45 protein-coding genes, 2 rRNA genes and 1 pseudogene (1 of these 48 running past the window's edge) are annotated in these 53,690 nt (G+C 60.2%); 17 read left to right on the plus strand and 31 right to left on the minus strand.

The genetic code is table 11. The features are described from left to right. Window positions 1–44 carry the 3' portion of a catalase gene (locus CF137_RS12805; RefSeq protein ID WP_139719434.1) on the plus strand. The gene continues 1,405 nt to the left of window position 1, outside the view, so 44 of the gene's 1,449 nt are visible here — the last part of the coding sequence; its start codon lies off the left edge, out of view; the stop codon is at window positions 42–44. 79 nt (window positions 45–123) lie between these two features. Here CF137_RS12805 and CF137_RS12810 read toward each other — a convergent pair whose 3' ends face one another. Further along, a complete protein-coding gene (locus CF137_RS12810) occupies window positions 124–648 on the minus strand; it encodes a GrpB family protein (RefSeq protein WP_139719437.1) in 525 nt (174 codons plus the stop codon). A 321-nt stretch (window positions 649–969) separates the two neighbouring features. Then, on the minus strand, window positions 970–1,287 hold the full coding sequence (locus tag CF137_RS12815; protein ID WP_139719439.1) for a DUF1496 domain-containing protein: 318 nt from the start codon (window positions 1,285–1,287) through the stop codon (window positions 970–972). 223 nt (window positions 1,288–1,510) lie between these two features. Between CF137_RS12815 and CF137_RS12820 the strand changes: the two genes are divergently transcribed. Together CF137_RS12820 and CF137_RS12825 are read left to right on the plus strand one after the other, a co-directional pair. Further along, the gene (locus CF137_RS12820) at window positions 1,511–2,773 is read left to right on the plus strand and encodes a hypothetical protein (RefSeq protein ID WP_139719441.1); all 1,263 of its coding nucleotides are present in this window, start codon (window positions 1,511–1,513) and stop codon (window positions 2,771–2,773) included. Between the two features lie 139 nt (window positions 2,774–2,912). After that, window positions 2,913–3,689, plus strand: a complete 777-nt coding sequence (locus CF137_RS12825) for a substrate-binding periplasmic protein (RefSeq protein WP_139691127.1) — start codon at window positions 2,913–2,915, stop codon at window positions 3,687–3,689. A 26-nt stretch (window positions 3,690–3,715) separates the two neighbouring features. On the opposite strand, the gene CF137_RS12830 is transcribed toward CF137_RS12825, so the two are convergent. Next, window positions 3,716–4,546: a helix-turn-helix domain-containing protein gene (locus CF137_RS12830; protein WP_139719442.1), complete on the minus strand. Its 831-nt coding sequence runs from the start codon at window positions 4,544–4,546 to the stop codon at window positions 3,716–3,718. 146 nt (window positions 4,547–4,692) lie between these two features. On the opposite strand from CF137_RS12830, the gene tyrS reads away from it, so the two are divergent. The 3 genes from tyrS to CF137_RS12845 all read left to right on the plus strand — a co-directional run bounded on the left by tyrS (window position 4,693) and on the right by CF137_RS12845 (window position 7,803). Continuing rightward, window positions 4,693–5,958, plus strand: coding sequence for a tyrosine--tRNA ligase (tyrS, locus tag CF137_RS12835; protein WP_139719445.1), 1,266 nt, complete (start codon window positions 4,693–4,695; stop codon window positions 5,956–5,958). A 187-nt stretch (window positions 5,959–6,145) separates the two neighbouring features. Next, window positions 6,146–7,057, plus strand: a complete 912-nt coding sequence (locus CF137_RS12840; protein ID WP_139719447.1) for a lipase family alpha/beta hydrolase — start codon at window positions 6,146–6,148, stop codon at window positions 7,055–7,057. After that, window positions 7,054–7,803, plus strand: coding sequence for a lipase secretion chaperone (locus CF137_RS12845; RefSeq protein ID WP_139719449.1), 750 nt, complete (start codon window positions 7,054–7,056; stop codon window positions 7,801–7,803). The genes CF137_RS12840 and CF137_RS12845 overlap by 4 nt, the downstream gene beginning before the upstream one ends. A 36-nt stretch (window positions 7,804–7,839) precedes the next feature. Here the strand turns inward: CF137_RS12845 and CF137_RS12850 are convergent, their stop codons facing one another. From CF137_RS12850 to sgrR, 4 genes are all read right to left on the minus strand, one after another. Then, window positions 7,840–8,541 carry a hypothetical protein gene (locus tag CF137_RS12850; protein WP_101320863.1) on the minus strand — a complete coding sequence of 234 codons (702 nt, stop codon included), beginning with the start codon at window positions 8,539–8,541 and terminating at the stop codon, window positions 7,840–7,842. Between the two features lie 44 nt (window positions 8,542–8,585). Beyond that, a complete protein-coding gene (locus CF137_RS12855; protein WP_101320785.1) occupies window positions 8,586–8,981 on the minus strand; it encodes an acyl-CoA thioesterase in 396 nt (131 codons plus the stop codon). 262 nt (window positions 8,982–9,243) lie between these two features. After that, the gene (gene katG / locus CF137_RS12860; protein ID WP_139719451.1) at window positions 9,244–11,421 is read right to left on the minus strand and encodes a catalase/peroxidase HPI; all 2,178 of its coding nucleotides are present in this window, start codon (window positions 11,419–11,421) and stop codon (window positions 9,244–9,246) included. Window positions 11,422–11,566: 145 nt separating this feature from the next. Further along, on the minus strand, window positions 11,567–13,270 hold the full coding sequence (gene sgrR, locus CF137_RS12865) for an HTH-type transcriptional regulator SgrR (RefSeq protein WP_162515929.1): 1,704 nt from the start codon (window positions 13,268–13,270) through the stop codon (window positions 11,567–11,569). Between the two features lie 100 nt (window positions 13,271–13,370). On the opposite strand from sgrR, the gene CF137_RS22105 reads away from it, so the two are divergent. The 3 genes from CF137_RS22105 (at window position 13,371) to CF137_RS12880 (ending at window position 15,712) form a co-directional block, all read left to right on the plus strand. Beyond that, window positions 13,371–13,547 (plus strand): hypothetical protein, encoded by a 177-nt coding sequence (locus CF137_RS22105; protein WP_139719456.1) that lies wholly within the window; start codon window positions 13,371–13,373, stop codon window positions 13,545–13,547. A gap of 164 nt (window positions 13,548–13,711) precedes the next feature. Continuing rightward, window positions 13,712–14,980, plus strand: a complete 1,269-nt coding sequence (locus CF137_RS12875) for an O-acetylhomoserine aminocarboxypropyltransferase/cysteine synthase family protein (RefSeq protein WP_042019830.1) — start codon at window positions 13,712–13,714, stop codon at window positions 14,978–14,980. A gap of 105 nt (window positions 14,981–15,085) precedes the next feature. Further along, window positions 15,086–15,712, plus strand: a complete 627-nt coding sequence (locus CF137_RS12880; RefSeq protein WP_162515930.1) for a glutathione S-transferase family protein — start codon at window positions 15,086–15,088, stop codon at window positions 15,710–15,712. A 67-nt stretch (window positions 15,713–15,779) separates the two neighbouring features. On the opposite strand, the gene CF137_RS12885 is transcribed toward CF137_RS12880, so the two are convergent. Together CF137_RS12885 and CF137_RS12890 are read right to left on the minus strand one after the other, a co-directional pair. Beyond that, the gene (locus tag CF137_RS12885) at window positions 15,780–16,679 is read right to left on the minus strand and encodes a DMT family transporter (protein WP_139719460.1); all 900 of its coding nucleotides are present in this window, start codon (window positions 16,677–16,679) and stop codon (window positions 15,780–15,782) included. 119 nt (window positions 16,680–16,798) lie between these two features. Next, window positions 16,799–17,239: a DUF2214 family protein gene (locus CF137_RS12890; protein WP_139719462.1), complete on the minus strand. Its 441-nt coding sequence runs from the start codon at window positions 17,237–17,239 to the stop codon at window positions 16,799–16,801. A gap of 83 nt (window positions 17,240–17,322) precedes the next feature. Here CF137_RS12890 and CF137_RS12895 point away from each other — a divergent pair, with 83 nt between their 5' ends. Further along, window positions 17,323–18,954, plus strand: a complete 1,632-nt coding sequence (locus CF137_RS12895) for a sensor domain-containing diguanylate cyclase (protein WP_139719464.1) — start codon at window positions 17,323–17,325, stop codon at window positions 18,952–18,954. A 104-nt stretch (window positions 18,955–19,058) separates the two neighbouring features. Here the strand turns inward: CF137_RS12895 and CF137_RS12900 are convergent, their stop codons facing one another. Genes CF137_RS12900 through CF137_RS12925 form a run of 6 tightly spaced genes read right to left on the minus strand, consistent with a single transcriptional unit; the run spans window position 19,059 to window position 24,338 of the window. Next, window positions 19,059–19,712: an HAD family hydrolase gene (locus CF137_RS12900; RefSeq protein WP_139719466.1), complete on the minus strand. Its 654-nt coding sequence runs from the start codon at window positions 19,710–19,712 to the stop codon at window positions 19,059–19,061. Between the two features lie 39 nt (window positions 19,713–19,751). Continuing rightward, the gene (locus tag CF137_RS12905; RefSeq protein ID WP_139719468.1) at window positions 19,752–20,759 is read right to left on the minus strand and encodes an ABC transporter ATP-binding protein; all 1,008 of its coding nucleotides are present in this window, start codon (window positions 20,757–20,759) and stop codon (window positions 19,752–19,754) included. A 6-nt stretch (window positions 20,760–20,765) separates the two neighbouring features. Then, on the minus strand, window positions 20,766–21,542 hold the full coding sequence (locus CF137_RS12910; RefSeq protein ID WP_139719470.1) for an ABC transporter permease: 777 nt from the start codon (window positions 21,540–21,542) through the stop codon (window positions 20,766–20,768). Beyond that, window positions 21,535–22,434: an ABC transporter permease gene (locus tag CF137_RS12915; RefSeq protein ID WP_139719472.1), complete on the minus strand. Its 900-nt coding sequence runs from the start codon at window positions 22,432–22,434 to the stop codon at window positions 21,535–21,537. Before CF137_RS12915 ends, CF137_RS12910 begins: the two co-directional genes overlap by 8 nt. Continuing rightward, entirely contained in the window at window positions 22,434–23,267 is an 834-nt protein-coding gene (locus CF137_RS12920; RefSeq protein ID WP_139719474.1) for an alkaline phosphatase family protein, read from the minus strand. The genes CF137_RS12915 and CF137_RS12920 overlap by 1 nt, the downstream gene beginning before the upstream one ends. A 9-nt stretch (window positions 23,268–23,276) precedes the next feature. Further along, the gene (locus tag CF137_RS12925; protein ID WP_139719478.1) at window positions 23,277–24,338 is read right to left on the minus strand and encodes an ABC transporter substrate-binding protein; all 1,062 of its coding nucleotides are present in this window, start codon (window positions 24,336–24,338) and stop codon (window positions 23,277–23,279) included. A gap of 264 nt (window positions 24,339–24,602) precedes the next feature. Here CF137_RS12925 and CF137_RS12930 point away from each other — a divergent pair, with 264 nt between their 5' ends. After that, window positions 24,603–25,367, plus strand: a complete 765-nt coding sequence (locus CF137_RS12930) for a UTRA domain-containing protein (protein ID WP_139719522.1) — start codon at window positions 24,603–24,605, stop codon at window positions 25,365–25,367. Between the two features lie 141 nt (window positions 25,368–25,508). Here CF137_RS12930 and CF137_RS12935 read toward each other — a convergent pair whose 3' ends face one another. Beyond that, window positions 25,509–26,273, minus strand: a complete 765-nt coding sequence (locus CF137_RS12935; protein WP_139719480.1) for a helix-turn-helix domain-containing protein — start codon at window positions 26,271–26,273, stop codon at window positions 25,509–25,511. Between the two features lie 1,275 nt (window positions 26,274–27,548). On the opposite strand from CF137_RS12935, the gene CF137_RS12940 reads away from it, so the two are divergent. Next, complete coding sequence (locus CF137_RS12940) at window positions 27,549–28,151, plus strand: porin family protein (RefSeq protein WP_139719482.1); 603 nt, start codon at window positions 27,549–27,551, stop codon at window positions 28,149–28,151. An 87-nt stretch (window positions 28,152–28,238) separates the two neighbouring features. Here the strand turns inward: CF137_RS12940 and CF137_RS12945 are convergent, their stop codons facing one another. The 11 genes and pseudogenes from CF137_RS12945 to CF137_RS12995 all read right to left on the minus strand — a co-directional run bounded on the left by CF137_RS12945 (window position 28,239) and on the right by CF137_RS12995 (window position 46,521). After that, the gene (locus CF137_RS12945) at window positions 28,239–29,237 is read right to left on the minus strand and encodes a sensor domain-containing diguanylate cyclase (protein ID WP_139719484.1); all 999 of its coding nucleotides are present in this window, start codon (window positions 29,235–29,237) and stop codon (window positions 28,239–28,241) included. Window positions 29,238–29,501: 264 nt separating this feature from the next. Next, a pseudogene (locus CF137_RS12950) lies at window positions 29,502–30,004 on the minus strand (GNAT family N-acetyltransferase). A gap of 531 nt (window positions 30,005–30,535) precedes the next feature. Beyond that, a complete protein-coding gene (locus CF137_RS12955; protein WP_139719486.1) occupies window positions 30,536–31,567 on the minus strand; it encodes an IS630 family transposase in 1,032 nt (343 codons plus the stop codon). A 142-nt stretch (window positions 31,568–31,709) separates the two neighbouring features. Next, window positions 31,710–32,360 carry a hypothetical protein gene (locus CF137_RS12960; RefSeq protein WP_139719488.1) on the minus strand — a complete coding sequence of 217 codons (651 nt, stop codon included), beginning with the start codon at window positions 32,358–32,360 and terminating at the stop codon, window positions 31,710–31,712. A 390-nt stretch (window positions 32,361–32,750) separates the two neighbouring features. Continuing rightward, window positions 32,751–33,503: a hypothetical protein gene (locus CF137_RS12965; RefSeq protein WP_139719490.1), complete on the minus strand. Its 753-nt coding sequence runs from the start codon at window positions 33,501–33,503 to the stop codon at window positions 32,751–32,753. A gap of 89 nt (window positions 33,504–33,592) precedes the next feature. Next, window positions 33,593–35,656: an exodeoxyribonuclease V subunit alpha gene (recD, locus tag CF137_RS12970; protein WP_139719492.1), complete on the minus strand. Its 2,064-nt coding sequence runs from the start codon at window positions 35,654–35,656 to the stop codon at window positions 33,593–33,595. Then, entirely contained in the window at window positions 35,653–39,291 is a 3,639-nt protein-coding gene (recB, locus tag CF137_RS12975) for an exodeoxyribonuclease V subunit beta (RefSeq protein ID WP_139719494.1), read from the minus strand. The genes recD and recB overlap by 4 nt, the downstream gene beginning before the upstream one ends. Beyond that, window positions 39,291–42,689 carry an exodeoxyribonuclease V subunit gamma gene (gene recC / locus CF137_RS12980; RefSeq protein ID WP_139719496.1) on the minus strand — a complete coding sequence of 1,133 codons (3,399 nt, stop codon included), beginning with the start codon at window positions 42,687–42,689 and terminating at the stop codon, window positions 39,291–39,293. Before recC ends, recB begins: the two co-directional genes overlap by 1 nt. A gap of 174 nt (window positions 42,690–42,863) precedes the next feature. Then, entirely contained in the window at window positions 42,864–44,264 is a 1,401-nt protein-coding gene (locus CF137_RS12985) for a transporter substrate-binding domain-containing diguanylate cyclase (RefSeq protein ID WP_139719498.1), read from the minus strand. 139 nt (window positions 44,265–44,403) lie between these two features. Next, window positions 44,404–45,765: an ATP-binding protein gene (locus CF137_RS12990; protein ID WP_101326337.1), complete on the minus strand. Its 1,362-nt coding sequence runs from the start codon at window positions 45,763–45,765 to the stop codon at window positions 44,404–44,406. Window positions 45,766–45,798: 33 nt separating this feature from the next. Then, window positions 45,799–46,521, minus strand: coding sequence for a response regulator (locus tag CF137_RS12995; RefSeq protein ID WP_139719500.1), 723 nt, complete (start codon window positions 46,519–46,521; stop codon window positions 45,799–45,801). Window positions 46,522–46,720: 199 nt separating this feature from the next. Here CF137_RS12995 and CF137_RS13000 point away from each other — a divergent pair, with 199 nt between their 5' ends. Together CF137_RS13000 and CF137_RS13005 are read left to right on the plus strand one after the other, a co-directional pair. Continuing rightward, a complete protein-coding gene (locus tag CF137_RS13000; protein ID WP_098971767.1) occupies window positions 46,721–47,071 on the plus strand; it encodes a hypothetical protein in 351 nt (116 codons plus the stop codon). A gap of 192 nt (window positions 47,072–47,263) precedes the next feature. Then, entirely contained in the window at window positions 47,264–49,258 is a 1,995-nt protein-coding gene (locus tag CF137_RS13005) for a methyl-accepting chemotaxis protein (protein WP_139719502.1), read from the plus strand. A gap of 94 nt (window positions 49,259–49,352) precedes the next feature. Here CF137_RS13005 and CF137_RS13010 read toward each other — a convergent pair whose 3' ends face one another. Beyond that, entirely contained in the window at window positions 49,353–49,772 is a 420-nt protein-coding gene (locus CF137_RS13010; protein WP_101326333.1) for a hypothetical protein, read from the minus strand. A gap of 100 nt (window positions 49,773–49,872) precedes the next feature. After that, window positions 49,873–50,787, minus strand: coding sequence for a LysR family transcriptional regulator (locus tag CF137_RS13015; RefSeq protein ID WP_139719504.1), 915 nt, complete (start codon window positions 50,785–50,787; stop codon window positions 49,873–49,875). 258 nt (window positions 50,788–51,045) lie between these two features. On the opposite strand from CF137_RS13015, the gene CF137_RS13020 reads away from it, so the two are divergent. The 3 genes from CF137_RS13020 to CF137_RS13030 are packed head-to-tail and all read left to right on the plus strand — an operon-like array spanning window position 51,046 to window position 52,527. Then, window positions 51,046–51,378 carry a hypothetical protein gene (locus CF137_RS13020; RefSeq protein WP_101326329.1) on the plus strand — a complete coding sequence of 111 codons (333 nt, stop codon included), beginning with the start codon at window positions 51,046–51,048 and terminating at the stop codon, window positions 51,376–51,378. Window positions 51,379–51,408: 30 nt separating this feature from the next. Then, the gene (locus tag CF137_RS13025; RefSeq protein ID WP_139719506.1) at window positions 51,409–52,095 is read left to right on the plus strand and encodes a pirin family protein; all 687 of its coding nucleotides are present in this window, start codon (window positions 51,409–51,411) and stop codon (window positions 52,093–52,095) included. 39 nt (window positions 52,096–52,134) lie between these two features. Further along, window positions 52,135–52,527 carry a DoxX family protein gene (locus tag CF137_RS13030; protein WP_101320844.1) on the plus strand — a complete coding sequence of 131 codons (393 nt, stop codon included), beginning with the start codon at window positions 52,135–52,137 and terminating at the stop codon, window positions 52,525–52,527. An 824-nt stretch (window positions 52,528–53,351) separates the two neighbouring features. Here CF137_RS13030 and rrf read toward each other — a convergent pair. Continuing rightward, window positions 53,352–53,466, minus strand: a 5S ribosomal RNA gene (rrf, locus tag CF137_RS13035). 127 nt (window positions 53,467–53,593) lie between these two features. Continuing rightward, window positions 53,594–53,690: ribosomal RNA gene (locus CF137_RS13040) — 23S ribosomal RNA — on the minus strand; the annotation flags it as partial.

A 53,690-nucleotide genomic window follows, 5' to 3' on the forward strand; every position in this document is an offset into this window, starting at 1 on the left:
ACGCCAAGCGGATCGAACTGGCACTGGCCGCGCTGCAACGCTAGGCCATGATCTGACAGGTAAAAGACAGCAAAACAAAACGGGGGCCTTTCGGCCCCCGTTTTCTGTTGCATGCAAGCTCGCTCAGAGAGCAGGAGCCTGTCTGGCCTGCCAACGCAGCGCGTTCGCCTCGTGCTCTTTCACAAAGGCATTCTTGCCCGCACAGTAGCGCTCGATATCGTGCTGACAGCTCGCGGCTACCGCCTGCTTCAACTCGGCGTATTCCCGGCATACCGCCGGGTGGGCCCTTAGATAGTCACGAAAGGCCAGATGCCGACGTACATGGTCATCCCCTTGCAAGAAGGCGTGGATCTGGTGGGTTCTCTCACCACCCCCCTTGCGAAAATAGCGGCGGCGCGCAATCCCGCACTCCCCCATCGCCTCATAGCCCAGCGCCTCCAGTTGCCCGTTTTGCTCATCGAGTCGCTCCAGCGATGACACCTCCAGCATGATGTCGATGATGGGCTTGGCTGCCAAACCGACGACCGAGGTACTGCCGATGTGGTGGACAGCTAGCAAGCAGTTATCCAGCGCACTGCGCAGTTGAGCCTCTTCCGCTACAAAGCGGGCTGGCCATTGAGGGTTATAAGAGACGACGTCGACTCTCACGGTTTCAGCTCTCTGGATAGTTGCCGATGGCATCGGGCAACAGGGTATGCGATGGGTGGACAAGATAAGCAGACGGCAAATTGCCAGCAACAAAAACGGAGCCCAAGGCTCCGTTTTTCAATGCAGTATCAATCCCTGACGGAACGCGATTCGCGCTCTTCCCGCTCCCTTGCCAACAAGCGTTTGTACCACCAGCTACTGCGACGACGTTGTGCATTGGAAGAGCGACGAGCCATTTCTTAGGTTCCAGCCAAGAGAAGAAAGGAGCTGCATTATGCGACAGGGATCACGTCCATGTCTTTAGCTGGATCAAGAAAAGCCTCACTGCCCCACGGAAATCGTCTTCTGATCTTTCGCCCCCCGGGTGGCAGGCAGCACCATTGCAGGGGATCGCCAGGCCAGCGGGCCATTGCTCTCGAGATCGTTCAGCGGGCCACACTCCAGCCAGATATCCCCCTGCAGTATCCGCCCCCCTTCAGAATATTTCTGATCCGCAAACCAGCAGACCCGCTCTGGCAGAGCGCCCAGTGGCAACACCAGCTCGGGGCTGGCAGACTCGCCCGCCACTGTGGTTTTGGGGGTAGCCGATGCAGGTGCCAGCCAGAAGGCGGCCAGCAGGCAGAACCATAGATTTCTCATGGGGTAGATCCTGTGTCGTTGCGGGATGCACTCGATGGAGCGACCAGTCCCGAGGTTTACTTGACTGACAATCATACTGCCTGCTGGCATTGTGGAACCAATATGGTAGCCTGCCAGCGCCTGCGGGCAGGCTCTCGTTGCCACCCGCAAACTTCCGGTGAATTTGTCACTTTCTGACAAAATATAACCTTATTTATCAAATCGTTATTTGGATATTATCCCAATGCGTATCATGCCGTTGCTTCAGGCGGCCTGCCTGAGCCTGATGTTGTCCGCCTGCGTTGCCCCCCTGCTGATGATGAGCCCCACCAGCCAGCTGATGTGGGCCCTGCTCAAGCCGCTAGTCGGCTTTGACCCGAACGAGGTCAATCTGTTCGAACAACCCCTGATCAAGGATCGGATGACCGCCATCCTTGGCCCCAACTACGACAGCACCATGCAGTTGCTCAAGACCGCCGACAAGTTACAGCAGGAGGGGCCGCTTTTCTACGTGCTCTCCGAGTATGCGCCGGTGCCGGATATCGCCAAGCAGGCAGGCATGGTGTGGAACTCGCAAACCAACCAGATGTCAGTGCTGCTGCAAAAAGGGGATGGCACCACCCAGACCTTTGGCGAGAATCTGGCAGCTGCCACGCCGATCTGGCCAACCGCCATGCAGGGCTGGCAGAACCCCACCAGCCAGCTCACCCCGGCGGCCAATGCCCTGACCGGAACTGCAACCGCGACCAGCCAGAACGGCGCATCCCCCTTCTCCCTTGGCAGCGCCCTCGGCACAGTTACCCGTGGCGTCACCGGCTCGCTGGCCGACAGCGCCAGCCAGGCCATCAGTGGCGCAGCCGCCAACGCCACAGGACAGGCCACCAAACAAGCCACCGTACAGGCCACCCAAGCGGTGAGCCAGAGCGCGACCGACCTGACTCGCAGTGCAACCACAGAGGTAACCGCGCCTGCCAAACAGGCAGTCAGCAGTGCCACCGCTACCGTGACGCAAGAAGCAACCAAAGCCGTTGTCACTCCGGCCAAACAGGCTGTTAGCAGTGCCGCCGCTACCGTGACCCAAGAAGCCACCAAGGCTGTGGCCACGCCTGCCAAACAGGCAGCCAGCAGCGCAGCTGCTACCGTGACCCAGGAAGCCACCAAGGCCGTGGCCACTCCTGCCAAACCGGCAGTCAGCAGCGCCGCCGCGACCGTGACCCAGGAAGCCACCAAGGCCGTGGCCGCACCCGCCAAACAGGCAGTCAGCAGTGCAGCCGCTACCGTGACGCAAGAAGCCACCAAGGCTGTGGCCACGCCTGCCAAACAGGCAGCCAGCAGCGCAGCTGCCACCGTGACCCAGGAAGCCACCAAGGCTGTGGCCGCACCTGCCCAGCAAGCCGTCAGTGCCGCATCCCATACGGCAGGGGAGAGCGTCGCCGATGCCGCCAGCGCGGCGGAAGCCAAGGCCCGCGCCAAGTCAGAGGCGGAGATGGAAGCCCTGCTCAAATAGACCGACAGGCCACCGCAAGGTGGCCTGTTGTTTTGTGCTGCCGTCCAGCAGCACAGGACATAAGATATCCCTCTCGACGAGGAACTTATGACCAATGCCACATAGACTGTTAGGTAACCCTCTGCACAAGGAGTGCATCATGCGTCGCCTGCTCTCTGCTCTTGCCGCCCTCACACTTTTTGTCGTGCTCCCGGCCCCGGCCTTTATCTACTATTCAGAGCAGAATATGCCCCTCAATGGTCAGGATAAAAATGGCCAGCCTGCCGGGCTGGCCGTCGAGTTGCTGCGCCTGATGTGGCGCGAAATGGGGGAGCCGGAGCAACCGATCCACTTTCTGCCCTGGGCCCGCGGCTGGTATCTACTGACCCAGCAGCAAGAGGCCGTGCTCTTTACCACTGCCCGCACCAAGGAGCGGGATCCCCACTTTCTCTGGGTCTGCCCCATCAGCCACTCGCGGGTGGCGCTGGTCGGCCGCAAGAAAGATGCCCCCAAAGTGGCTAGCAAAGCCGATCTCGCCAAGCTGCAGATCGGCGTGATGCAGGCGGATGTCGGGGAGCAGTTGCTGCTCAGCCGCGGGGTTAGCCCAAGCAATATGATGGCAGTCGAGCGCATGGACCAAGTGGTACGTCAACTGATCATGGCTCGTACCGATCTGGTGGCAGGCAATGAGGTGATGCTTCGCTATCAGGCACAAAACATGGGCTTTGGATCAGAGAATTTCGTCACGGTAGCCATCCTGTCAGAACAGGAGAACTGCTTCGCTTTTAATCTTCTGGCAGACCGGCAACAGGTCGCACGTCTGCAACAGGCGCTGCAAAAAGTGCAACAGGGGAAGGAGTACCAGGCTTTGATAGCCCGCTACCAACATGTACATGCCCAACCCCATGTCGGCACGCCACCCCCCTTGATCGAATAAGGCCTCTTGCCGTCTGGTGCCAACCTTTACTCTTCACCAATGTGCTCGCGGCCAATCTCGGGTGCCATGATGAGGTGGTTCAAAAAGAGATTGAACAGCTCGGCCCGCGAGCCGAGCCGCAACTTGCCATAGAGGTGCTTGCGGTGATTCTTCACCGTGCCGCTGCCAATCCCGAGCTCCGCGGCAATCGCCTCGGTATCCAGCCCCTGCAGCAGCAACCCCGCCACCTGCCGCTCGCGCCGGGTGAGCCTATCGCCCCCCACGCTCGCCATCGCCTGCTCCACCGCACTCCTGAGGCTGGCGCTGTCCGGCTGCCCGCTGCTCTGGGCCAGCAGCGGCTGGCGCTGCTGCCACTGCTGACGACAGAGCGAATGTACCAGCGGGAACAACCCCTCCAGCCGTGCCAGCTCGCTTTGGCTCAAAGTGCTGCGCTTGTCGAGGCGGCCGAGAAACAGCATCAGCGTCAATCCGTCCCGCACCGGCAGGATCAGCCCCACCTCCTCCTGCCAACCGGTGGCCTGATAGAAGTGGTGGCGATATTCGGGATCGAGCCGCCCTTGGGAGACCTGCGCCAACGTCCAGACGCCGGCGTGCAAGCCCTGTTCCAGCGCCTGCATAAAGGGATCCTGACTGAAGTGGCTGGTGAGGTAGCGATCAAACAGCAGGGCTCGCTGATGGTTGAGGTTGTCGTAGAGGTAGACGGGCCGCTGCCCCACCCCGAGCAGCAGGGCGCAATCAAACGCCACCTGCTGCTGGATCAGCCGCACCAGCGCCGCCGCAAAGGCGCTGCTGTGCAGGGCATCGACCACCTCGGTCATGCTGCGGGTCAGGGTATCTATGGCGAGTGGCTGGGTCATGGTGGCACGTTTCTGGTGGCGGGGAGCGATTCCCCACTATGGCTGGATGCTAGCACGAGAGTGGCAAAACTGTCCCTCAGGGGACATATCCGCCACCGGCCAGAACGGCGAGGATGACGGCTTTTCCCCCTGCTGTTGGAGCACCCATGATCAACCCCCACCTGCTCGATGAACTGACCGAGCGCGGCCTGGTGGCCCAAAATTCCGATCCGGCGGCCCTGGCTTCCCACCTCGCCACCCCGCGCACCGTCTATTGCGGGTTCGATCCCACCGCTGGCAGCCTGCATATCGGTCATCTGGTGCCGCTCTTGATGCTGCGCCGCTTCCAGCTGGCGGGCCACACCCCGGTGGCACTGGTGGGCGGGGCGACCGGCCTTATCGGCGATCCCAGCTTCAAGGCGACCGAGCGCAGCCTCAACAGTGCCGATACCGTGCTGGGTTGGGTCGCCAGCCTGTCGGCCCAGATCAAGGCGCTGCTGCCCGCCGATGAAGACCTGTCGGCCCCGCAACTGGTCAACAATGGCGACTGGATGGGGCAGATGTCAGCCCTCGATTTTCTGCGGGATATCGGCAAGCACTTCTCGGTCAACGCCATGCTGGCGCGGGAGTCGGTGCGCCAGCGGCTGGCCCGCCCGGATCAGGGCATCTCGTTCACCGAGTTCTCCTACACCCTGCTGCAATCCTACGACTTTGCGGTGCTGCACCAGCGGCTCGGCTGCACCCTGCAGATTGGCGGCAACGACCAGTGGGGCAATATCACTAGCGGCATTGATCTCACCCGTCGCCTTCATTCGGCGCAGGTGCACGGCATGACCCTGCCCCTTATCACCAAGGCGGACGGCACCAAGTTCGGCAAGACCGAGGGTGGCGCGGTCTGGCTCGATCCGGCGCTCACCTCCCCTTACGCCTTCTACCAGTTCTGGCTCGGCACCGCGGATGAGGATGTCTACCGCTTCCTGCGCTACTACAGCTTTATGTCGCTGACCGAAATTGCCGAGCTGGAGGCGGAAGATGCCCAGCGGCATGGGCGCAAGCAGGCCCAGCAGGTGTTGGCAAACGAGCTGACCGAACTGGTGCACGGCAAGGCGGCGCTGGCGGCGGTGCAGCGTATCAGCGAGCTGCTGTTTAGCGGCGACGTGGCCCGCCTCGGCGAGAGCGATCTGGCCCAGCTGGCGCAGGATGGCATGCCGAGCAGCACCGTCAGCGGCGAGCTCGATCTGGTCACTCTGCTGGTCAGTTGCGGTCTGGCAAACTCCAAGCGCATCGCCCGCGAACTGCTGGCGGCGGGGGCCATCAGCCTCAATGGGGTGCTCAAGCAGGATGATCAGCTGAGTGCTGCGGATCGACTGTTTGGCCGCTACCTGCTGCTGCGCCGGGGCAAGAAGCAGTATCAACTGGTGGAGTGGCAATAAGCCGCAGGGCGGGGAGTTCAGCCTCCTCGCCCGCGCCTAAGCCAGGTCAGGCCAGCAACAATCTCTTTTGAATCCTGAGTTGCGATCCCCCTCACAGCCCGTTTTTCAATCAGCCACCATACTGGCACCGGCGAACATGGAGTACGCCACACATTCTGTTCCTCACGAATCAACAAGGATGCTGATGATGAAGAGATGGCTTCTGGTGCTGCTCTGCACCCTGCCCATGCTGGCACACGCCAGCGGATATACCCAGACCCGCTACCCCATAGTGCTGGTGCACGGCCTGTTCGGCTTCGACAAGCTGCTCGGGGTCGATTACTTCTACGGCATTCCCCAGGCCCTGAGCCGGGATGGTGCCAAAGTTTACGTGGCCCAAGTGTCGGCCACCGCCAGTTCGGAGCAACGGGGAGAGCAGCTGCTCGCCCAGATTGAGCTGCTGCTGGCAGCCACCGGCGCCGAGAAGGTCAACCTGATCGGCCACTCCCACGGCGGCCCCACCATCCGCTATGTCGCCTCGGTGGCGCCCGATCTGGTTGCCTCCGCCACCAGCGTCGGCGGGGTCAACTACGGCTCCGAGATTGCCGATCTGGTGCGGGCCAACGCCGTCCCCGGCAGCGCGGCCGAGAAACTGACCGCCGCCGCAGCCCACGCGCTATCCGGCATGATTTCACTGCTCTCGGGCGGCAGCCAGCTACCGCAAGATCCGGTCGCCGCCCTCGACGCCCTCACCAGCAAAGGGGCCAGCCAGTTCAACCAGCGCTACCCGGAGGGGCTGCCCAGCCGCTATTGCGGCGAGGGGCCGATGCAGGCCAGCAACGGCGTCTACTACTTCTCCTGGAGCGGGAGCGGCAACCTGACCAATCTGCTGGATCCGGTGGATCCTGCGCTGGCGCTGACCGGGGCTTTTTTCAAAGAGCCCAATGACGGGCTGGTCGGAGTCTGCAGCAGCCACCTCGGCAAGGTGATCGGCACCGGCTACCAGATGAACCATCTGGATGAAGTGAACCAGTCGTTCGGTATCCACCATCTGCTCGAGACCGATCCGGTCACCCTCTATCGCCAGCACGCCAACCGCCTCAAGGAGCTGGGATTATGAAGCGCGGCATATTGCTCGCCGTGCCCTGCGCCATCGCCCTGCTAATCGGCGGGGTGCTACTCTGGCCCACAGCACCGACGGCAGGCTCATCACCCTCTCAAGCCAGCCAGCATGCCCAGAGCCAATCACACGATCCCGAGCAAGAGTCCGCCGGTGCCCTGCAGGCGCGCTATCGCACCTTTGTCTCGGCCCAGAGCAGCCTGACGGTGCCCACCGAGATCTCCCTCGCCAGCCTGCAGATCCTGTTTGACGAGCGGGAGCAGCTGCGCCAGCAGAGCTTCACCCCGGCGGAGCAAGCGCAGTTGTTTGCCGAAGATCGGCTGATGGAGCAGTTGACCCTGCGCCGCAGGGCGCTGGCAGAGGCGAGGGATAGCGACAAGTCGCAGCTGGCCAGCGAGCTGGATCTCTGGCTGGCAGAGCAGCCGAGCTGGTTTCGCGAGGCTGAGGCCAACAGCCGCCTGCTTAAGGAGTTGCATGGGCTGGCGCAGATGGACCCGGCCAAGCGGGATGCCCTGCTGCTGGAGACGGGAGGGCCGGAGGCGGTGGATCGGATGCGCCAGCTGGAGCAGCACCGGCAGGGGTTCAACGAGCAGCTCACCGGTTATCTGGCAGAGCGAAAACAACTGCCGAACGAGGCCCGGGCCGAACAGCAGCAGGAGCTGCTGGCTCGCTGGTTTGAGCCCGGAGAGTGGCGCCGGGTCGAGGCGATCACCCGGCTCAAGCTGGGGGAGCCACCAGCCGAATGAGAAGGGGGCCCGCGATGGGCCCCCTTGCTGTTGCGCTTATTGCGGCTTGTTGGCCCCCGGCAGCGGCTGCCAGGTGAGACGGGTCACCTGAGTGCCCTGCACCTCGCACTTGAGGCTCAGCTCCTGCCACCCCTTGTCCTGACGCAGGGAGACCTCCCCCTCGATCCCCTGCTCGCCAATCTTCAGCTTCTCCTGCTCGAAGATCACCTTGTCGCCGTGGGCGAGATCCATCAGTTTTCCGTTGCAGAGCCAGTGAGCGAGATCCGCCCCCTTCAGCTTGACGCCACCCTTGGCAGCCTTCTGCTCTGCCGCGCTCACCACAAACAGCGTGCTCAGCTCGGCGGCCCGCTTGGTGAGCCACGCCTGACGCTGCTGCATGCTCATCTTGCTGACGAACTCGGCGGGCTGCCCCTTCTCGTCCAGCCACTGAGTCAGCTTGCCGCTGTCGTCAAAAGCGAACTGGGCGGCGGGCTCTTTGACCCCGAACAGCTTGCCGCCCTTGAAGTAGTAGCGGCTCTCCCCTTCCAGCTTGCCCAGCTCGCTCATGATGGGCACGGCAATGATGACGGGGGCGCCATCGATCCAGGCCTTGATATCGACGCCGTCATGGCTGAATTGACGGGTATCGAGGGCGTTCTCGGCCCCCTTATCAATCAGGGTAAACTGCTCGGCGAGAGAAGCGGCCAGAGAAGGGAGGGAGCAGAATCCCAGGGTCAGCGCGATCGCTGTGTTGCGCATTGAGTTGTACATAGCACTCCTGTGATGGGCCATCCGGCCCGTGGTTAACTCTCTGTCAGCCAGGCCCGCAGCCCTTCCCGATGAGCATCGCTCAGGGGCAGGGATTGGCGGGCACGGTAGTCAAAATGGATCAGGGTCGTTTCGGCGGTGACAGCCAGTTCGCCGCCCTGCCAGGCCTCCTGCCAGGCCGTGAAGGAGCTGGTGCCGATGCGGCGCACGCCAGTCTTGATGGTGACCGGCTGGCCGTAGAACAGCTCCCGTTTGAACTGCACTGTGTAGCCCGCGATGATCAGATGCCAGTTATCCACATCCAGCTCGGGGGAGAAGATCCGGAACAGGGGATCCCGCGCCGATTCGAACCAGACCGCCGGCACCGTATTGTTGATATGGCCGAGGGCATCCGTCTCTTGAAAGCGGGGTTGGATCTGCATTTCCAGCATGGGTTGACTCCTTGTCTTGGTTTTTGTCCTTGCCTGTTCATGGGACCTAAGTGGCCAATGGGTAGCCACCTAGCATCATCAGCGGATCAGCATGTTACATGATACTGCTGGCCCAAGGACAGGGATGCCAGAAGCCCTGCGCGACCGGCCAGCGGATGTCGCAGCGCGACGGGTTGTGGTGCTACGCAGCAAAGCGGGCAGTAAAAAGCCCCGCACACCTTTGGTGTGCGGGGCTGGTGCAGCTAGCTAAACGGCTCGGGGGTTAGCCCGGCAGATCGAAGCGATCCCCATTCATCACCTTGTTCCAGGCGGTGATGAAGTCACAGACAAACTTCTCCTGGTTGTCATCCTGGGCATAGACCTCGGCATAGGCGCGCAGCACCGAGTTGGAGCCGAACACCAGATCCACCCGGGTGGCCGTCCACTTCAACACGCCGCTGCGGCGATCGCGGATCTCGTAGAGATTGCTCGCTTTCGGCAGCCACTGGTAACCCATGTCGGTCAGGTTGACGAAGAAGTCGTTACTGAGCACCCCGACCCGCTCGGTAAAGACCCCGTGCCCAGTACCGCCGTGGTTGGTGCCGAGCACCCGCATCCCGCCGACCAGCGCCGTCATCTCGCAGGCAGTGAGCCCCATCAGCTGCGCGCGATCCAGCAGCAGCTCCTCCGCCGTCACCACATAGTCCTGCTTGAGCCAGTTGCGGAAACCGTCGGCCAGCGGCTCCAGCACTTCGAACGAGGCCACATCGGTCTGAGCCTGAGTTGCGTCCCCACGGCCCGGCGCAAACGGCACGCTCACCGTCACCCCGGCGGCCTGCGCAGCCTGCTCGATGGCGAGGTTGCCCCCCAGCACGATGAGATCCGCGACGCTGACGCCACACTCGGTCGCCAGCTTGTCATAGACCGCCAGCACCTTCGCCAGCCGCGCCGGCTCGTTGCCCGGCCAATCCTTCTGCGGCGCCAACCGGATGCGGGCACCGTTGGCACCGCCCCGCTTGTCGGAGCCACGGAAGGTGCGGGCACTATCCCAAGCGGTACTCACCCGCTCGCTGATGGAGAGGCCGCTAGCGGCAATCCTGGCCTTGACCGCCGCCACGTCATAGTCGACGCGCCCGGCAGGCACCGGATCCTGCCAGATCAGATCTTCTGTCGGCACATAGGGGCCGACATAGCGGCTCTTCGGCCCCATATCCCTGTGGGTCAGCTTGAACCAGGCGCGGGCGAAGGCGTCGGAGAAGGCCGCCGGATCATCGCGGAAGCGCTCGGCAATCTTGCGATAGGCGAGATCGAATTTGAGCGCCATATCGGCATCCGTCATCATGGGTTTGCAGCGGATCGACGGGTCCTCCACATCCACCGGCATATCCGCCTCAGAGATATTGATCGGTTCCCACTGATGGGCCCCTGCCGGAGATTTTTGCAGCCACCAGTCGTACTTGAACAGCAGCTCGAAGTAGCCGTTGTCCCATTGGGTCGGGTGGGTGGTCCAGGCTCCCTCGATGCCGCTGGTCACTGTGTTGCGGCCGATGCCACGGCTGTGGTGGTTGATCCAGCCGAGCCCCTGCTCCTCGAGGCTGGCCCCTTCCGGCTCGGGCCCGAGCTGTTTGGCATCGCCGTTGCCGTGAGCCTTGCCGACGGTGTGGCCACCGGCGGTCAGCGCCACCGTCTCTTCGTCATCCATCGCCATGCGGGCGAAGGTGACTCGCATATCCTGCGCGGTTTTCAGCGGATTGGGCTGACCATCCACCCCTTCCGGGTTGACGTAGATAAGCCCCATCATCACCGCCGCCAGCGGGTTTTCCAGATCCCGCTCGCCGGAGTAGCGACCACCCGGCTTGCCGCTGGGCGCCAACCACTCTTTTTCCGAGCCCCAGTAGATATCCTTCTCCGGATGCCAGATATCCTCGCGGCCAAAGGCGAAGCCGAAAGTCTTGAGCCCCATGGACTCATAGGCCACGGTGCCCGCCAGAATGATCAGATCGGCCCAGCTGATCTTGTTGCCGTACTTCTTCTTGATGGGCCACAGCAGGCGACGGGCCTTGTCGAGGTTGGCGTTGTCCGGCCAGGAGTTGAGAGGAGCGAAACGCTGGTTGCCGCTACCGCCACCGCCGCGGCCATCGGCGATGCGGTAAGTACCGGCCGAGTGCCAGGCCATGCGGATCATCAGGCCGCCGTAGTGGCCCCAGTCAGCGGGCCACCAATCCTGACTGTCGGTCATCAGGGCGGTCACATCCTGCTTGAGGGCCGCCATATCGAGCCCCTTCAAGGCTTGCCGATAGTTGAAACCGGCCCCCAGCGGATTGGTCTTGGTATCGTGTTGGTGAAGAATGTCGAGGTTGAGGCTCTTCGGCCACCACTCCATTCTGGACGTCTCGACGGAGGTGGTTCCTCCGTGCATCACCGGGCATTTTCCTGCGGAATTGTCTGAATTGTTGCTCATCGTTTTCCTCATTTGCTCTGCTGTCCATAACCTGAAACAGCATGGCACAGAGGCGTGACACAATCTGTGCAGCGGCGGCCGCTTTACGGATTTTTCACGCAAGAGGCCCCGGAGCGCCCGTCAGCAGCGGCAGCAATTGGACGAACTATGGCGCCGCTGCGGGCTGATGGGTCAGCTCGGGCCGCAGCCAGGCGCTGCGAAAATCGAACCAGCCGAGCGCTGTCATCCGCACCCCGTGCACGCCGACCCGGCTCTCCAGCTCCAACCAATGGTGAAACAGCGGCACAAACCGGCTCTGCTGCTGCACCCTGGCCAGCAGGGCACGAGGGCCGGGCTCGGCACCACTGGCGCGCCACTGCATCAACCCCTGCCACAGCTCATGCTGACTGGCCCACACCTTGCGCAGCAGCGGGGTGCCCTGCAACCAGGCGTAGGGAGCAAAGGGGCCGGCATGCTCAAGATTGAGGGTGCCGAGCCAGAGGTCCACATCCTCATCCTCGCCACTCACCCAGCGCCCGTAATCGAGGGTACGCACCTCAAGCTGGATCCCCTGTTCGGCCAGCAAGCTGCTCATGGCGTTGGCGCACTCGTTGAACTCCAGATGCTGGTTGAAACAGGCGAGCACCAGGGTGGTCGGCAACTGCGCTGGTGTGGGCAAGGGCGCGGGCAGCGCTTCGCGCCAGTGAGGCAGCAGGCCGAGGGCACTGGTCCAGCCCCGTTGCAACTCGGGGGCGACCCGCCCCATCAGAGCCACCGGATTGAGCAGTTGGCCGAGCCACTGCCGCAGGGCGGGATCCTGCAAGGATCTGGAACGATCATCCTGCAGCAGGAAGTAGCAGCCCGATTCAAGCTCCGACTCGCCGCGCATGGTACCCAGCTCCGGACGGTCGCGCCCCAACTGCAGATGGGTCTCCAGCCGCTCCGCCAATTCCGGCAGCATCCAGATGTCGATCTCGTCGAGCAGGGCGCGCAGGCCGAAGTAGTCGTCGAACGCCGCAAGGCAAAGATGCAGCGGATCGTTGGCAGCCACCCGGTAGGGGCCGGTGCCCACCGGTTGCAGGGCAAAGCCCGCCTCCCCCTTGAGCTCCCGTGGCAAGATGGTCGCCACCGGCTCTGCCAGCAGGTGGGGCAGCCAGGGATCCGGACTGTCGAGATAGAGATCCAGAGTGCGCGGCCAGGGGCTCTCCAGCCGCTCCAGATGGGCGAACAGCGGGCGATCCCGCAGGGCCAGCAGGCTCTCCATCACATCTTCCACCACCAGCTCGCGACCATGGTGAAAACGCACCGCCGGGCGCAGGTAGAAGCGCCAGTGACAGGGGCCCAGACACTCCCAGTGGTGGGCCAGATCCCCTTCGATTTCCCCATTTTCCTCATTTCGCCGGGTGAGGCCGTTGAAGATCTGGCGGCTCAGGTGAATTTCGGAGCGGCGCATCGGGCCGGTGGGCAGCAACTGCGGCAGCGGCCGGTAGTAAGGCACCCGCAGGATCTGGCGCCCCTCGCGGGTGGCCTGACCGAGCTGTTCGATCAGCAGCGGAGTGAGCAGATCGAGACGATCTTCGGCCAGCCGCACCGCCTGTGCCAACTGGCCCTGACTGAGCAGATCCCGCAAGCGGCGCCGGGTCAGGCTCTCCTGACTGTCGAGCAGGGTGAGCCGGGAGCGCCGCCCCCGCCCCGCTTCGGCCGACCAGCTCAGCCAGCCCTGATCCTGCATCCGCCGCAGCAGCAGACGGGCGTTGCGCGGGGTGCAGCAGAGCAGATCCGCCACCTCGGCGAGGCTGATCTCCCGCTCATCGCAGCCAAGCTGCTGGGCGAGTCGTTGAAATTGCTGGTAGAGGCGACCGGTCGGCATAAAAGAGGAAATCCTGTTGCTGTAAGTCATCAGTTTTTACTTCCTCATTTTAGCTCAATACTGGTGACGAACGTGAGAACCACAGTAGAGGAACACCATCATGAGCCACACCACCCCCCTCAAACCGAACCGGATCCAGCAGACCTTGCGCCGTTACTTCAAGCGGATCCTGCCGCGCCCGCTGGCGCTCATCGAGGATCCCATGCAGCAGCTCAACCGCCTGATGCAGTGGGATATGAACCAGATCGATGACAAGGAGTATCGCCGTCGCCTCTGAGTGCGGCAGGCCTACCCGCCATCGGGGCGCCATCCCCTGCGGGCGACATTGCTTTGCCGGATCTTGCTGTTTACATCGGCCACGGGCCTGATAGATTGGACGTCTATCCATCTATAACGGCTCAGTTATAACTGTGCCAAGCAACATCCAACAAGGAGTGTGTGATGAAAGATGCGACCCTGGCCCTGCACCACGGCTTTTCCAGCGACCCCACCACCAAAGCGGTCGCCGTGCCCATCTACCAGACGGTGGCCTACGAGTTCGAGAGCGCCCAGCACGGGGCGGATCTGTTCAATCTGGCGGTGCCGGGCAACATCTACACCCGCATCATGAACCCCACCAACGATGTGCTGGAGCAGCGGATGGCCGCGCTGGAAGGGGGAATCGCCGCGCTGGTGGTCTCGGCAGGTTCCGCCGCCATCACCTACGCCATTCAGGCGCTGACAGCCGCCGGTGACAATATCGTCTCCACACCCCAGCTCTATGGCGGCACCTACACCTTGTTCGCCCACATGCTGCCGAGCTTCGGGGTCGAGGTGCGCTTCGCCAAGGATGACAGCGCCGAGGCCATCGCCGCCCTTATCGACGACAAGACCAAGGCGGTCTACTGCGAGAGCATCGGCAACCCGGCGGGCAACATCGTCGATCTGGCCGCGCTGGCCAAGGCAGCCCACGCCCGTGGCGTGCCGCTCATCGTCGACAACACGGTCGCCACCCCTGTGCTGTGCAAACCCATCGAACACGGCGCCGATATAGTGGTACACAGCCTGACCAAATATGTCGGCGGCCACGGCAACTCGCTGGGTGGCGTGGTGGTGGACTCGGGCAAGTTCCCCTGGGCGGATCACGCCGAGCGCTTCCCCCAACTGACCAAACCCGAACCCTCCTACCATGGGGTGGTCTATACAGAGGCCTTTGGCCCCGCCGCCTTTATCGGGCGGGTACGCACAGTGCCGCTGCGCAATACCGGCGCGGCGCTGGCGCCGATGAACGCCTTCCTGCTGCTGCAGGGATTGGAGACCCTGAGCTTGCGCATGGAGCGCCATGTCGATAACGCCCTGCGGGTCGCCCACCACCTCAAGCATCACCCCAAGGTGGCCTGGGTCAGCTACGCCGGTCTGCCGGGTCACCCCCACTATCTGCTGGCAGAGAAGTACATGGCCGGTCGCCCCTCGGCCATTCTCTCGTTCGGTCTGAAAGATGGTTATGAAGCGGGCGTGCGTTTCTACGATGCGCTGAAGATCTTCAAGCGGCTGGTCAATATCGGCGACGCCAAGTCGCTGGCCTGCCACCCGGCCTCCACCACCCATCGCCAGCTGAGCGAGGCCGAGCAGGCCAGGGCCGGAGTGAAACCTGAGATGATCCGGCTGTCGGTGGGGATCGAAGCGATCGAGGACATACTGGCGGATCTGGATCAGGCGCTAGAGGCCTAAGTCAGGCGTTGAGCGAGCGGGCATCAGCCCGCTCTTTTTCTCTGCCGGTGAACCGCCCCCCTCGCCCGTTCGTACACCTCATCCTGCCACCGAATCGAGGTCGTTATGATAGTCCTGCACCACCTGAACAAATCCCGCTCCCAACGCATCATCTGGCTGCTCGAAGAGCTGGGCCAGCCCTATGAGATCAAGGCGTATCAGCGCGATGCCACCACCTTTCTGGCGCCGCCCGAGCTCAAGGCCATCCACCCCCTCGGCAAGTCGCCGGTTATCGAGTTCGACGGCCGCGTGCTGGCGGAATCGGGTGCCATCACCGAGTACCTGATTGCGCGCTACGCCGCCGAACGGCTGGCTCCGGCACCAGATAGCCCCGACTATCCCGAATATCTGCAGTGGATCCACTTTGCCGAGAGTTCCGGCATCCTGCCGCTGCTGCTCGACATGTTCGTGCGCAAAGATGGCAGCCCGATGCGCTTCCTGCCGGACTACGCCAAGGCGGAGTGTGCCAAGGTGCTGGGCTACCTCAACGATGTATTGGCAACCCGCCACTATCTTGTGGGGGATCGCCTCTCCGGCGCCGACATCATGAACTCCTTCCTGGTGGACCTGCTGGCGCAAAGCGGCCAGCTGGCCCACTTCCCGCACCTGCAAGCTTACTGGCAGCGCCTCAATACCCATCCGGCCCGCCAGAAAGCCGTGGAGCTGGAGCGCGAGCTGGAACAGCGCCCCTGATCCGAGCCACCACCATGCAAAACGCCCCGACTGTAGGGGCGTTTTTGTGATGCAGGCAGAGCGCGGTTTACTTGGTCTGCGGCACCTTGTCGCGGCGCGACTTCCACCACCATCTCAAGCGGATCTGGGAGATCAGCATCCCCGCCAGCATCAGGGCACAACCGGCGATGGCGCGCTCGTCCAGCGTCTCCCCCAGCAGCAACACGCCACCCACGGCGGCAAAGACGGTCTCCAGACTGAGGATGATGGCGGCGTGGGCCGGATGGGCGCCCCGCTGCCCCACCACCTGCAGGGTATAGCCCACCCCGACCGACACCAGTCCGGCATAGAGCAGCGCCTGCCAACCGGCCACGGCACCACTCACAGTCGGGGTCTCGATGACAAAAGCGGTAGCGAGGCTGAGCAGGCCGCAGACCACGAACTGCACTCCGGCCAGCTTGATGGGGGCGACCCGGTTGGAGTAGTGATCCACCAGCAGCAGATGAATGGCCCAGAACAGGGCGCCGGCCACCTGCAGCAGATCACCAAAGCCGATGGTGAACTCGTCGGTGACGCTCAGTACATAGAGACCGCTCAGCGCGATCAGGGCACCAATCCAGGTATTGAGCCCGCTCTTGTGGCGCAGCAACAGCCCCAGCACGGGCACCAGAATGATGTAGAGCCCTGTGATAAAACCGGCCTTGGCGGCAGTGGTATAGAGCAGCCCTACCTGCTGCAGGGAGGCGGCGCAGAACAGCACCAGTCCGGCCAGCACGCCACCGGTCAGCAGTTGGCGATGGTCGCCCGTGACGGCAACAGGTTGTCGAGATTTGAGCCACCAGAGCAGCGGCAACAGGGAGAGGGCGCCGAGCAAAAAGCGCAGGCCATTGAAGGTATAGGGCCCCATGTGATCCATCCCGAGGCGCTGGGCGACAAAGCCCATACCCCAGATGGTGGCAGCCATCAGCAACATCAGATTGGAGCGCATGGCGATTCTTCCTTAAATCGGCGCGTGACGGGTTATCCGATCCAAGATACCCGCCTCCCTATCCTCTTGTCTCCACTCTCTTGTTTCCGATCTCTTCACTGCAACCCTCTCACCACAGGTCACAGCAGCGGCGGCTTGGTCAGCACAGCCAGCAGGGCGACCAGCACCAGATTGCCCCGCAGGATCCACACCACCCGAAAGTGCTGCTGAATGGAGATCATCGGCGCCTTGCCCAGACGCAGGGCGCGACGCCAACGATAGAAGAGCCGGCTGGGGTAATCGAGGGAGCAGACAATCAGCAGAAACAGCCCCATTTTGAGGCCGTGGACAGGATGGGCAAAGATCTGCGCCACCGAACTGGCATGCTCGTGGGCCAGCAGACAACCGGTGGCAAAAATGGAGAAGAGCGCCAGCGCCGCCACCCCATCTGCCAGCAGCAGACGGCGCACCCGCCCCATATTCAGGCCGCGACGAAAGATCAGATATTCGACACAGAGGGCCAGGATCAGCACAGCTATGCTGCCGTAGTGGGCCATTGCGAGCAGAATGTGGTTCAGCATCGGAAAAATCTCATTTTCTGCCTTTAGACGAGCCGCACCGCATCATATATGCTGGTGTCACCCGAGACGAAAAGGATCTGTTCATGTCCCCCGGCAAGCCCAAGAACACTTGGTCTTTGATCACCCGCATGCGGCTGGGCCTCCTGTTGCTCTTTATTCCGGTCTTGCTGCTTGGCAGCATCTACTACCTGCATATGAAGCGCACCCTGCATCACGAGCAGCAACAGAACCTGATTGCTCGTAACACCCAGTATTTCCACACCCTGATCGAACCCTATCTGGCGACACTCAAACGCCAGTTTACGCTCATTTATCAGCAGGTAAATTATCAGGACTTCAGCGGCCCGCAAATCCGCAATGGCGAGCGCTATCTGCAGCAGTGGCAGGCCTATCACAAGGTGATGGAGCTCGATTACGTCTATGTCGGCACCGAACAACGCAAGATGCTGATCCACCCCTCCTGGCAGGCCGATGAGAAGTTCGATCCCAGAACCCGTCCCTGGTATCTGCTGGCCGCCAACAACCCCGGCAAGATGGTCTGGACTGATCCCTATTACGACTACACCCTGGGCACCCTCACCATAGCGCTGGCAAGAGTGATCGAAGATCCTGACGGCAAGCGGGTCGGTGTGCTCTCGCTGGATACCCAACTCACCCCCCTCGCCAGCTGGCTCAACGACAAGCATGATGAGACCCGCCCTCTGGGGGCAGGCAATCAGATCCTGCTCAATCATGACGGGCTGGTGCTGGTCCATCAGGATCGCGAACGGGTATTCAAACCCCTCGCCCAGTCAGGCTGGCTGGCACAGATGCAACAGCCGCAGGGGTTCTTCCTCGATGATGCCAGCGGCATGATGGTCTCCTACTACCGCATCCCCGAACAGCGTTGGATCCTGCTTAGCGTGATCCCAACCGCGGGCCTCAATCAGATAATCGACAACGTATCCCTCAACGTGCTCGCCATGATAGCGCTCGCCTCCGTCCTCTATCTGCTGCTGGCGCTGCGCTGGTCACGTTACTTCCGCCGCATGCTGCAGGAGATAAGTGGCATGATCCGGATCAGTTTTAATGGCGACCAACGCGTACCGGAACACCAGATGAGTGAGCTATCGGCTATTTACGCCGAGATGGCGGCCGCCAGCAAAGAGGTTGCTAATGTGCGTCTGCAAGCCAATCAGGACAAACTCACCGGCCTCTACAACCGCCGCTTCTTCGACGAGTGCCTGCAAACGCAGAGCAGCAGTGGCGCCCCTTTCGGGGTGGTGATGTTCGATCTGGATGACTTTAAACGGGTCAACGATACCTATGGCCATCAGGCGGGGGACGTGGTGCTCAAGCGGGTGAGCAAGCTGGGCATGAATCTGTTCCACGACTGGGGCTGGTTCTGCCGCTACGGCGGCGAGGAGCTGGTGCTGATCTTCCGGCTGGAGATGAAAATGAACGAGGTCGCCTCCCTGCTGGAGACCTTCAGAATCGCGGTCGAGCAGCTGGAATGGCGCGAACCCGACCTCAGCATCACCATCAGCGGCGGGGTGGCCATCAGTCACTCGGGGCTCTCGGCCAAGGAGCTGGTAGAACTGGCCGATAGCGGGGTTTATCAGGCCAAACGGGAGGGGAAAAACCGCCTCTGCTTCCCCCAGATCCGGGTCAGCGATCCGATGGAAGAGGATCCCCCTCCTCACTTTGATCAGACCCGACAGCGGGCCCATCAGTAGAAAGTGATCGCCACAGGGACATGGAAACGCTGAGAGAGGCAATCGCCTCTCTCTTTTTTTGTCTGTTTTTTCTTGCCGCTTTTAAGCGTGTTTGAGCGCTCGACTCAGCGCTGCCACTCCCACACCGGCCAACCCAGCTCCCCGGCCTGCTGGCGCAGCGCGGGGGCCGGATTGACCGCATGAGGATGGGTCACCGCCCGCAGCATCGGCAGATCGTTGTGGGAGTCGCTGTAACCAAAGCTCCCCTGCCAGATCTGCTCCCGCCCGGCAAACAGCTGGTTGATGCGGGCCACCTTGCCTTCGCGAAAACTGAGGGTGCCGCGAGTCTGGCCGGTCAGCATCCCCTCCTCCTCATCGAGCAGGATGGCGACGCAGTGATCCATTCCCAGCATCTGCGCCATGGGGGCCACCAGATGCTCGCCGGAGGCAGAGATCAGCACCAGCTCGTCGCCCCGCTCCCGATGCCACTCGATGCGCGCCAACCCCTCGGGGTAGAGGCGCTCGCGCAGCACCTGCTCGGCAAAGTGGTGGCACTGCTGGCTGAGCCACTGGCGCGACTTGCCTGCCAGCGGCTGCAGGGTGAAAGCCATGTACTGGTGCATATCCATCTTGCCCTGATGGTAGAGGGACATCATCCCCTGCTCCTCGGCCACCATGCCCGCCGGGGCCAGCTCCTGGGCCACCATGTACTCCAGCCAGAGGCTGGCGGAATCCCCGGCAATCAGGGTCTCGTCCAGATCAAACAGTGCCAGTGCCATGAGGGCTCCTTGCGGTAACAACGAAAATGAAACGAGGTGTCATGCTACCTCACAGAGTTGATCCCGGGCCACCGCCAGGGTCACGGCGCTGCCGGTGGCCAGCAGATCGCCAGCCGAGCGGTTGAGGCAATCCACCGTCAACAGCCCCGCCTCGCACTCCACCTGATAGCGGATCACGTTGCCGAGCAGCTGTTGCTGGCGAATGATGCCGGGCAGGCTGGGATCGCTGCTGGTCGCCCCGGCGGGCAACAGGGTGATGGACTCCGGCCGCAGCGCCAGCTTGCCCTGAAAACGGGGGCCGAACAGCGACTTGCCCTGCTCGGCGCCAAGCAGGTTGTAGTTGCCGATAAAACCCGCCACAAACTCGCTGGCGGGGCGGGTGTAGATCTGCTCCGGCGTACCGCTCTGCACGATGGATCCCTTGTTCATCAGGAAGATCCGATCCGACATGGTGAGCGCCTCCTCCTGATCGTGGGTCACGAAGATGGTGGTAAGTTCGAGCCGCTGCTGGATCTCGCGGATCTGCTGGCGCAGGCTGCGGCGGATGCGGGCATCCAGCGCCGAAAGCGGCTCGTCCAGCAGCAGGATCCTTGGCCGCACAACCAAGGCGCGCGCCAGTGCCACCCGCTGGCGCTGGCCGCCGGAGAGCTCACCCGGATAGCGGCGTTCGAAGCCGGTCAGCTCCACCAATTCCAACGCTTCCTGCACGCTGGCCGCCAGCTCACGCCCCGGTTGGGGCTTCATCTTGAGGCCAAAGGCGACGTTGTCCCACACCGTCATGTTGGGGAACAGCGCATAGCTCTGGAACACCATGCCGATGCCCCGCTTCTGGGGCGCCTGCCAGGTAATGTCCTCACCGGCCACCCGCACCTGACCGCCATCCACCGGGGTGAGCCCGGCCAGCGCCCGCAGCAGGGTCGATTTGCCGCAACCGGAGGGGCCGAGCAGGGTCACCAGCTCCCCCTTGCGAATGCCGAACTCGATCCCCTCGAACACCGGAGTATCGCCATAGGATTTGTGCAACTGATTGACTTCTAAATGAAACATCTTGGATCACCGATGAAATCTGTTGGCCGCCCAAGTGAGCAGCAGGGTCAGCAGGAAGTAGCTCATCACCAGCGCACTGGTGAAGTGGCCCGAGGTGGCGCGCATGTTGTAGAGGTAGACCTGCAGGGTCTCGTAACGGGTGCCCACCAGCATGTTGGCAAACACGAACTCGCCGAGCAGGAAGGAGAGCGAAAGAAACAGCGCAGCCAGCAGCCCCTTGCGCAGACAAGGGATCACCACCAGCAGAAAGGCGCGGCGACTACTTGCCCCCAGCAAATGGGCAGCATCCATCAGATCCCTGAGCGGTACCCCTTGCAGGCTGTTGGCCAGCGCCCGGTACATAAAGGGGAGCACCACGGTGAACCAGGTGCCGATCAGGATCCACGGCGTGCCGATAATCGGCAGGACACCATCGGCGTAGATCTGCAGCAGCCCCACCGACGAGACCACTGGCGGCACCGCAAAGGGGAGCAGGATCAGCAGGTTCATCCAGGGATCCAGCTTTGGGAAGTAATAGGCCACCACCAGCACGGTCGGCACCAGCACCAAAGTGCCCAGCAGCAGGGTGGCGAAGCAGACCAGCAGACTGCGGCCAAACGCCGCCAGAAAGCGCGGATCGCCCCACAGTTTGAGATACCAGTCGAGGGTGAAGCCATCCGGCAGCAGGGTCGCCCCCCAGCGGGTGGAGATGGAATAGAGGAAGGTGGCCAGCAGCGGCAGCAGCAGGGTGGCGACCAGCGCCACCAGCACCCACTTGGGCCAGCGCGGTTGCAAATCATGCATGGGATTGCCCCTTGTTCACATAGCTCTTTTTCAGCAGCCACTGGTTGGCGGCCGTCACCACCCCCAGCAGCACCATCAGGATCACCGCCAGCGCCGCTGCCATATTGGGCTCGAGGAAGATGTCGCCGGAGACCAGACTGGCCACCCGGATGGTCACCAGATTGAAGTTGCCGGTAGTGAGGGCGTAGGCGGAGGCATAGGCCCCCACTGCGTTAGCAAACAGGATGATCAGGGTGCCGAGCAGCGCAGGCGTCAGCACCGGCAGCGCCACGTGCCACACATACTGCCCCTTGCTCGCCCCCAGCAGCGCGGCGGCCTGCGGCCACTCATCCTGCAAGGCATCAAACGCCGGATAGAGCAGCAGCAGGGCAAGCGGGATCTGGAAGTAGGTGTAGATGAGGATGAGGCCCGATCCCGAGTAGAGGTTGAAACCGTCAATCAATCCCCAGGATTTCAGCAGCAGGGTCACTGCACCGTTGATGCCGAGAATGATGATGAAGGCGAACGCCAGCGGCACCCCGCTGAAGTTGCCGGTCATGGTGACAAAGGCCAGCAGCAGCCGCTTGACCCGCTCGCCGCTGTGACGCAGCGCCGCCGCCCCCAGAGTGCCGATGGCAAGCCCCGCCAGACTGGCGATACCGGCGATCCGCAACGAGTTGGCGAACGATTGTAGATAGAAGGGGGAGCTCAGGATCTCCCGATAGTAGTCGAGGCCCCAGCCATCCGGGGTCTGAAAGCTGCCCACCAGCACCCACACCATAGGGGCGAGCTGGAACAGGATCATCAACAGGACAAACGGCAGCAGCACCAGCGCGGGCAGCCAGTGGCGGCGCGCCTTGCGCCGGGTGGCCACGGGTTGATCCAGCAGGATCTCGGTGGTTGCAGGCATCATCAATGCACCTCGCGCATAAAGGCCGCCTTGAGCAGCGGGGGAGCCACCGGCTTGTCGTGGGCAATGCCCAGCAGGTCGGCCATCAGGGCGCAGAGCTGGGTCTGGGCGATCACCACCCCATCCGGCCACTGCTCGATAAAGGCATCGCCAAACAGCCAGAGCGGCACAGAGCGCTCTTCCGGCAAAGAGCCGCCGTGGCTCAAGTCATTGTTCATGCCGTGATCCGAGGTGATCACTACCTGATACCCCTCCGCCAGCCACTGGGGCAGCAGATCGGCCAGCAAGCTGTCCATCCGGCGCGCCTGATTGCGGTACTGGCGCGAATCGAGGCCAAACTTGTGGCCAGCGTCATCCACCCCCATCGGGTGGATCAGCAGGAAATCAGGATCGTACTGGCTGCGCAGCCACTCACCATCCATCAGCAGATGGCTGTCGGGGTAGGCATCATCCCAGTAGAAGCAGCCGTGCTGGATCGGCAGTTGCTCATCGTGAGTAAAGCGATCCCGCGCCGCCAGCCAGGGGCTGCGGTTGTAGAGTTCGCTCACCCAGTAATAGGCCGCCGCTGCGGTGCGTTTACCCGCGGCGCGGGCCAGATGGAAGATGGCGTCGTGCTGGCTGAGGCGACTCACCCCGTTGTGGGTGATGCCGCTCGCCACCGGCGGCACGCCGGTCAGGATGCACTCGTAGAGGGGTCGGGAGAGAGACGGCAGGGCAGCATTCAGGGTCGTATGCAGGCCGCGCCCCGCCTCCACCATGCCACCGAGGTAGCCCATGGTGTGGGCTACCTCGGCTGCCAGACCATCCACAAGTACCACTATCACCTTGTGTTGCACTGGGTTCCCTTACTGCATGTTGATCATGACGGTTTCTTGCCACTGGCGCGGCAAGGCTTTGGAGCTCTGCTCCCAAGCCGCATGGTCGCTGACCGGCTTGGCATTGGCATACTGCTCGGCTGGCAGCAGCTTGGCCTTGACGTCATCCGGCAGGGTGACGTTGCTGCGGATGGGGCGGGCGTAGCCACGGGCCAGGTTGATTTGACCGGCATCGGAGAGGATGTATTCCCGCGCCAGCTTGGCGGCGTTGGGGTTCTTGGCCCACTTGTTGATGATGGTGGTGTAACCGGCGATGACGGAGCCGTCGCTCGGGATCACTACCTCAAACTTCTTGGGGTCGATCTGGTCGCGGTAGTTGAGGGCGTTGAAGTCCCACAGCACACCCACTTCCACTTCGCCTTTCTCGATATTGGCGATGGTCGGGTCATTCAGCGACAGGCGACCCTGCTTGGCCAGCTGGCCGAACAGATCCAGCGCGGGCTTGAGGTTCTTCTCGCTGCCGCCGGTGGCATAGGCCGCCGCCAGCACGCCGTTGTTGGCCTGAGAAGCCACACCCACATCACCCAGGGTCACCTTGTAGTCGCCACCCAGCAGGGATTGCCAGCTGGTGGGGGCCGCCTTGACCAGATCCTTGTTGATCAGGAAGGCGATGGTGCCGGTATAGGCCAGCATCCAGTGACCGTCCGCATCCTTCGCCCAGTTGGGAATATCAGCCCAGGTGGAGGGTTTGTAGGGCTGGGTCACCCCCTGCTTGACCGCAACCGGACCGAAGGCGCCGCCCACGTCACCGATATCGGCGGTGGCGTTGGCCTTCTCGGCGGCGAACTTGGCGATCTCCTGCGCCGAGCTCATGTCGGTATCCTGATGCTTGATGCCGTAGATGCTGCCCAGCTGTTGCCAGGTATCCTTCCAGTTGGCCCAGCTGTCGGGCATGCCGATACTGCTGAGTTGCCCTTCGCCGCGGGCGGCCTTCTCAAGATCCGCAATATTCTCGGCGGCATAGCTATTTGTGGCAAACAACGGTTGGCTGATGGCCACCATGGCCAGTGCACTTGCGATCACGCTTTTCATCATCCCATCCCTCTGGACTAGGTCAGTTAAGGTTCGAGAGGGATGCTAGAGGGGAATTGTGACGGTGGCGGGGCGCTTTGATGGCAGTTTAATGACAATCACCCTGTCATGTCGCTGTCATCCAGCGCGGTTACAACTCTGAACCCGAGTGAGGCTGGACTACTCCAGCAAGGGATTGGCCAGCCATCCGCCTTCTGAATAAGCAACAGGGATAAGAGTGTGACCGAGCCGAGATTGAGCGAGCAGATACTGAACGAACAGAGCATGGCCGATGGCCGCTCCTCCTCCAAGTGCGAACAGATTTGCCAGACCCTGCGCCGCTATATCGGCAGCGGCCAGCTGGCGGCCGGGCAGCAGTTGCCCGCCGAACGGGCCCTGAGCGAGCGATTTGCCACTACCCGCATCACCATCAAGGAGGCGCTCTCCAGCCTCGAAGCGGATGGCCTTATCTACCGGGCCGAGCGGCGCGGCTGGTTCGTGGCGCCGCCCCGGCTCACCTACGATCCCGCCATCCATACCCACTTTCACCAGTGGATCGGCGAGCAGCAACGCACCGCCGAAACCCGGGTGCTGGCCCACGGCAACGAGCTTGCCAGCAGCGAACTGTGCCGCTGGATGGGGCTTGCGCCCTTTACCCCGCTCTACGAAATCCGCCGCCAGCGGCTGATCGACGGTCGCCCGGTGCTCCACGTCAGCCATCACCTGCTGGCCAGCCGCTTTCCCGATATCGCCAGTGCGCCGTTGGCCAGCTCCCTCACCGAGCTCTATCAGCAGCGTTATGGCATAGGCCAGGGTGGTGCCAGCCTCGAGATCACCCCCTCGGCGGCGCGAGGCGCCATCGCCCGCGCCCTCAATCTGGCGGAGGGGAGCGCCGTGCTAAGGCTGGTGCGGGTCAACTACGACGAGCGGGGCGGTCTGGTGGATTGCGATATCGAACACTGGCGGCCGGATGCAATCCGTATCTGCCTCGATACGCGAGTATTGCAACCAGCCGCAGGCAAGCAGCAACAAACCCGGCTCGCCGATTAGGGAATATCCAGAACACTGTCGAACACAGTGGCCATCCGCATCTGTCTCGATACCCAAGCGCTGCAACCGGCCGCAGGCAGATTGCTGCAAGTACCTCAACTCACCGAGTAGACCCCAACCAACACGGCGGATCCCGCAGGATCAGCAGTCGATATTGGGGATCATGTCGTCGAAACTCTGGTAGCCGCAGTCGGCCAGTTGCAGCGACATGGTGTAGGTTTTGGCATGCTCCCGCTGGCCGATGGCGGGGCGGTTGAGCTTGAGCTCCTCATGCCAGTACTCCTTCATCCGGTCGATCAGCGCCATTGCCTCCCCCTCGTTGAGGTGCAGCTGACAGAGCGCCATATAGTTGTTCGACTTGTGCATGTTCTCCACCAGATACTCCCCCAGCACCGACATCGCCTGCCGCGCCTGCTGGCGGGCGAAACGGCTGTGCTGCTCGAAGCTGATCCGCTCGCTGATCAGGAAGTGGTAACTGTTGTCGATACCGAGCTGCAAAATGCCCAGCTTCTCCAGCTTGCGCAAATAGAGGTAGCAGGAGGCATCGGTCAGGCTGTACTCCCGTTTGAGATCGATCAACGTCTTGTCGCGCCAGAAGATATTGGCGAGAAAGGCGTAGAGCCCCGGCTCGTTGTGAAACGCCTCATCCTGCTCTTGCGTAAAGACGGCGCGGCGGCTCTGGGCATCCTGAGTGCGATCCAGCAGCTCCTCGAACGAGAGCCCCACCAGATGGCAGATCTCCAGCAGGGTATCGAACGGCAGGGAGGGCTTGTTCATCATCCGTTTCACGGTGGCGATGGAGACGCCCATCGCCTCCGCCAGGGTCTGATAGCGGATCCCCTTGTCGGTCAGGGTCTTCTTCAGGGTGTCGAGAATATTGTTGGCCAGGGTCTGGCTGTAGGTCATGCCACTATTCCTTGTTATCGCACTTTCATTGCATGGTTATGCCGAGTCAGCTTCTGACCTATTTTTACCTTCAAGGCTCAGATATTGACACCGAAAAAATACCCCAGAGAAAAAACCGCTTAGAATGCCCATCAGGACAGACCAGTTAAGCAGCGAGGTCGCAAAATCTGACACCAGACAGTGCATATCTTTCAACCCGCAAACATTTTGCTAGTGCTGCATAGAACATCGCGCATAATCGAAACGTATCGAATTCAAGACCCTTCCTGGTTGAGAAATCGATTGTTTGCTTCCAAATTTTTTTATTTTAAACCGTAAGGTTTTTTCTCTTTCCTGGCATTGGGCGGCGCTGATAGCACCGCCTTTTTCTTTTCCCTGAATTCAGTGGTCAGGTCAAGGGCCCCGGCAGGGGAAGTGTCACCGGCCACACGCAGCCCACCGATGAGCCCGCCACCACGACCTCTCTGGCAAGGTATCCTAAACGGCCATCATTACCCATTTTTGGCATAAAATATATTTAAAACTGTGCCTAAAAAAGTTTCATTAAATATAAAAATCAATATAAACAAGTTATTAAAAACACCAAAAATCTTATCTTTCAAATAGCTTGTATATATAAGCCCACAAAATTAATCGACCAGCACTACCAATATCTTCCCATTACATCCCGCCCCCACCCCAACAAGTGCAGCCAGATGAAGAAAAAGAAACCCATAAGAGCCCACCCGCGCATCTGATGGGCAACATCAACACCCGCAAAAACAGCCTCAAAAGACCACCAAAATCACAATCGGAACAATCCCAAACCACAAAAAGAACAAAAAACAGGCAAAAAGATAGATTTTTTTCTCACGGTTTCATCTTGTGACGGAGCTCAAAAAACAACCACAAAAAGACTCGCACCTATCAATGGCATCTGAGATGCTAATTTTTGGTCAACTAAACATAACCCCACTCGAAGGAAAATTTATATCGATAAAAATCAATCACATAGAATCAGAGATGAACGCATCGACAACCATTAAACTCGCCACTTAATTATTTCAAGCTCAATAAAGCTAAAACTCTAATAACACCATTTATTAAACAAAATAGCCCTACTTGCAGCCAGCATTATTTAGGCGCATGGGGAAATTACACTCTTGTTATTCATAAATACGCTGACTATACTGCGGCCCCTCTGTGGAAACAGAGATGTGACGGAAATATAAAAAGCTTCATGGATTGAGCAATATAAATCACACGCAGTTCACGCAACATAAGGTTTATTTATCCATGAACAAGTTTAATAAAATTGCCGCTTTCTCCCTGCTTGCCCTGGCCATGAATGGCGGCGCTCATGCCGAAGGCTGGTATGCAGGTCTGGATCTGACCACCTCCAAGATGGATCTCGACGGCCAAGCCAAAGATCTGAGCAATGCCGGCATCATCGATGACCAGCTCAATGGCGGCAGCCTGATCGTGGGTTACAGCTTCAAGTCTTGGCTGGCGGTTGAAGGTGGCTTGCATGGTCAGCACATGAGCCAGAGCAAGAATGGTGTGGATCTTTCCACCAACACCAGTATCGATACCAGCAGCATCAGCCTGGCAACCAAGCTGAGCCAGCCGCTGGCCTGGGGCTTCAGCGCCTATGCCAAGCCGGGTATCGCTTACACTCGCACCAAAAGCGAGTTCTCTATGAACATTGCCGATGTCCAAATGACCAAAAACACCACCAAGGGTACTGTACACCCCAACCTGGAAGTGGGTCTGGACTACGCCTTCAACGACCACTTCTCTGCCGGTATCGGTTACGAGCGCCAGTTCAACGCCCTGAGCCTGGGTGACGATCACTACTCTCTGGATACTTTCAAGCTGGGCCTGCGCTACCACTTCTAAGTCGCGCCGCGTCAGTAACAATGCAAAAGGGCCGCAGGATCTTATCCTGCGGCCCTTTTTACTGGCGAGTTACTGGCGAGAGCGCCGTTAGCAGATCTGGTTCTTGCCCAGCTGCTTGGCCTGATAAAGCGCCCGATCGGCACGCACCATCAGACTCTCCTTCCGCTCATCCGGCTGATACTCCGCCAGCCCGAAGCTCATGGTGGTGGGGCCGTGGGAGCAAATGGGATCGATCGCCATCCATGCTTGAAGCTTGCTCGCCACCACCAATGCATCCTCACGGCCGGTGTTGGGCAACAGCACCATAAACTCGTCGCCGCCCCAGCGAGCCAGCAGATCGATCTCGCGGATATGGCTACGCACCCGCGCCACTACGTTGATCAGGGTCTGATCCCCGATGTGATGCCCATAGCTGTCATTGATCTGCTTGAAGTTGTCCACATCCATGGCGATCACCGTAAAAGGCTGATGAAAACGGCGAGCCCGTTCGCACTCCAGCTGCAACGCCCGCTCCAGCCGATAGCGGCTGGCGGCGCCGGTCAGGGCATCGGTCTCTGCCAGCTGGCGATTCTCCTCCACCTTCTGTTGCAGCGCCTCATTCAGCCGCACCAGCTCGGCGGTACGCTCAGCCACCAGCTGCGCCAGCGAATGATTGCGCAGCTCCAGCTGATCCAGCAGCAGCTTGCTGGCGTGGATATTGTGATGAGCGCCGATCATTCGCGCCACAGAACCGTTGGGGTTGCGCTCGATGATCCGGCCGCAATCTTCAATCCAGATATAACTGCCATCACGGGTGCGGCAACGATATTCGGCGCGATATTCAGGGGTATTGCCGCTCAGACAGAGATCAAAATTCGCCATCACTGCGGCCAGATCATCGGGGTGGATCACCTGCTCCCAGGTGAAAACGGTATTACCGAGGCTATGGACCTCATAACCCAGCATCCGGTACCAGCCGGAGTTGCGATAGACGAAACCGGTATTGGCATTCCAGTCCCAGATACCATCGCTGATCACCTCCAGAATGCCGTGTACCACAGCTTCGCTAACATCCGAGATCCTGATCCTGTCACAGTCCTGCACCATAGCGGTTACCCTTATTCTTCTGCCCCGCGCCACCACGGGGAATCGCTGTTTTATCGTGAGGCGCTACCTTGGCATATCGCAACAAATCTGTCAGCCAGAACCCCACCGCACCACCGTTTCCCCGGTTATCGGCCACTCACGGCACAGGCTGAATCACGGGAGCCATAAGTGTGGTTCAAGTGCGCCCCATTTACCGGATTTAACTCACGATTCAGTCGTTTGGGGATGGAAAAGATGGGGGATACCCGGGGGCAACCACAGAGATCAATCGGCCAGGGTCAGCCGATAAAAATCCGTCTCCTGATGTTTCGGATTGGGGCGCAGAAATACCCAGCCAGATCGCCGGTAATGGCTCAAGGCCCGCACATTGGTGCGACTCACAGAGAGAATGGCCCCTCTACAGCCCGCCCCCAGCAACTGCTGGCGGATATAGGCCTGCAACTCGGCGGCCAAGCCAATGCCACGATATTCGGGAAACAGATAGATAAGTTGCACATAGCCAGTCTCGGGTTCATCGGAAAGCTGCGAAATTCCAGTTGTCCCACCAGTTGTTCACCCGCCCAGACATGCAGGTAGTGCCATTGCGCTTGCCCCAGCCTTTCTCGGATCCGCCCCCGATAGCCGTCGATAAAGTCGGCAAAACCATCATGGGTATGAAAACTGCAAAAATAGGCATCCCTGCGCACCTGCACACCTGCACACCTGCACACCTGCACACAGCGTTTGTAATCCCGATCCAGATCGATGGTGTTAAATTCAAGTCGCAATCAATGACATCCTGTCGTGTGTAGGTAGGGTGTAATAAGCGAAGCGCATTACACCTTTTGGCAGATAAATAGCAGCGGTGCAATTCACTTCGTTCATTGCACCCTACCCGCCCTCACCCTGCCCTCTCCCTCAGGGAGAGGGGATAAAGCAGCACCGGTAATATGATCGCCAGCCACGTAGGTTCGATTAGCGAAGCGTAATCGGACAGCGGTAACAGCATTGCTCCCTTCTCCCCTTGCGGGAGAAGGGTCGGGGATGAGGGGCAGGAAAAAAGAGAGCACGCGGTAAACGTTGGGCTTCGCTACGCTCAGCCACAACCTACCCAATCGGTAGGTTGGTGTTGAGCCTGCAAAGCCCAACATACGAGATATGTAGGGTGTAATAAGCGAAGCGCATTACACCTTTTTCCAGATAAATAGCAGCGGTGCAATTCACTTCGTTCATTGCACCCTACCCGCCGTCACCCTGCCCTCTCCCACAGGGAAAGGGGATAAAGCGGCACCGGTAATAAATAACTGATCCTAATAGTGCTACACCTTCGCTGTGCCATAGCCATTCCCCGGGAAAGGAGACACGGTATCCATGAAGTGTTTCACTCGAGCCAGCAGGTTGGCCATCCCTCTGCATTGATGATTGCGCGTGATGGTTTCATGCAACTTGTGCCACAGCCGTTCTATGTGATTAACCCAAGGGCTGTAAACTGGCTGGAATACCAGGCAGAACTTGGGGTTCTTCTTCAACCATCGCTCGGTCTGTTTGCTTTTGTGAATGATGTAGTTATCGAGGATCAGCGTGATGGTTTTGGCTCGTCGGTAGTGGTGGCGCAGCTTTTCCAGCATGGCGATAAACAGCGATGAGTTTTTCTTTATCCCGCTGACGTAAAGCACTCTTCCGTTGCCTGTATGAAGAACGCCTGCCAGGTAATGCTTGGCATTCTGCCCCGGAGTGACAACACGCTTTTGTTGCGCTCTGAACATCCAGTCGGCCCCTAATTTGGGATTGAGGTCTATATCGACTTCATCCTCATAAAACACCGGATTATCAGCATTACAACGGGCCAGCGCGGCGTCGATATTCGCCATTTTCTCCTGATAGGCCGGGTCTTTTATCCGCAAGGTCGGCACGGGCCTGCGCCAGACAATCCCCATACGAGGTAACCATCGACGAAGTGTGGAGGCGGCCACATTGAGCCATGTTAACTTATTGATTTTGATAGCTAATAGCTCGGTACACCAACGGCTGCGCTGATAACCAAAATCTTGCGGAGAAAACTGCATGAGCAGCACCAGTAAGGTGACCATCTTGGCGACAGGTAAAACTGGGGCACGGCCAGCCGGTAAGGCTTCTAGCGCATCTATGCCTTCATCTCGATACCACCGAAGCCAACGACCGATGGTCGAGCGCGCAGCGCCGGTAAGGTGATGAACATCGGTGACCGTACGTCCTTCATGTAACAGCAAGATGGCCATCAAGCGACGAGCATGTCCTTTATCACGGGTGGCATGGATGATTTTGTGAATGCGGCGGCGCTGTGGCCGTGGCAGGGGTGGTAGGATAGGCATCAACTCAGTCCTTTGGGTGTGGCTTGTTTTGTTTGGCGACTAATCAGATCGCACAAACTGGACTGAGTTCCCTTCCTCCGGTGATCTACTATTCGGAACCGCTATTTATGATCGCCAGCCACACCGGTTCGATTAGAGAAGCTTAATCTGGGCGCGAGAACGAGATTAACTCCTTATTTACTTGCTGGAAAGAGGTTGGCGGTGAGGGGATAGAAAAATAAGATTTCTCTGGATATACCTTGTAGCTCTCCAGGTATGACCCAGCCTCGTTAACCCGAGTTTTCACCCATACCTCACCATAATCCCGAATCTGCTCCTTACCAAGGTTATTATCACTGTAACAAATATTAAACCAATACCCTGTATGCTTATCTTTTATTTTTAAGCCTGCCTCACAACGGCCGTATTTACCTTTGGATGGTCCGGGGTGAACCACTTTATATTCCGTATCATAACTGACCACTTTATCTGGATAAAAATAGACGTACATATCATAGCCATACCATGACGTTATAAGCATCATGAAAAAGCAACTACCAAACGCTTTTACAATATATTTTAAGGCATTACGTCTAGGACATCGAAAAGCAGTTACTATCGCACCAACCAATCCAAATAACGCACTGATAGTAATGTAGGTGAGCAACTCAGGAACCAAGTCAGCAATAAGTGTTTTATCTGACAATCTTGTCTTGAATAAGATACTTGCCAACCATAGAACAACCAGAAATATAAAACCACCCCCAAGCAGCATGTTCTTGCACCGTTCGCTTTTAAAAATATGAATTGTCATTTTACTGCCTGATTTATCATTAAAAACGAAAAATATCCCACCATTTTGCAAGATAAATATGGGCGGTGCAATTCACTTCGTTCATTGCACCCTACCCGATTTTACGAAGTGGGCATTGTGGCAACCCGCCCCCTCTCCCAAAGGGAGAGGGGGTCATGCGGCATCGAGGATATAGCGTTGGCAATGGCGTGTGAATTCGAGATATAGCCACGGAGCCAAATCTCCCTTCTCCCCTTGCGGGAGAAGGGTCGGGGATGAGGGGCAGGAAAAAAGAGAGCACGCGGTAAACGTTGGGCTTCACTACGCTCAGCCACAACCTACACAATCAGTAGGTTGTGTGCTGAGCCTGCGAAGCCCAACATACGAGATAAGCTACAAGCCATGAAAAAATCAGAATGGAATATCATCATCCCATACATAAAATTTATTTCTAACATCGGATATTTCATTTCTAATTTTTTCTATCTCATCAAATCTTGTATCGCTTACGATTTTATTCTCCAGTGAATTCAATGCTTTGTCTAGATTGGTAACAACTCTCCCAATATAATCTCTTTGTTCTGAATCTTGCGCTGACAAGCGTTTATTGGTATGTTCCAATTGTGCAACAGAAAGACTTAACTTATTATTATCAGCGCGGAACTCTTTCGATTTAAGTTCGAAATCAGAAAGCAATTTCGCATACTTACCCTTAAGATTTATTATTTCACGAATGAGCTCTAATTTTTGACCTGCCCATAACTCTAATTCTTTGTCTTTTAACTTAACAACATATTCATCAGTTGACTCAATTTTTGCGCACACGGTCTCCTTTCTTCTAACAAAGGCGTCTTTCTGCGCTTTATTGCTATTTTCATCTCTAATTTTATCAATGCAATTATCATGTATAAAGCTGTAGATCGTATTTAAAACTGGAAGTATTACCAAATATCCGACAGATACTAGAAATGGGATTAACAGATCATCTGTAACCCCCCAACTTTTATTCTTTATAATGTCAAGCTTCCCTTGGTTACTTTCCAATATAAACCTAGCAACTCCATTTATATTCAAAAACATCCAAGACAAGACGAACGCGCCGATAATAGGATTATTTAGTCTAGATGTTGCATTATCTTTCAATGACTTAAGTAAATCCTTCATCAATAACCTCTAATCAGAATCGATTCATGACAATATGCAGCAAATTTCTTTTCCCATGGCGGTAAATCCCTTTACCGCCATCCAATTAATCACTCCCCCAACCTCTCCGCCAAACCGGAATAACGCTCGGTCTTTTTCCGCACCGCTTGTGCCAGCAGGGCGCGATCGCCGTAGAGATCGAGTTTCGCCTTGGCGCGGGTGATGCCGGTATAGACCAGCTCACGGGTCAGTAATGGGCTGGGGCTGTCGGGCAGCACCAGCACGGTATGGGCAAACTCGGAGCCCTGGGATTTGTGGATGGTCATGGCGTAGACCGTCTCATGGGGTGGCAGGCGGCTGGGCAGCAGGGCGCGCAGGGTGCCATCCGGCTGCTCAAACCATACCTTGAGCCGACCACTTTCATCGGGCAGGCAGAGCCCCATATCGCCGTTGTAGAGGCCGACGCCGTGGTCGTTGCGCACCACCATCACAGGGCGACCGGCATACCAGTCGCCATCGCGGGCAATCAGCCCGGCCCGTGACAGGGCCAGTTCCAGCCGCTCGTTTAGCCCCAGCACCCCGAACGGGCCGTCGCGCAGGGCGCAGAGGATCTGGAAGCTGTTGAATGCCTTGAACACGGCGGCGGGATCTTCCCCCGCGCGGGCCGCCTTCAGATAGCTGCCGTAACCGGCCACCCCCTGGGCAATCAGGGCATCGTAGGCATCCCCCGCCCAGGGGTGCAGGCTGATATCGGCAAAGCCCATACCCCAGACTGCCTCCACCGCGGTGGCATCGCCGCTGTTGCAGGCGCGCGCCAGCTGGCCGATGCCGGAGTGCTGATCAAAGCGCCAGCTCTTGGCCAGCAAACAGAGGCTGTCGCGCACCGGCGCCCCCGCGGGCGAGCCCTGCAAGCGGTAGCCGGTCTGGCGGGAGAGCCAATCCGCCTGCGCCGGGCTGATGCCCTGTTCGATAAAGCTGCAGATATCGCCGAGCACGGCCCCCGCCTCCACCGAGGCGAGCTGATCCTTGTCGCCGAGCAGGATCAGGCGGGCGTGGCTCGGCAGTGCATCAAGCAGGCGCGCCATCATCGGCAGATCGACCATGGAGGCCTCATCCACCACCAGCAAGTCGAGGTGCAGCGGGTTACCCGCGTGGTGGCGGAACTGGCTGCGCCCCGGGATGACCCCGAGCAGCCGGTGCAAGGTGCCCGCTTCGGTGGGGATCGCCTCCACCCACTCGGGGGGCAGATCCAGCGCCTGCAAGGCAGTGCCGATACTCTCGGTGAGGCGCGCCGCCGCCTTGCCGGTGGGGGCCACCAGCCGGATTGCCGGGGCCTTGCCTGCTTGCAGGCCGGTCTCCACCAGAATGGCGAGCAGTTTGGCGACCGTGGTGGTCTTGCCGGTGCCGGGGCCGCCGGAGATCACCGCAAAGGGGCGTGCCGCCGCGGTGGCTGCCGCCAGTTTCTGGCCGTTGCAGCAGAGCGCCTCGGGCACCAGCGCATCCAGCTTGCCAAGATCGCTCGCCGCCTGGGCGCTGGCCAGCAGCGCCTCGATGGCGGGCCAGTCCACCTCGCTCGGGAACACCAGATCGAGATACTTCTCGATAAAGTGGCGGGCGGAGAAGTCGGGGGCGAGGCGGGCCTTGAGCAGCGCCCCGAACACCAGCCCGTAGTCGCGGGCAAACAGCCGCGACAGGGCCGGGGCAATTTCAGGCCATTCGGCTCTTTCACTCAACGCGCGCAGATGGCGGGCCACCCCCTGCTCGTGATCGTGGTAGCGGGTGAGATAGAGCCGCCCGTGCCACAGCCGCAGCGGCCAGCGCGGGGCGAGCCCCTCATCCTGCTCCGTACCAACGAGCTGGCTTGCCGCAAACAGAGCGGGCCAGCGGGCAGCATCCGCCAGATCCACCAGCAGATCCCGGCTCTGTTGGGGATCCAGCCCGAACGGGCGCAGAGATCCGGCAGATAGCATTTCAAGCGGCAGGCAGACATGGCCGCGCCCCAGCTCGAAGCAGGTGAGCGCCGCCCCCAGCACCAGCTCGGGGCTGCCGCCCAGATCGGCCACCAGCTTGGCAAATTGCAGATCCAGCTGGCGGATACGGCCAGCCAGCGCCAGTGCTTTTAACCGTTCAACCACTATTGCGCTGGTCGCAGTGCTGATCATGGTGCCGCTCATGCTTCTACCTCGTTCAATGCTTGGGATCCCGCTGCTGGCAGCTCACTGCCTGCGCGAAACAACTTATCCAGCCCCAGCACCAGTTCACGGCTCGGGCGGGTATGGAAAATGCCCCCCTGCGGCATGCCGCGCAGGAACAGATAGAAAACGCCGCCAAAGTGCTGCTCGAAGTCGTAGCCCGGCAGGCGCAGGGTGAGCAGCCGGTGCAGCGCCAGCGAGTAGAGCTGGTATTGCAGGTCGTAACGGTGCTCGGCCATCGCCCGCTCCAGCGCCGAACGGCTGTAATCGGCGGGGCTCATGCCGAGATGGTTCGATTTGTAGTCGAGCAGATACCAGCGCCCCTGCCACTCGAACACCAGATCGATAAAGCCCTTGAGCATCCCCTGCACGGTGGCAAAGCTGAGCGGCTTGTTGCCCCGCGACAACGGGTCGTGCTGCTGGCAGAGCGCGGTCAGCGCTGGCGCCGTCACCCGCCCCATGGGCAAGAAGAACTCCAGCTCCACCTGCTTGCGCTCGGCACTCAAGTCCCGCAGCCGCACCGGCTCACCAAAGCCGGTATCGAGCGGGGTATCGAGCACCGCCTCCACCTGCTGTTGCAGCACCGGAGCCCAGCTCTCCTCAAAGCCATCCTGCGCCAGCAGGGTGGCGATATGCTCCGCCAGCGGCTCACCAGCGGCACTCTGAAAATCGATGGTCTCGAACAGGCTGTGCAGCAGGGTGCCGGGACGCGCCCCTCTCGGGAAGGTGAAGATGGAGGGCTGGGGCGCCTCCTCCGGTTGCTCGGAAGCCAGCGCAGCCGCCTCGGTCACCACCTCATCATCGAAACCGGGATTGGCCAAGACCCCCTTGCTGTGACCGTGACCCTGCGCCGCCAGCCCGGAGTAGGAGCTGATCCACCAGTCCCGCTCAAGGGAACCGCTAAAGTGGCGCACCTGCGGCTCGCCCAACTGCTCCTCCTCTGGCAGCAGCGGGGCCGGACGGGTGAGCGAGGGTTCACCGACGGCCACCCCGGGCAGCGCCTGTGACAGCTCGGTCAGAGCGGCCGCCAGCGTCTGCGCATCCCCCTCTTCGCCCTTTTGCAGCAGGTAGCCGATGGCGGTGTGGTGCAGGTCGGTCTTCTCCGACTTGCCCGCCCCCGCCCGCACCGGCGCCAACCCCAGCCAGGTGGCGTAAACGCCCCGGGTCAGCGCCACATAGAGCAGCCGCAAATCTTCGGCAAGGCGCTCGCGGTCGGCCTCGGCCAGGGAACCCTCGGCGCCGGTCAGATCGAGAATGGTGCGATTACCCGCCTCATCCGCCTCGTGATAGAGCGGGGTCTCGGCGGTTCTGTGGCTGCAGATGAAAGGCAGGAACACCAGCGGGTACTCCAGCCCCTTGGATTTGTGGATGGTGACGATCTGCACCAGCTTGCGCTCGGATTCGAGGCGCAGTACCTGCTCCGCATCTTGCCCGTTGGGGCGACTCACCGCCTCCCCCAGCCAGCGCAGCAGGGCATATTCCCCGTCCAGCTCGCTGCTCACCTGTTGCAACAGCTCGCCAAGATGGAGGAAGTTGGTCAGCCGCCGCTCGCCATAGGGGCTTGCCAGCAGGGAGGAGGCGAGATTGCGCCGGTGCAGCAGGGCCCGCAGCATGGCCAGCACGCCACGGCGGTGCCAGATCTTGCGGTACTCCATAAACTCCTGCACCGCGTTCTCCCACGCCCGCTCGTCGCTGGCCAGCCCATCGAGCGCCCTGGCATCCAGATCAAACAGGCCGGTGGCGAGCGCCGCCCGCAGGCTGCGCTCTTCGCTCGGGTTCTGGCAGGCGTGCAGGATCAGCAGGATCTCCCGCGCCTCCACCTGCTCCAGCACGCTCTCGCGGTTCGACAGATAGACAGAGGCGATGGCGAGACGCGCCAGCTCCTGCTGCACCAGCTTGCCCTCGGTTCCGGTGCGCACCAGCACGGCGATATCCCCGGCCTTCACCGCCTTGTCACCGATCTGCGCCTTGCCCTCACGGGCCAGCGTCAGCAGACGGTGGATCTCGGCGGCGGTGGCGCGGGCCATCTTGCTCTGGTAATCCCCCCGATTGAAGGTTGGCTGGCCGGTCAGCTGCCAGCAGTGGAGCACCGGCGCGGTAGCGCCATCGAGCAGCAGCGCCTTGCTCTTGCCCTGCGCCTCCACCGGCAGGAAGGGGATATCCGCCTCGTAGATAAAGGGATCTCTCGCCCGCTCGAACAGACCGTTGACCGCCCCCACCAGCGCACTGCTGGAGCGCCAGTTGCGCCCGAGGGTGTAGTGGGCGCTCACATTTCGCCGCGCCTGAATGTAGGTAAAGATGTCGGCGCCGCGAAAGCCGTAGATGGCCTGCTTGGGGTCGCCGATCATCAGCAGCGCCGTGTCTTGGTGGCCGCCCCTCTCTTGTGAACCATTCTCTTGTGAACCATAGAGACGATGGAAGATGCGGTACTGCTGGGGGTCGGTATCCTGAAATTCATCGATCATCGCGACCCGATAGGTGGCGCGAATGCGCTCGCAGAGCCGCTCGCCCAGGCTTGAGCCGAGCGCCCCGTCGAGGTCTTTCAGAAGGTCATCGAACGAGAGCTGATGGGCTTGGCGCTTGCTCGCCTGCATCCGGCTGCGCACCACTTTGGCGGCCCGTTGCAGGATAAGATCCCGAATACCGGGGCGGCTCGCCAGCAGCTGGTCGATCTGGCTAAACAGCGGCAGGCTCGGCACTGCCCCCCCCTTCTTGAGGTTCTCTTCCAACACCGTCTGGCCGAAGCGCTCCAGCTCCTTGGGAATGGCGTAGCCGCTGCTCTCGTCCTGTGCCCAGTCGCCTATCTTGGCGAGCCAGCCTTCATAGTTCTTGCCGGTGTAGCGGCTTACTTGCCCATCGGTCTGGCGGCGGATCTCGTCCGTCTGCGTCAGCCACTCGCTCTTCAACGCCGTAATGCGACTCATGGCCACCTGATGGCGGGCGGCGAGGGTCTCATCCCCCAAGGCGGGGTGGATCTCCAGCTCGCTGTTGTCGAGCCAGCTACCCATCTCTCGCAGCAGGGCGGCGGGGCTCGGCCAGAGCGCGCGCACCGAACTGGCGAGGGTTTTATCCACCGGATAGAACTCGGCGCGCCAGTAGTCGCTCACCGCCTGCAGCCTGAGCTGACTGTCGTCGGTAAGAAATTCGGTTTCAAAGAGGGCGCCCGACTCGAAGGCGTTCTGCTTGAGCATCCGCTGGCAGAAACCGTGGATGGTAAAGACCGCCGCCTCGTCCATCTGCCGCTCGGCGGCCAACAGGCGACGGGCCGCCAGTTCGTGATCCGCCACCTCGGCCAGTAGCTGGGCCAGCAAATCATCCTTGCTCTCACCGCGCATAAAGGCGAGGCGCGCCTCGTGAATGCGACCGCGGATCCGCCCGCGCAGCTCGGCGGTTGCCGCTTCGGTAAAGGTCACCACCAGAATTTCGGTCACCGAGAGCGGCCGTTCGTGGGCGCTCGGCTGACCGGCATCGGCGCCCTCTTCAATGAGCGGGCCGTGGCCCAGCAGCAGGCGCAGGTAGAGGCCGGCGATGGTGTAGGTCTTGCCGGTTCCGGCGGAGGCTTCGATCAGTCGTTCACCATGGAGGGGAAAACGCAATGTATTGAGCGGGTTAGCCATTATTTCAGCTCCTCCAGGGTCTTGAGCAGCGGGGTCAGGTGTTCGCGGGCCAGCGCCTGCAACTGCCCCAGCACCTCGTCATCGAGTTCGGGGAAGCAGCGGGCGACGTAAACGTCCTCCCCTTCCCCATTGATCATCCAGCCGCCGTTGAAACGGGTGAGAGCCGCCTTGTCGGCCGCCTCCGGCTTGTCGGGATCCTTCTCGATCGCCTTGAGCCAATCCCAAGCGGTGCTCGGGAAGAAGGGCAGCGGCCGCTTCATCCCCTGCGCCCAGCACGCCACTAGGGCCGCCAGCTTGGGCCGCGCCTCGTCGGCAGCGAGCTTGGCTAACCGCAGACTCTGTTTGGCATCGAACAGCAGGGTGTCGCCGGGGGCGCCGCTCAATGAGAGACAGAGGTGCTGGATCCAGCCCAGCAGCAGATCCTTGCCGTTGAAGCTGCCGGGTTTGACCACCAGCAAGCGCCCCTTCTGGGTGTCGATCCACCCTTGCAACTGGCCCTGGGTCAGGGAGATATCGATCTCCACCGCCTGCTTTTCTGACTCATTGGCAGCAACCCATGGCCGCAGCCGATCCGCCAGCTTGCCCATCTCTGCATCCAGATCGTCCAGCAGCAGGCTGCCGAACCACCCTTGCGGCAGCAGGCCGGTGAGCTGCAACCGCTCGCGCCGTATGCTCACGCTGTCGCTCCGCTCTGGACTGTCCCCCTCTGCCAGATGGGCATCGAGCAGCAGATCTTTCAGCTGATAATGTTGCAGACCATCCAGCTCGAACGGCTCGCTGTCCTCGATGTTGGCCTCATTCAACTCAAACCACACCTTGAGGCGGCGGTTGAGGAAATATTTGGTGGGCTGGCGATAGAAGCGCAGCAGCTCCGCCAGCTCCAACCCCTGCTCCTTGCCCCCCCCTCTGTTCCAATCTGGCGGCAGCGGCAGCTCGCCGCTCTGGAAGTTGGCCGCGCCGCGCTCTGGGTTAAGGGCGGGCAGCCAGTCGGCGGCATAGGTAAAGAGCCGCGAACCCGCCTCCGGGTAGAAGTAGTGGCGGCTGTAGGGGGTGAGCGGGTGCGCCACCATCAGGTGGTTGAGCAGCCGCTTGCCGGAGGTTTCGTCGTCGAGGCTCTCATCCCCCGCCAGCACAAAGCCCTGCCGCACATAGTCGATCAGTTCCGCCAGCAGCACGGAGGGCACCTTGTCGCTGTTGTCCTGCGCGCTGAAGCCCTGATAGCTGATATAGAGCCCCTGCTGGGCGCTGAGCAGCGCCTCGAGGAAGAGGTAGCGGTCATCATCGCGACGGGAGCGATCCCCGCGCCGCGATGCCACCGCCATCAGATCGAACCCCATGGGGGCCAGGGTGCGCGGGTAGACGCCGTCGTTCATGCCCAGCAGACAGACCTGCTTGAAGGGGATGGAGCGCATCGGCATCAGGGTGCAGAAGTTGACCTGACCGGCGAGGAAGCGCTGGCTGGAGCGGGACTCCCCCAGCACGCTGCCGAGGTAGTCCTGCAACAAATCGGCGGTGATAGGCTGCTCGAAACGGGCCTCGCCAAGCCGGGTCTGCCACTCGGCCAGCTGGCTCCGAATGAGCTGGAGCTGACGCTCTTCATCCTCGTCGGCCAGATAGAAGCGCTCCAGCAGCGCCAGCAGGCAGGCGTTCCACTCAGCCAGCGGCTGCGCCTGTTGCAGGCGGGGCAGGAATTCGGCCAGCGAATCGACAAACCAGGCGAGCTTGCCGAGTGCCAGCCCCTGCTGCCCCTCGATATCGGCGTAGGGCAAAATGCCCGCCACCGGCTCGCCGTCGCCCATGGCAAAGCCGAGCAGCATGCGGCGCAGGCCGAACAGCCAGCTGTTGCCGGACATGGGCGGCAGATCGAAACGGACGGGGTAGCCGTCGTCCAGCCCCCAGCGGATGCCGGTCTCCTGCACCCAGACCCGCAGCTGGTTGAACTCGTCGTCATCCAGCTCGAAGCGGCGCAGCACGGCGGGCACCTCGAGAATGGCGAGCAGCTCACCAGCGCCGAGGCGGGCGCTCGGCAGGTGCAACAGGGCGAGGAAGCTTTGCAGCAGCGGGCTCTCCTGACTCGCCGCCCGATCCGATACCGCGAACGGGATCTGCCCCCTCGAGCCAAAGACCGCCTGAATATAGGGGCCGTAGCTGTTCACATCCGGCATCATCACCACCACATCTTTCGGGGTGAGGGACGGGTCCTGCTCGAACAGCGCCAGCAGCCGGTCGTGCAGCACTTCCAGCTCCCGCATCGGGCCGTGGCAGGCGTGGATCTGCAAGGATCCATCCGCCGGATCGATCGGGCTCTTGTGATGGCTGCTGTCGAGATCGAACTGACCAGCGCCTCGCTCTGCCAGCTCCAGCACATCCTTCTGGATGGCGCGCAGCAGGCTGACATTGCCCTTGGCGTCTACCTCGTCGATATCGACGAAGGCCTCGATTTGCGGCACCTCCAGCTCCATCAGCTGATGCAGGTAGTCGCGCCCCAGCTTGCCCATGGAGGCGAGCAGCGGGTTGGCGGGGCCCTGCAAGGTCTCGATATCAGTGCCGGGTTTAAGCTTGTTCTCGAGGCGCGCCAGCGTCTTGCGATCCAGCAGATCCCCCCAGTAGTAACGGCAGGGGTTGGTGACAAACAGGTGCACCTCCACCTCCGGCCGACTGCCGAGGGCCAGCAATGCCTCCACATAGCGCGGCGGCAGCGCCGAGATGCCGAACACAAAGACCCGCTGCGGCAGCTTGCCCGGCAGATCGGCGGTGCGTGCCAGCTCGTGGATAAACTCCTCGTAGAGGTTGGCACGGTGGTAGCCGCTCGGAGAGAGCGCCAACGTGCGGGCCACCAGCTCGCGCCACAGCTCCGGCTGCCAATCCTGACCGCTCACCCCGGCCAGCTCCTGACTGCCTGTGCCGACCAGTCCCTCCCCCTCTTCCCAGCGGGCGATCCAGTCCGGCCGATAGACCAGATATTGGTCAAAGAGATCCGCCACCTTCTGGCAGAGCTGCCACAACCGCACCTGCTCGGGATCCTTGTCAGGCACCTCCTCATCCCCACCGCTCAGATAGGCGGCGAGCGGGGCAAAGGCAGGACGATCCAGCAAGGCAGGCAGAATGGTCATCAGCTGCCAGCTCATGGAGCCCTTGTTGTAGGGACTCTGGCGCGGTACGTCCGCCAGCACCCGGGTGAACATCTCCCAGATAAAGCTGGCGGGCAACGGAAAGTCGATATTGGCGGCGATGCCGAAGGCTTTGGCCAGCTCCAGCTTGAGCCACTGGGCCATGCCCGGGCTCTGCACCAGGATCTGCTCCCGATCGAAGGGGTGAGAGAGAGGGGCCTGCCGGATATGGTTGACCAACAGCTCCTTGAGCAGATCCAGCTGATTGGAGTGGTAGAGGGTAAACATGGACGACTCCCGCCAATTCACAAGAGGGGATGAGCGCCGGAAAAGAGGAGCCATTTCCGTCACTTCACAGGAGTGGGAATTGTCAGGGATCGGGGGGGAAGATGCAAAAGGCTCTTGTTGTTATCGATGTTGTTGCAGCCTCCCTCTATCGCTGATGACTGCGTTAATCGAGCGCTATGAGCCGCCCTCCTCCTGATAGGATGCGGCTTGCCAGGTATTGCGCCCTGACGCTTTGGCTTGATACATCAGGTCATCTGCCTGCCGTAACAGCTGGTCAGCATCCGCGCTGGCTTTCGCAGCAACCCAGACCGCCCCGGTGCTGATGGAGAGGGTGACATCGCCACCGCGGGTCTGCAGCGGCTGCCGGTGGCACTCCTGACAGATACGATCGGCCCAGCGCTCTGTTTCTGCCAAGCTGTTGAGTTGCAGCAAGAGGCAAAACTCTTCCCCGCCAATGCGGGCAAACAGAGCGCCTTCCGGCAATATCCCCGCCACAGTTGCAGACAGCTGCTCCAGCGACATATCCCCGATGCTGTGACCAAACCGATCGTTGATCTCTTTGAAGTGATCCACATCGAACAGCAACAAAGCACACGGATTGCCCGCTGCCAGCTGCTGTTCCAGCGCGGGAATGAAGGCCCGCCGATTAAGCAGACCCGTCAAGGGATCGGTGCTGGCCAGCTTCTCCAGTCTGACGTTGGCTTTGCTCAATTCACTGGTACGGCGGGCGACCGCGCGGCGCAATTGCACTATGTAGGCCACCATGACCAAGACACCGGCCAGCAACAACCAGGGGCCAAGGTGGATGGGATAAACAGTCTCGACATGCATCCACTTGCGGATGATCCGATCCCGATCACTCTGTTTGATGTTGGCAAACCCCTCGTTCAGTTGTGCCAGCAACGCCAGATCGCCTTTCTTGACGGCAAAGCGAACCTCACTGGTATAGAGATGGCGCACCGGAATGAAGCGGGTAGGGTCGGCAGAGGTGTAAATGTAGAAGTTGGCAACCTGCAAATCAGCGATAAAGGCCTTCAGTTCACCCTTGAAGGCGGCGGCCAGCATGGTGTCATTGTCATCGAAGGTCTGTAGTTTGGTGTCGGGGAAATGATGTCTGGCGTAATACTCCTCGTAGCCCCCGGCCACTACGCCGACCGAGTCATGGAGCAAGGTGTATTGCACATCATTGCCACGCAATTCCCGCGAGAAGAAGAGCTGAGAGTCAAGTTGGGTGAGCGGCAGGCCATAATCGAACAATTTGTCCCGCTCCGATGACCAGAGCAGCCCGGCGTGGGCGTCAGCTTCACCCCTCTCAAGCAGATCGAGGGAACCCTGCCAGTCAACCAGTCGAAATTCGATCTTCTGCCCGGTCACTCGGGCATATTCACGCCACAAGTCGATCAGCAAGCCATCCGGTTGCCCGGATTCATTGATAAAAGAGAAGGGTTGCCAGGCTTTGGAGTTGGTGATGATGATCGGCTCTTCTGCTGCTTTGGCCCAGACCGGCAGGGCAAGCGCGAGCAGCAGGAGCCCCCATCCGATGCCGACTATGACTCCTATCCTGGCAGAGACCATCCTTGCTCCAATCCGTTACGGTGTACCGTCCGTGGTCTCCGATTATCACCATCTTCACGGTAGAAGAACAAGCGCTCAAATGATGAAGTTTGCATGATGCAAACGGCGTTATAAGGAGGCTGGCAGTTAGAGTGACTGCTTACAACGGCAGGCTGATCAGCGCCTCCACGCCCCCTTGTGGCCGATTGAGCAGAACCAGTTCGCCACCGTGTTGATGGACCAGGGTGCGCGCGATGGAGAGCCCCAACCCCACGCTACCCGACTCGGTGTTGCGCGCCTCATCGAGGCGTACGAAGGGTTTGAACACATCCTCCAGCCGCGCCGGGTCTATCCCGGGGCCGTGGTCGCAGACTCGAATCAATAGTGCCTCCCGGGTTCGCTCCAGCGATACCTCGGCACTGCCGGCATATTTGATGGCGTTGCCGATCAGGTTCTGCAGCACCCGGCGCAAGGTGTTGGCCCGGCAGGCGTAGACCTCTTTGCCCTCCGCCAGACAGGTAACCGGCTGGCCGGTATCGGCATAGTCATCGCACAGGCTGACCAGCAGGCTGACCAGATCCAGCTCGCGGGTGGCCTCCTGCTGCCCCTCTTCGCGGGCAAAGCTGAGGGTTGCCGCCAGCATCTGCTCCATCTGTTGCAGGGTCTGCTGGATCCGCTCCTTGTCCTCGCCATCAGCCAGAAACTCGGTGCGCAGTCGCAGGCTGGTGATGGGGGTGCGCAGATCGTGGGAGATAGCCGCCAGCATCCGGGTTCTGTCCTGCACGAAGCGGTCGAGCCGGGTGTGCATCCGGTTAAAGGCCTGAATCGATTCGCGGATCTCGGTCGGTCCCGCCTCTTTCAAAGGTTCGATATCCTCGCCCCGTCCCAGCCGTTCCGCATTGCCCGCCAGCTGCTTGAGCGGGCGGGTGGCGCGGCGAAACAGCAGCACCATCAGCCCGATCACCAGGCTAGCGACCAGCATCAGGTTGAGGGTGGTCTGCCACGACCAGCTGCCCGCCTCTTTGTCGACCAGTGAGCTGAACTGCAGCCAGCCCCCCTGGGGCAGCTCGATGGAGCCATAGAGCCGCATATCCCGCGGCGGGGGCGACCCTTTGCGATCCCGCATCATGCGGGTGTGGTGCTCCCACGCCTTGCTGCGCTGGGAATTCTCTTTCAATTCGGCGCTGATCTCGACGGTGAGGCCGGGAGGATAGTTGAGGCGCGAGCGCACCAGCTGCTCGAAGCGGGGGCTGCGGTTGTCTGGCTGCAGCGGCTCATCGGAGAGGCGCAGCAGCAGAGTCTCGTTGCGACTCGCCTTGAGGATCTCGTCATAAAGAGAGGGGGGGGAGAGGGAGAGCAGCCGTACCACCGAGATGATCCGTTGCATGGCGTTGCGGCTGTTGACGAAGCCGAGCGCCTCCTCCCGATCTGAGCGGTAGATCTGGATGCTGAGCAGCTGGATCAGGATCAACCCCGCCAGCGCCACCAGAATGATCTGGCCGGTCAGCCCCTTGGGCCACATCCGTGCCCACAGTCGTCGCAAGGCACCCACCGCTTAAACCTGCGTCACGTCAGTGGAGAACATATAGCCGCCACCCCAGATGGTCTTGATCAGCTCCGGATTCTTGGGATCCCGCTCCAGCTTGCGGCGCAGTCGGCTCACCAGAGTATCGATGGCGCGATCGAACGCCACAGCCTCGCGACCACGGGCCAGATCCAGCAGTTGATCCCGGCTCAGCACCCGCTGCGGGCGCTCGAGAAATACCTTGAGCAGGTCGAACTCGGCGGTGGAGAGGCTCAAGCCCACCCCATCCTCATCGACCAGCTCCCGGCGATTGATGTCGAGCAACCAGCGATCGAAGCGCAGATCCCGGGTCAGGGTCTCGGCGACGGGCTGGGTCTCGGCCTGGGTGCGGCGCATCACCGCCTTGATGCGCGCCAGCAGCTCGCGCGGGTTGAAGGGCTTGGCCAGATAGTCATCGGCCCCCATCTCCAGCCCGATGATGCGGTCGGTCTCTTCCCCCATGGCGGTCAGCATGATGATGGGCAGGTTCGATTTGACCCGCAGCTCGCGGCAGAGGGTCAGGCCATCTTCACCCGGCATCATCAGATCCAGCACCAGCAGGTCGAACTCCCGCTCCTCCAGCAGTCGCTTCATCTCTTTACCATCCCGGGCGCAGCTGACCCGCAGGCCGTGCTGTTCCAGAAAGCGTTTCAAGAGATCGCGGATCTCGCTGTGGTCATCGACCACCAATATATGGGTGTTGCCTTGATTCATGGGGTGACCTCCTGCTTGGCGTTGGCACGAGTATACGAAAATCCGACCTGCGGTTTGTGTCAAAGTGTGCCAGATCAGCACGATGCCACACTCTGCTACAAAAAAGGGTGATGCTGGCAAAGTTCAGACACTTGACGGGTGTTTACTTGAGGGCAAGGCAAGAGCGCCGAACCAGAATCATCCCTACCGGAGATAAACCATGAAAAAGCTGACCAAAACCCTGCTGACCGCCACCCTGATCCTTGGCCTGCCGCTGGGCGCCTATGCCGCCAGTGAAGCCGCCCCCACCGGTCAGCCAGGTGCCATGATGGACTGCCCGATGGATGGCAGTGGTATGAAAGGTGGCAAACACCACGGTGGCCGCCACGACAAGATGGCCCGCATGCAGAACATGACCCCGGAGCAGATCCAGGCCAACCTGCAGCAACGTTATGACCGCATTGAAGATCCGGCCAAGAAGGCGGAGTTCATCAAGAACCTCAACGAGCGTGCCGCTGGCATGACCAAGCACGCCGAAGCGATGAAGCAGTTCGCCGAAGCGAACCAGTAACAGCGCCTGCTGTTATAAACCCAAGGGTGGCCGAGGCCACCCTTTTTGTGATCCCATCGATCCATTTTTGCTCGAATCGTTATCTTGCTGTCGCTTATGTGAGCGATGGCAAACGCGCCGTGAGCGAATTGCAAGATAATGCCCGCTCTTATAACAAGCTGCAGTTAGCAGTGGCCGTAAACAGGAGAGGGTATGGGTTGGGATCTGGGGACAATCAAGGGGCGATATACCGCCGTTTTTCTGGGATTCATGGTGGCGGTCTGTGTGCTGACCGTTATCGGCATCCAGTTATGGGTCAAACCCGAGCTGCAACGGGCGGGTGAGCAGAATCTGGTGCTGCGAGTCAGCGAGATTGCGACCGACATTCGCGATCAGCTCAACGGGGTCCAGAGTCAGTCACGCAGTATCACCCAGCTGGTTGCCCAGCTGCCGAGCGAGCAGATCGATGCCGTTCTCCCTGCTCTGATCGATCAATATGGTAATGCCATGGTGTTTGGTGGCGGCATCTGGCCGATGCCGGATCAGCGGGAAACCGGTCGCATCAAGTTCAGTACCTTCTTTCATCGGGATGGTGCCAACCAGCTGATCCCTAACACCTACTGGAACTCGGCCGAGGCGCCCAACTATTTCGAGCAGCCCTGGCACAGAGCCGGGCAGCAGGCGGCGAAAGGCATGTGTGTCTGGGCGGCGGCTTACAAGGACGGTGCCAGCCAACAGCCGCGAACCAACTGCGCCATGGGGATCTACCGTGATGGTTCCCTCTACGGGGTGTCCACCATCGATGTGACGCTGGGTTTCTTCAATGATTTGGTCGCCAAAAAAGAGCAGGAGATCGGTGGTCAGGTGATGATCGTCGAAGCCGATGGCAAGATCCTCAGCAAGAATGGCCGTTTGAACGGGGATGTGGTGCTGGGCAACCTCTCATCTCATGGGGACTATCCTTTTGCCAGCGCCATCGCCAGCCTGCTGAGGCCGGGTAATGGCGCCGCGTTGCAGCGCACCACTTTTCAGGAGCTGGGTGAAGAGCAGACATTGCTGATGCAACCCATAGAAGGAACTCCCTGGTTGCTGGCAGCGGCGCTGCCGACCAGCACCCTGACCCACGACAGTCAGGAGGTGCTCAAGACGCTGGCGGCGATCCAGCTACCGCTGGTGGTGTTGCTGTTTGCGCTGATGTTGATGGCCATCAAGCAACTGGGCAGTCGACTCGACACCCTCAAGCAGAATATCGATGCGCTCTCGGCCGGGGATGCTGACCTGACTGCCCGGATCCGGGTCAAGGGGCACGATGAGCTGGACCATATCGCCCAATCGGTGAACCGCTTTATCGCCTATCTGCAACAGATGATGGTACAAGTGACCGAGACCACAGAGTTGATTACCCGTGAGCTGGCCCAGCTTGACCAACAGACGGGGCAGGCCAGACGCATTCTCGGTGAGCATGCCGCCGAGACCGATCAGGTGGTCACCGCCCTGACCGAACTCAGCTCCACTGCCGACAGCGTGGCGCACCACGCGAGCGATTCCGCCAGCTTTACCGAGTCGGCCAATGGTCAGGCGATTCAGTCCCGCAAGGTGGTGGGTCTGGCTTCTGCCAGTGTGGCTGCGCTGATCGACGAAGTGGATCTTGCAGCGACCAAAGTATTAGGGATGCAGGAAGATGCCCGCCAAATCAGCAGTGTACTTAGCGTAATTGGCGATATTGCTGCCCAGACCAACCTGTTGGCACTCAACGCGGCCATCGAGGCGGCGCGGGCCGGTGAGCAGGGGCGTGGTTTTGCCGTGGTGGCCGATGAGGTGCGCGCGCTGGCGGCAAGAACCCAGAACAGCACCGCCGAGGTGGGGAGCATGCTCTCCCGGTTGACGCAGGGGGTGGCCGAAGCCGTGGTAGCCATGGAGCACACCAAGCAGAGCTGTCAGGCGGCGACCGAAAATACCGAACAGGTGACCGGCGGGCTCGACAAGATGGCGGATGCCGTGGTGCAGATCAACGATCTGGGTACCCAGATTGCGACTGCGGCAGAGGAGCAGAGCCGGGTAACCGAAGAGATTAACCGTAACATGGTCACTATCCGCGATATGGTCAATCTGCTGGTGGATAACGGGCAGAATACCGAACAGAGTTCGGCCACCCTGCTGGAGTCCAATCGCCAGCTGGTGGCGCTGGTGCATCGCTTCAAGGTGTAACAAGCAGATAATAAAAGAGGGGGAGCTCGGTGCTCCCCCTCTTGCTATCTGTGCCGGTGTGGGCTTGTTGCCCTTGTCCACCGGACGAGCGAAATTAGCCCTGAGTTTTGTCGGTCAGGTCTACTTTCTTAACGGTTTCGCCTTCGAACTTGATGACCACGTTCTTCTTGGCCGCGTCGGTATCTTTCAGCAGAGTCTTGGTGGTTTCTGCCAGCAGCGGAGAGGCCTTGTTCAGGGCATCCAGATCATAGGTCCACACTTCCAGACCGGCTTCGGTCTTGGTGGAGGCAGGTGCGCCCAGCTTCTCTTTGATAGCCTGCTTGTTGGAGCCGCCTTCCTTGATATCCAGCGCCTGCTTGATCGCTTCGTTGGATGCGCTGTCCATGGCGCCAGATACGGCGGTGTTGGCGGCATCTTTTACGCTGCTGGTGACGCTGTCGGTCAGCGAGTCCATCAGGCCGGCATTGGCAAACAGGGGCAGGGTGGCGAGGGCTACCAGCAAAGTCTTTTTCATTTTTTACAGATTCCATTGGTTCAAATGAGGCGGCTATGTGACCAATAAAAGCCTCGGGTGTCAAGTGAGGCGAACAATTGAGTGATCTGTTAACTGGATCTCATTTTTCACCGGCCGCAAATAGTTTTGGTATCTCCCGCACCAGCCAGCTTTTGGCTTTGCCCATGGTATCCCGCCGCCAGGCCAGCACCACCTGCAACTGATGACGATATTCGGGGCTGATCACCTTGAGCCGTCCGGCCTTGATGTCCTCGTCGATCCAACTCTGTGGCATGGTGCCGACGCCGATCCCTGCCAGCAGGGCCTCGCGTTTCTCCGCCATGGTGCTGACGGTGAGGCGCGGCTGTTTGTCCAACAGGCGATAGGTGAGCACCGGTTTGCGCAGGGCCGAGTCGGCCACCGCGATGGCGCGGTAGCGGCGCAGGGTCTCATCCGCCAGAGGCTCCGGCTCCTGATGCAGCGGATGATCGGGATGGGCGACGTAGAGCATCACCTCTTCCTTGATCACCTGATGCTTGATGCCGGTCATCATGATGTCCGGGTTGATCGAGGAGATAAGCAGGTCGGCACGGCCATCTTCCAGACACTCCCAACTGCCCGCCAGCACCTCGGCGCGCAGTCGCAGTCTGGTATCGGTCTGCTCGGCCAACTTCTCCACCAAGGGGTAGAGGGCCTGCAGCGGAACCAGCGCATCAACGGCGATGGTGATGTCGGTCTCCCAGCCACGGGCCAGCGCCCGGGTCTCACCCACCAGATGCTCGGCTGCCTCCAGCAGCACCCGGCCTCGCTCCAGCAGCATGCGTCCCGCTGGGGTGAACTTGGTGCGGTGGCCGCTGCGGTCAAACAGCATGGCGTCGAGTTCGTCTTCCAGCTTCTGCACTGTGTAGCTCAATGCCGAGGGCACCTTGCCCAGCTCGTCGGCCGCCGCCGCGAAGCTGCCACGGCGGTCGATGGCGTCCAGCACCCGGATTGCCTCCAGGGTCAGCGCCCGTTCCTTGTTCGATTCCTTGGCCATTTCATACCTTCAATTTTTTTGAACATGTTTGCCAGTTTATCTCGCTAACAAGTTAGGCCAAGTGTCTTTAATATTCAATCAACGCTTAGGCAGGAACGTCGAGCGGCCAAATATGCGGGAAGTTCCGCACTGTGACACACCAAATCGGTCTGTCTGATGTCGGTGAAAGAACAACACACTATTTGAATAACCTCTTGCATGGATGCATTGATTCTGGCCGAAAAGGCCTTGGCAATGACATATAAAACAAGAGAGTGAATGAACATGAAAAACGTAATCAAGATGCTGGCCGTTGCAGGCCTGATGACCACTGGTTTCGCCCAGGCTTCCGTACCGGCTGACATCAACGCCGCCCCGGGCGTGCTGTTTGTGAACTGGAACGCCACTGCCGCAGTGGATGGCAAAGCCAATCCGATGCTGGAAGTGCGTGACGAGTCTGGCGATCTGCTGGCATCAGTCCACGCCAACCTAACTGGCACCCAGCAGGTGCGGATCCCGAGCCGTACCCAGGGCAACCTGACCGTCAGCCTGGCTGGCCAGAGCAGCGAATATCGTATGCCGTTTGGCATCGGTGGTGGCAACCCCCGCTAAGTCGAAGCCCGGATAGATGAGGAGCAGACCATGATGCAATTGAGAGCCGCAGAAGCGCGGGGCAAGGCCAACTTTGGCTGGCTGGACGCGCGCCACAGTTTCTCCTTCGGTCACTACTATGACCCACAGTGGATGGGGCACTCGGTGCTGCGGGTGATCAATCAGGATCTGGTTGCGCCGGGTGGCGGATTCGCCACCCACCCTCACGCCAATATGGAGATCCTCACCTGCGTGCTGCAAGGCACCATTGAGCACAAGGACAGCCTCGGCCATGCCGAGCAGATCCCGGCAGGGGATTTCCAGCTGATGAGTGCAGGCAGCGGGATCCGCCACAGCGAGTACAACCCCTCGCAGACGGCTCCTCTCTCCCTGTTGCAGATTTGGATCGAGCCGAACGAGTTCGGCACGCCACCCGGATATCAGCAGAAGAAGATAGAGTCCAGACCGGGCATGACGCTGGTGGCGTCACCGGATGGGGAGGCGGGATCCTTCAGGATCCGCCAACAGGCCCGCGTATGGCGGCTGGAGCTGGCCCCGGGCGAGACGCTCGAATGGGCGCTGGCCGGCCGACACGGTTACCTGCAGATGATTTCAGGGGAGTTGACCGCCAACGGTCTGGCTGCCCGACCCGGCGACGGGGTACTCAGTCGTGATGAATACCGGTGGGAGTTGGTCGCAACCAGTGCCACTCAAGCCCTGTTATTTGACCTACCCTGAAGCAGTCAGCGGTGATGTGACACAAACGAGGAAGATGAAATGGACAAGATGAAAGATTTGGCACTGCTGGCGGGTCGTGTACTGCTGGCGCTGATGTTCGTAATGGCGGGCTGGAGCAAGATCAGCGGTTATGCCGGTACTCAGGGCTATATGGAAGCGATGGGCGTGCCGGGCTTTATGTTGCCGCTGGTGATCCTGCTTGAGCTGGGCGGTGGCCTTGCCATCGTGCTCGGTCTCTTTACCCGCAGCCTGTCGGTGCTGCTGGCCGGTTTCACCCTGATGGCTGCCTTTATTTTCCACTATCAGCCTGCCGAACAGATGCAGATGCTGATGTTTATGAAGAACGTGTCAGTGGCCGGTGGTTTCCTGGCGCTGGCGGCGGCTGGTGCGGGTGCCTTCAGTGTGGATGCCCGCCTCGGCAAAAACTGGTAACAGCCAGTCAGTTTGAGGTTTCCAATGCCTTTTGGCCGGTGCAACTGCACCGGCTTTTTTATAGTTTCCAGTAACTGCAGCCACGAGAAGGTCGGTGTTTGGCGCATCCCGTCGCAATACCACGCCGCTACTACCGCAGAAGCAAAGCACTCGCTACCAGATGTCCCGTATTGTAATGCTCATTCCCGCCTAAGCATCTGATTTAATAGCACAATATCTTGCCGAAAGCGTGACTGTATCAGGCATTCCAGCGATCGAACAGGAAAAGCCTGAAGCAACCAAGCCAGCCCCCTACGATGCTACCCACTTTCATATATAGAGGCGGCATACATCAGTAATCTACTATTCGAAACTGTTAATTAGCGAGCAACAGAGTGCCGTGGAAAAACGGGCAGATCCGGCGCACAATCGAACCTGAATGTGTCAGCAAAAAAGCAAGGCTGAACGGAAAAAGAGGGCGTTCTGAGGTATATCCAAACAGATAACCTCCAACAAAATGGCTATATCACTCCATTTGACAGAACTGTGAGTAACACGTGGCCGATTCAAGTCTCGGCCAGGCCCTTGGAGGGACCGCACTTTTAACAAAAAGGTAGTGGATTGATAACCATCACCATCTCAATATGACCATCCCAATATGCGCAGGATGAATGGTCTAAAGGCAGCCCCCCCTATCAACCTTTAGGGTCGCTAGGATAAAAACAGAATAGTCAGCCAAACTGAAATTCAGAATATGAGGGTCAAAACGGTCAATTATCAGGCGATTTTCTGAATTGCAGCCAATAAAAAACCCCGCTCATCGAGCGGGGTTTCCTGTATTGGGTGCCTGGCAGTGTCCTACTCTCGCATGGCGAATGCCACACTACCATCGGCGCTACCGCGTTTCACTTCTGAGTTCGGCATGGGATCAGGTGGTTCCACGGCGCTATGGCCGCCAGGCGAATTACTTCAATCTGAAAAAGCTGACGTAAATAACGACTGAGTGGCTGTTGCCTGTCGCTATCACTGAATTAGTTAGTAGTTCTTGCGGTCTGTTACAAGTCTCAGAACACTTCTTGGGTGTTGTATGGTTAAGCCTCACGGGTAATTAGTATGGGTTAGCTCAACACGTCGCCGCGCTTACACACCCCACCTATCAACGTTGTGGTCTCCAACGGCCCTTT

The organism is Aeromonas sobria (genome assembly GCF_006243315.1).
Taxonomy (GTDB): domain Bacteria; phylum Pseudomonadota; class Gammaproteobacteria; order Enterobacterales; family Aeromonadaceae; genus Aeromonas; species Aeromonas sobria_A.

Bases quoted from the DNA above. Each gene is read 5' to 3' on its own strand.
- CF137_RS12815 (WP_139719439.1), bottom strand. From the start codon at position 1,287: ATGAGAAATCTATGGTTCTGCCTGCTGGCCGCCTTCTGGCTGGCACCT.
- CF137_RS12820 (WP_139719441.1), top strand. From the start codon at position 1,511: ATGCGTATCATGCCGTTGCTTCAGGCGGCCTGCCTGAGCCTGATGTTG.
- CF137_RS12825 (WP_139691127.1), top strand. From the start codon at position 2,913: ATGCGTCGCCTGCTCTCTGCTCTTGCCGCCCTCACACTTTTTGTCGTG.
- CF137_RS12830 (WP_139719442.1), bottom strand. From the start codon at position 4,546: ATGACCCAGCCACTCGCCATAGATACCCTGACCCGCAGCATGACCGAG.
- tyrS (WP_139719445.1), top strand. From the start codon at position 4,693: ATGATCAACCCCCACCTGCTCGATGAACTGACCGAGCGCGGCCTGGTG.
- CF137_RS12840 (WP_139719447.1), top strand. From the start codon at position 6,146: ATGAAGAGATGGCTTCTGGTGCTGCTCTGCACCCTGCCCATGCTGGCA.
- CF137_RS12845 (WP_139719449.1), top strand. From the start codon at position 7,054: ATGAAGCGCGGCATATTGCTCGCCGTGCCCTGCGCCATCGCCCTGCTA.
- CF137_RS12850 (WP_101320863.1), bottom strand. From the start codon at position 8,541: ATGCGCAACACAGCGATCGCGCTGACCCTGGGATTCTGCTCCCTCCCT.
- CF137_RS12855 (WP_101320785.1), bottom strand. From the start codon at position 8,981: ATGCTGGAAATGCAGATCCAACCCCGCTTTCAAGAGACGGATGCCCTC.
- katG (WP_139719451.1), bottom strand. From the start codon at position 11,421: ATGAGCAACAATTCAGACAATTCCGCAGGAAAATGCCCGGTGATGCAC.
- sgrR (WP_162515929.1), bottom strand. From the start codon at position 13,270: ATGCCGACCGGTCGCCTCTACCAGCAATTTCAACGACTCGCCCAGCAG.
- CF137_RS22105 (WP_139719456.1), top strand. From the start codon at position 13,371: ATGAGCCACACCACCCCCCTCAAACCGAACCGGATCCAGCAGACCTTG.
- CF137_RS12875 (WP_042019830.1), top strand. From the start codon at position 13,712: ATGAAAGATGCGACCCTGGCCCTGCACCACGGCTTTTCCAGCGACCCC.
- CF137_RS12880 (WP_162515930.1), top strand. From the start codon at position 15,086: ATGATAGTCCTGCACCACCTGAACAAATCCCGCTCCCAACGCATCATC.
- CF137_RS12885 (WP_139719460.1), bottom strand. From the start codon at position 16,679: ATGCGCTCCAATCTGATGTTGCTGATGGCTGCCACCATCTGGGGTATG.
- CF137_RS12890 (WP_139719462.1), bottom strand. From the start codon at position 17,239: ATGCTGAACCACATTCTGCTCGCAATGGCCCACTACGGCAGCATAGCT.
- CF137_RS12895 (WP_139719464.1), top strand. From the start codon at position 17,323: ATGTCCCCCGGCAAGCCCAAGAACACTTGGTCTTTGATCACCCGCATG.
- CF137_RS12900 (WP_139719466.1), bottom strand. From the start codon at position 19,712: ATGGCACTGGCACTGTTTGATCTGGACGAGACCCTGATTGCCGGGGAT.
- CF137_RS12905 (WP_139719468.1), bottom strand. From the start codon at position 20,759: ATGTTTCATTTAGAAGTCAATCAGTTGCACAAATCCTATGGCGATACT.
- CF137_RS12910 (WP_139719470.1), bottom strand. From the start codon at position 21,542: ATGCATGATTTGCAACCGCGCTGGCCCAAGTGGGTGCTGGTGGCGCTG.
- CF137_RS12915 (WP_139719472.1), bottom strand. From the start codon at position 22,434: ATGATGCCTGCAACCACCGAGATCCTGCTGGATCAACCCGTGGCCACC.
- CF137_RS12925 (WP_139719478.1), bottom strand. From the start codon at position 24,338: ATGAAAAGCGTGATCGCAAGTGCACTGGCCATGGTGGCCATCAGCCAA.
- CF137_RS12930 (WP_139719522.1), top strand. From the start codon at position 24,603: ATGGCCGATGGCCGCTCCTCCTCCAAGTGCGAACAGATTTGCCAGACC.
- CF137_RS12935 (WP_139719480.1), bottom strand. From the start codon at position 26,273: ATGACCTACAGCCAGACCCTGGCCAACAATATTCTCGACACCCTGAAG.
- CF137_RS12940 (WP_139719482.1), top strand. From the start codon at position 27,549: ATGAACAAGTTTAATAAAATTGCCGCTTTCTCCCTGCTTGCCCTGGCC.
- CF137_RS12945 (WP_139719484.1), bottom strand. From the start codon at position 29,237: ATGGTGCAGGACTGTGACAGGATCAGGATCTCGGATGTTAGCGAAGCT.
- CF137_RS12955 (WP_139719486.1), bottom strand. From the start codon at position 31,567: ATGCCTATCCTACCACCCCTGCCACGGCCACAGCGCCGCCGCATTCAC.
- CF137_RS12960 (WP_139719488.1), bottom strand. From the start codon at position 32,360: ATGACAATTCATATTTTTAAAAGCGAACGGTGCAAGAACATGCTGCTT.
- CF137_RS12965 (WP_139719490.1), bottom strand. From the start codon at position 33,503: ATGAAGGATTTACTTAAGTCATTGAAAGATAATGCAACATCTAGACTA.
- recD (WP_139719492.1), bottom strand. From the start codon at position 35,656: ATGAGCGGCACCATGATCAGCACTGCGACCAGCGCAATAGTGGTTGAA.
- recB (WP_139719494.1), bottom strand. From the start codon at position 39,291: ATGGCTAACCCGCTCAATACATTGCGTTTTCCCCTCCATGGTGAACGA.
- recC (WP_139719496.1), bottom strand. From the start codon at position 42,689: ATGTTTACCCTCTACCACTCCAATCAGCTGGATCTGCTCAAGGAGCTG.
- CF137_RS12985 (WP_139719498.1), bottom strand. From the start codon at position 44,264: ATGGTCTCTGCCAGGATAGGAGTCATAGTCGGCATCGGATGGGGGCTC.
- CF137_RS12990 (WP_101326337.1), bottom strand. From the start codon at position 45,765: ATGTGGCCCAAGGGGCTGACCGGCCAGATCATTCTGGTGGCGCTGGCG.
- CF137_RS12995 (WP_139719500.1), bottom strand. From the start codon at position 46,521: ATGAATCAAGGCAACACCCATATATTGGTGGTCGATGACCACAGCGAG.
- CF137_RS13000 (WP_098971767.1), top strand. From the start codon at position 46,721: ATGAAAAAGCTGACCAAAACCCTGCTGACCGCCACCCTGATCCTTGGC.
- CF137_RS13005 (WP_139719502.1), top strand. From the start codon at position 47,264: ATGGGTTGGGATCTGGGGACAATCAAGGGGCGATATACCGCCGTTTTT.
- CF137_RS13010 (WP_101326333.1), bottom strand. From the start codon at position 49,772: ATGAAAAAGACTTTGCTGGTAGCCCTCGCCACCCTGCCCCTGTTTGCC.
- CF137_RS13015 (WP_139719504.1), bottom strand. From the start codon at position 50,787: ATGGCCAAGGAATCGAACAAGGAACGGGCGCTGACCCTGGAGGCAATC.
- CF137_RS13020 (WP_101326329.1), top strand. From the start codon at position 51,046: ATGAACATGAAAAACGTAATCAAGATGCTGGCCGTTGCAGGCCTGATG.
- CF137_RS13025 (WP_139719506.1), top strand. From the start codon at position 51,409: ATGATGCAATTGAGAGCCGCAGAAGCGCGGGGCAAGGCCAACTTTGGC.
- CF137_RS13030 (WP_101320844.1), top strand. From the start codon at position 52,135: ATGGACAAGATGAAAGATTTGGCACTGCTGGCGGGTCGTGTACTGCTG.